Origin of the sequence: Paraburkholderia sp. UYCP14C (genome assembly GCF_004197395.1) — a bacterium.
Classification (GTDB): domain Bacteria; phylum Pseudomonadota; class Gammaproteobacteria; order Burkholderiales; family Burkholderiaceae; genus Paraburkholderia.
Window position 1 is genome coordinate 1 of record NZ_SELS01000005.1, and the last position, 56,921, is coordinate 56,921.

A 56,921-nucleotide genomic window follows, 5' to 3' on the forward strand; every position below is an offset into this window, starting at 1 on the left:
TCTTCAACATCAACTACTCCAGTTTGGATCACACGTTTTACCCCAACTCTGTGTCCAGAAAAACCGGAGCCGCCGCAGACTCGTCGATCGAGTTGAATGCGAGCGCTGTCACGGCGAGCACTCCCCCCATGGCACAAGCTGTCACCAGCATGAGGATCTGAAGTTTGCGTTTGATATTCATGTGAGCAGATACCTGTAAAAAAACCAATTCAAACCACGACGTAGCGTCGCTTGCCGCTATGCCGGAAACAACTCAAATTTGCTGGGGGAGCGATTCATCTCCATGAAAGCGAAATGGTGAAAACGGCAAAGCGCACGTAATAACTTTGCAATCAATGTCAAATCTCTGTTATCTCGATTGCCAGATGACTTTCGATTGCAATTCATGAGTAAAAGCAGAACTGTTGAAACGCGTAATGTTCGGACAATTTCTCGATCCCATTCGGCAATGAATGTTCCGATGTGATGCATGGTTTCTTCACTGTGGGGCACGACTCAACGGGACTCCAATCTTGGTTCGTACTTGCATGTGTTAACGACCAACATACGCAGTAGTTAAGTGATGGAATGTCCTGGAATTTATGTTTCCCGCTGAAGCAAGGGCGAATAATTGTGACATTTTGTCAAATCAACACAATGCTATAAAAAATCGTAAGTAGATGATTGAAGCTGTCGTGTCTTTTCGAAATGTCAATTCACCTTGTTACGTTTTGCTAATTAACCACCTGAAGAGATGAGCTGTTCAGCCGCGCAGTGTCTTCGGGGCTCAGCGGCCAGCTACAAAATGCGGCATGTCCAGCGAATTGCGTTGAGCACACCATCGTCACCGCTTGGACGAGCTTTCATCGAAGCCAGGACTTTCCCGAACCCGCGGCGCGGTGCCCCGCACCGCAACACGGCATCAAAGCCTTATCGCACAAGGCTCTCAGCCCACACGCGCCGCTCTGCCCGGCAATCTTCCCGTGTGCACATTTCCTTGACGAGCGGCTGCTCGCCTGCTGTAGTAAATCAAGCAAAATGATTTAGAAAATTCCCTTCGGACAACATCGCGCCGAAGCGTTGCTGCGAAACGCCGGGCCTACGGCTTCATATTCGCAATCCATCTGCAGTTCCAAACGTCGTTACCAATAACCGGAGGAGCGTCTCATGAATCTGAATCTGAATTCCCGCAGGCGTCCTGTCGCCAGGACCATCGTGTCGATGTGCGCCGCGGCGACTGCGCTGTGGTGCGCGAGCGCGAGTCAGGCCGCCGACCAGCCCGTCATCGGGCTGATCACGAAGACCGATACGAACCCGTTCTTCGTCAAGATGCGTCAGGGCGCGGACGCAGCCGCGTCGAAAGACGGCGCGAAACTGATCACCGCCGCCGGCAAGTTCGACGGCGACAACGCGAGTCAGGTCACCGCGATCGAAAACATGATGACGGCCGGCGCGAAAGCGATCCTGATCACGCCGAGCGATACCAAGGCGATCGTGCCCAGCATCAGGAAGGCGCGCGCGGCCGGCGTAATGGTCGTCGCGCTCGATACGCCGACCGATCCGCAGGACGCGACCGACGCCCTCTTCGCTACCGACAACTTCAAGGCCGGCGTGCTGATCGGCAAATACGCGAAGGCCGCGCTGAACGGCAAGCCCGCGAAGATCGCAACGCTCGATCTCGCGCCGGGCGTGTCGGTCGGCGTGCTGCGTCACAACGGCTTCCTCGAAGGCTTCGGCGTGAAGGAAGGCGATGCGTCGATCGTCTGCAGCCAGGACACGCGCGGCGATCAGGCGAAAGGCCAGACGGCGATGGAAAACTGCCTGCAGAAAGCACCCGATATCAACGTGGTCTACACGATCAACGAACCGGCCGCGGCCGGCGCATATCGCGCGCTGAAGTCGGCGGGCAAGGACAAGGGCGTGATGATCGTGTCGATCGACGGCGGCTGCGACGGCGTGCGCAACGTGAAGGCCGGCGCGATCGCGGCGACCTCGCAGCAGTATCCGCTGAAGATGGCTGCGCTCGGCGTCAGCGCCGGCGTCGACTACGCGAAGACCGGCAAGAAGGTGTCCGGCTATCAGGACACCGGCGTCACGCTGATCACCGACAAGCCGATGTCCGGCATCGACAGCAAGGATACGAAGTTCGGCCTCGATAACTGCTGGGGCAACAAGTAACGCACAGTGCAAAGCGGTCCGTCGCGCGTGGCGGCGGACCGCCATCCGATTCGTCGCGTGCCCTTCCCGTCACGCTCATGTATCGAGGACTGCCATCATGTCGACTCCTTCCGCGCCCGCCGGCCGCCCGCGCTCGTCTTTCACCGAGCACCTGCCATCGCTGTCCGAAATCGGTCCGCTGATCGCGCTGGTGCTGGCCTGCGCATTCTTCATCTCGCAGAGCAACCGCTTCCTGTCGTTCCAGAACCTGTCGCTGATCCTGCAGCAGACGATGGTCGTCGCGGTCATCGCGATCGGCCAGACCCTGATCGTGCTGACCGGTGGCATCGATCTGTCCTGCGGCATGGTGATGGCCTTCGGCTCGATCATCATGACCAAGTTCGCGGTCGTGCTCGGCGTGCCGCCGGTTCTCGCGATTCTGTGCGGCATCGGCGCGAGCACCCTGTTTGGCCTGTTGAACGGCCTGCTGATCACGCGCATCAAGCTGCCCGCCTTCATCGTCACGCTGGGTACGCTGAACATCGCGTTTGCGCTCACGCAGATCTACTCGAACGCAGAAAGCGTGTCGAACCTGCCCGACGCGATCATGTTCTTCGGCAACACGTTCCGGGTCGGACCGGCGGAAGTCACGTACGGCACCGTGCTGACGCTGCTGATGTATCTGGCCACGTGGTTCGTGCTGCGCGATACGGTGCCGGGGCGCCACCTGTACGCGCTCGGCAACAACGCCGAGGCCGCGCGGCTGATGGGCCTGTCGTCGCAAAAGATTCTGCTGATCGTCTACACGCTCGCCGGCGCGATCTACGGCATCGCCGCGCTGCTGTCGGTGTCGCGCACCGGCGTCGGCGATCCGCAGGCCGGGCAGACCGAGAACCTCGACAGCATCACCGCGGTCGTGCTCGGCGGCACGAGCCTGTTCGGCGGACGCGGCTCGATCGTCGGCACCTTGCTCGGCGCGTTGATCGTCGGCGTATTCCGCAACGGCCTGACGTTGATCGGTGTTTCTTCCGTGTACCAGGTCCTGATCACCGGCATGCTCGTGATTCTCGCGGTCGCCGCCGATAAACTCTCGCACCGCGGCCGTTGAGCCCACCCAGGAGCCCTGTCATGTCGACGTCGACTTCTACCCCTGCTTCCGCCGCGATGCCCGTCCTCCAGGCGAGCGGACTCGTCAAACGTTATGGCAATGTGACCGCGCTCGACGGTTGCGATTTCGAAGTGCTGCCCGGCGAGATCCTCGCGGTGATCGGCGACAACGGCGCGGGCAAATCGTCGCTGATCAAGGCGCTCTCCGGCGCCACGGTGCCCGACGAAGGCGAGATTCTGCTCGACGGCAAACCGGTCAAGTTCCGCAGTCCGCTCGATGCGCGCGCGCAAGGCATCGAAACCGTCTACCAGGAACTCGCCGTCGCGCCGGCGATGAGCATCGCCGAAAACCTGTTTCTCGCCCGCGAATTGCTGAAACCCGGCTGGCGCGGCTCGCTGTTCAAGATGATCGACAAGCGCCGCATGCTCGAGGAAGCGACCGCGGCCATGAAGGATCTGCAGATCGGCATCCGCTCGATGCGCCAGGCGGTCGAAACGTTGTCCGGCGGCCAGCGCCAGGGCGTCGCCGTTGCACGCAGCGCGGCGTTCGCGCGCCACGTCGTGATTCTTGACGAGCCCACCGCGGCGCTCGGCGTGAAGGAAGGCAACATGGTGCTCGAATTGATCCGGCGCGTGCGCGATCGCGGTCTGCCGGTGATTCTGATCAGCCACAACATGCCGCACGTGTTCGAGGTCGCGGACCGCATCCATATCCAGCGGCTCGGCCGGCGCGCGGCGCTCGTCAACACAAAAGACGTGCACATGTCGGAAGCGGTCGCTATCATGACCGGCGCCAAGGAAGCCGACGTGAAGGCGATTGCATGATGCGCCGCCGCTCAACCCGCTGAGCCACGAGGCCGATATACGACTATGGACACCTCTAGCACCAGCACGCGTTCGCACGTCAAACGCACGGTCGGTTCGAACCAGATCGGCGTGCGGCAATTCAACGAGCGCATCGTGCTGCAAACGATCCGCCTGCACGGACCACTGCCGAAAGCCGAGGTCGGCCGCCTCACGCGTCTTTCGATGCAGACGGTGTCGATGATCGTCGACCGGCTGATCGCCGACGGCCTGCTCGAAAAGCAGGCGCGCGTGCGCGGCAAGATCGGCCAGCCGTCGGTGCCGATCGCGTTGCGCGCGGACGGCGCGTACACGATCGGCGTGAAGGTCGGGCGCCGCAGTCTCGACGTGCTCGCGATGGACTTCGCCGGCCGGATCGTGTGCCGCGACGTGTTCGAGTATGCGTACCCCGACCCGCGCACGCTGTTCCCCGCGCTCGAAAGCAAACTCGCGCGCGTGAACCAGACGCTCGGCGCGAAGGCCGGCAAGGTGGTCGGCGTCGGCGTCGCGGCGCCGTTGTGGCTCGGCGGATGGCGCGACTTTCTCGGCGCGCCGCCCGACGCGCTCGACGCCTGGAACGACATCGATCTGCGCGCGCGCATCGCGACGATGACCGGTCTGCCCGTGGAGTTCGCGAAAGACACCACGGCCGCATGCGCGGCCGAGCTCGTGATGGGCCAGGGCCGCGGCATTCACAACTTTCTGTATCTGTTCGTCGGCACCTTCATCGGCGGGGGGCTGGTGATCGACGGACGTCTGCATGGCGGTCCGCACGACAACGCGGGCGCGGTCGGTTCGATCCCGCTGCGCGAGGGCAGCGCACGCAAACCCGCGCGGCAGTTGCTGCACGCGGCATCGGGCTTCGTACTCGAACAACTGCTCAGCGATGCGGGCGCGCCGGCGGCAGCCGCGCACGATCATCGCGCGATGTCGCCCGAGTTGTGGCGCCATACCGAGCAATGGCTCGACAGCGCGTGCCCGGCGATCGCCAACGCGCTCACCAATGCGGCCGCTTTGCTCGATCTCGAAGCCGTCGTGATCGACGGTGAATTCGACCGGTTATTGATCCGCGAGATCATTCGGCGCACCGAGCGCGTGCTCGATCGCTTCGAATGGGAAGGGATGGTGCGGCCGCAATTGCTGGAAGGCGCGATCGGCGCCGATGCCCGCGCGATGGGCGGTGCGATTCTGCCGCTATATGCGCATTTCGCACCGGTCCATGAACTGTTCCTGAAGCCGGCGGCGTCGGAGCCGGAGTATGACGAGCGGTGAGCGTCGTGTTAGTGGTGCTCCCGCCCTTCCCCGGAATCACGAAATAAATCGATTCACTTCACGGCGACGGCAACCTTCTTCGCCGTGGCGGTCGCTTCCGCCGGCGCCGCCGTCACGGTTTTCTGAACCGGCTTGTCGAGCAACGGTTGCAGCGCCGGTGCCATCGACTTCAGCAACTGCACCGCCAACGCACTCGTGAAATCGTAATGCGCGGCATACGGCTCATGCACCCACGCGGTCAGCGTGCCGTAGAAGCGGTCACCGAGCGCGAACACGAAGGTCGCGCTGCGATTCACCTTGCGTGACTCGATCAGACGCGCACCCTTCGCGTACACGTTCAGGCGTTGATCGCCGGTGCCGGTCTTGCCATAGACCTGCAGCGTTTCGCCGTTCGGGAACGTCATGCCTTGCGCGAGACGCCTCGCGGTACCGCCCGTCACGACGTCGCGCAACAGCATCCGCACCTCGCCCGCGATCTCCGGCGACACCTGCTGCTCCGGTGCGACCACCGCACGTTTGAAATGCGTTTCGTACGGCGTATCTTTCGCGAAGTCGATCTGCGTCAGCGTTTCGGTCGGCACCTTGTTGCCGTCGTTCGCGATCACGCCGATCAGTTGCGCGAGCGCCGCCGGACGATCGCCCGACGCGCCGATCGCAGCCGCATACGACGGCGTCAGCGTCGAGAACGGATAGCCGAGCGCCTGCCACGATTTGCCGATCGCGTCGTAGGCGCGCAGCTCGACCATGCGCTTGATGCGGTGATCCTGGGTCACGTGATAGCGCGTCTTGAAGAGCCACGAGTAAGTCGACAGACGCACGTCCTGGCTCGCGGCTTCTATCTGCGCGAGCGTCGCGTCGGGATGCGAGCGCAGGTAGTTCAGCGTCCACAGTTCGAGCGGATGCACGCTCGAGATATAGCCGCGGTCGTTCAGGTTGAAGCGGTTGATGCCGTACTTGTCGTAGAGCATCGCGAGGTCTTCGTCGTCGAGCATCGAAGCGGACGGCGTGTTCTTCAGCGCCGCGTACATCATCTTGTTGAACCACGCATTCGGTTGATCCGGCGCGACGCTGCGCAACGCGGTCGCCACTTTCGGCGGCGACTTGCGCACGCCGAGCAACAATAGCGTGATCTGCTGATCGGGCGTCTTGCCGTGGTACTTCGTGTAGAAACGCTTCATGTACACGCGGCTTTCCTGATCGGCGAAACGCGTCAGGTACATCTTGCGGGTCGCCGTATCGCCGAGCCATTCCGACGACGGCCCGGTCGTCTGCACCATTTCATAGTGCACGATATCGCGCATCAGCCGCACGAACACCAGGTTCACCGAATGCTGGAACGCGCGATGCACGGTCAGGATACGGCTGTTGTCGTCGGACTCGAAGTTCGTGAAGGTCTGCGCGCCGCCGCCGGTAAAGAAGGTTTCGCCCGGGCTCGCCGAGTATTTACGCTCGACGGCCGCGTCGAGCATCGGTTGCAGCGAATGGTCGCGCGTGTGCAGCAGATAGTCGATCGCCCAGTGCGTCAGCCGATCGTTCGGATCCGGCTTGATCGCCTTCAGCTCGGCGTCGCTCATCGATGCATAACGTGTGTGCAATTCGGTGACGATCTGCAGATACGTAATGACGGTGCGCAATTTCGCGGTGGAGCCGAGATTCAGGCGCGCGCCCGAATTGATGTCGAACGGCTGGTTCACGCTATCGGTCTGCACGCGCACGAGATTCGCGTCGCCGTGCCGCTCGTAAAGCGTGAAGCTGTAGGCGATATGCGACGGATCGTCGGAACCGCGCAGCATTTCGAAGCCGACCAGACCCGCGGCCTTCGCGCCGTCTTTCGTCGCGGCGGCGGCGAGACGCTCGGCCACGGCCTGCTGCACGTCGTTGTTCAGCGTGCCTGTCGCCTGCACGTCGAGGCGGTCCAGTTCGTAGAAGCTGCGCACGCCGAGCGCGGCGAGCAGATGCGAGCGCATCGACGTGACGGCCTTGCGCGACACGAACGAGCCGAGATCCGGGGTGCTGCGCGGCGCGCGATGCAGTTCGACGTGCGCCGCCAGCGCGGCGTCGCGCAACTGCGCGGTGATCACGCCGCCGCTCGCGAGCAGCCGCAGATAGCTGTCGGTCAGCCGTTCGAGCTCGGGATAGCCGCGCTGCAGGAAAAACGACGGTGCGCGCTGCGCGATCATCAGCGACAGCACTTCGCGAAACGCCAGGCCCTGGTCGGGCAGATTCGCATCGGTCGACGGCGCTTTCAGCAGGCGGTTGGTCTCGCGGAAATCGCGCCCGTACCAGGCGGCGAGACCGTCGCCGATACCGTTGATTTCGCCGACGCCAGGCTGCGCGGCAAGCGGCACCGAGTTCAGATAATGGACCACGATCTGTTCGCGCGCGGGCAGCGTTTGCGGCCCGTTCAGATACGCGCGCACCGACGCGGACGCGATTTGCCGCAGCTTTTCCGGCGGCGTCGCGGTGCGGCCGCCGGCCGAATGACGGAATTTCTCGATCTGCGTCGCGAGCGTGCTGCCGCCCGGCGTCTGCTGATGACGATTGAAAACGCGCGCGCCCTGGTCGACGAGCGCGCGGCTGAAGCGCCCCCAGTCGATCGCAGGATTGCGGTTCGGCTGATTCGGATCGAGCAGATAGCGGTCTTCGATGAACAGCAGCGAGTTCACGATGAGCGGCGGAATCGCGTCGAAGCCGTCGTACACGCGGCCCGGAAACTGGGCGCTGTATAGCGGCGTGCCGGTGCCGTCGAACAATTGCAGGCCCGCCGTGTCTTTTTCGTCGTAAGGCAGGAACAGGCCATCGTCCGCCAGCGACAGCATGCGTTCCGAATCGCGCGCCTGCGAGCTGATTTCGAAGCCATGTTGCAGCAGACGCTGCTGGATAGCAGGCAATAACGCATAGCCGAGGCGCGCGTCATACGGGCCCTTGTCGGCTTGCGGAAAGCGGATGGAAGGACTGGGGCCGTCGGCGACCGAATAACCGACGTCGCGGGTCAGCTCCGACAGATAGCGCGCCTGCAGCCGCGAGGTATCGATCTCGATCTGCACGAGCCGCGCAATCAGCGCCACCGCGAGCAGCACAAACGCGGCCAGCCCCCATTTGAGCCAACGCCAACTCCGTACCGGCACGGTGCTGGTCGCGCGAAGCGGAAACCGAAGCGGTGGCCGATTCATGGCTGCTCTCCCCCGAGCGATGGCCAGGGTGTGGAGCCTGGCTCAGTTCATCTAAATCAGTGTAGCTCGGAACGAGAAGCCGTCATCGGTCAGGATTGAACCGACAGTGTCGCGGCTACAACACCCACCGGCGCCGGATGACAAAACGCGAACTGGCGTGAGATATTGAACGTCTTTTCACACCAATATAAGACCGCCGCTTCGGGCGGTTTTGCCATTTCTGGCGGCCATTGCCGAGGTCCCGGCGTTTTTTTGCTGGCGTTTTTACCGGCAAGCGGACGATGGCTCGGCAACCCGTTCCGGTCACACCGAAGTTCGCGCTTTTGTGTGACCTTGTTGTGTCTGCCCTCGCAACAGCGCAATGAACCGCTCCGCCGGCGGCGACAGCACGCCGCCCTTGCGCGTGACGATGCCGAAAGTTTGCGATGGCGATTTGAGCCTGACCGGCACGACACGCAGCATCTTGTGCCGCACGAACGGCCCCGCGATCGCGCTCGGCAGCAGCGAAACGAGTTCGGCGCTGCTTTGCAGCAGTGCGACCGTCACGAAAGTGGAAGCCGTCGAAATCGGATTGTCGGGCATGTCGAGGCCGGCGAGATCCATCTCGCGTTCGAGCAGCGCATGCAGCGGCATGTGTGACGGATACATGACCCAGCGATGCCCGGCGAGATCGCGCAACGTCATCTCGCGGCGCGGCAACGGCGCATGCTGATAACCGACCACCACCGCCAACGGCTCGTCGCCCAGCGGACGATATTGATACTTCGACGGATCGGCCGCGACCGCCGCGCGGCCCACCACCAGATCGAGCCGGCCGTCGTCGAGCTGCGCGAGCATTCGCGCGCTGGTGTCCTCGACCACTTCGATCGACAGACCCGGTTGCGCCGCATGCAATTGATTCAGCGCGGGCACCACGCAGTCGGGAATCGCGCCCATGATCGCGCCGAGCGCGAGCCGACCGCCCCGCCCCGAACGTATTTCGGCGACGTCCTGGCAAAGCGCGGTCAGGTCCGACGTCACGACGCGCGCATAGCGGATTACGCAATGGCCGAGCTGATTCGGGATCATGCCGCTTTTCGAGCGCTCGAAAAGCGGCGCGTCGAGCATCGCTTCGAGCTCCTGCAGCGCCTTGCTCGCCGCCGACTGCGTCATCGACATCACGCCGGCCGCCTTGTGCAGCGATTTGTGATCGTCGAGCGCGATCAGCAGATGCAGCTGCTTCATGCGCAGCTTCGACAGCAGGACGTTGAGCGTGTCTTTCATCGGCGGGGTGAGTCGTAAAAGCGATCACGATATGGAAACAATTCAATATACCTGCGCGGCCTCGCGCCGTATAGTCGCCCAAGGAGACATTCATCGAGTTGCGCCGCCCGTTCGCGGGCCCACGCGCGATCCTTCCATCCCAGCACGGACCACATCACCATGAGCCAACCGTCAACTGCCACCGCCCTGCGCGGCGTCTTCCCCGTCGTGCCGACGATCTTCGACGACGCGGGCCGCCTCGACCTCGAAGGCCAGAAGCGCTGCCTCGATTTCATGATCGATGCCGGCTCGAACGGCCTGTGCATCCTCGCGAACTTCTCCGAGCAGTTCGCGCTGTCCGACGACGAGCGCAACACGCTGATGCATCTCGCACTCGAACACGTCGCGGGCCGCGTGCCGGTGATCGTCACGACCACGCACTTCAGTTCGTACCAGTGCGCGGAGCGCAGCCGCGCCGCGCAGGCGGCGGGCGCCGCGATGGTGATGGTGATGCCGCCGTATCACGGCGCGACGATCCGCATCGGCGAGCGCGGTATCCACGAGTTCTATCGTACGGTGTCCGATGCAATCCAGATTCCGATCATGATCCAGGATGCGCCGGTCAGCGGCACGCCGTTGTCCGCGCCGTTCCTCGCCCGCATGGCGCGCGAGATCGACAACGTGTCGTACTTCAAGATCGAAACGCCGCAGGCCGCGAACAAGCTGCGCGAGCTGATCGAACTGGGCGGCGACGCGATCGTCGGTCCATGGGACGGCGAGGAAGCGATCACGCTGATGGCCGATCTCGATGCGGGCGCGACCGGCTCGATGACGGGCGGCGGTTATGCCGACGGCATCCGCCTGATCGTCGACGCCTATGCGGCCGGCGATACCGAGGCCGCCGCCGCGCACTATCAGCAGTGGCTGCCGCTGATCAACTACGAGAATCGCCAGGGTGGCCTCGCCTCGTGCAAGGCGCTGATGAAGGAAGGCGGCGTGATCCGCTCGGACGCGGTGCGTCATCCGCTGCCGCAGATGCACCCGGCGACGCGCGAAGGGCTGTTGAAGATCGCGCGCCGGCTCGATCCGCTCGTGTTGCGCTGGGGTCGATAACACGATTGAAGCGCAGCGGGGCGCCCGCCGACGTGCGGGCTCATGCGGGCTGGACGGCGACACACGATTGCCGCTAACCTAGGGCATGTCCACAAGCTCGCGCCCCATGCAAAGTTTCTACGAAGCCACCGTCACCCGCTCCACCGCCTATACGCCGCTCAACGGCCGACGCAGCGCGCACGTCTGCATCATCGGCGGCGGACTCGCGGGACTCTCCACCGCGTTGGGACTCGCCGAGCGCGGCGTCGAAGACGTCGTCGTGCTCGAAGCGCAGCAGGTCGGCTTCGGTGCATCGGGACGCAACGGCGGCTTCGTGTTCGGCGGCTACAGCCTCGATTGCGCCGACCTGCTGAAGACGCTCGGCCCGACTCGCGCGCGCGAGCTCTATGCGCTGACCACCGACGCGGTCGAGCTGATGCGCAAGCGCATTGCGCGCCATCGGATCGATTGCGACGCGACCGATGCCGGCGTGATCCTCGCGAACTGGTTCGACGAACCCGCGCGCCTCGAAGCGCAACGGCGTCTGATGCGCGATTCGTTCGGCGTCGACTGGGAACCGATCGCTGCCGACGAACTCGCCGCGCAACTGAAAACGAGCCGCTATCATGGCGGCCTGTTCGAGCGCAACGCGTTCCATTTTCATCCGCTCAAGTACGTAGTCGGCGTCGCCGCGGCGGCCGCGCAGGCGGGCGCGACGATCCACGAGCGCTCGCCGGTCGTCAGCTTGCGGCGCGACGGTGCGGGCTTCGTCGTCGAGACGCCGCAGGGTGCGCTCGACGCGCGCCACGTCGTGATGGCGGGCGGCGGCTATGCGCGCAACGTGTACGCGCGCGTCGAGCGCGCGGTGCTGCCGATCGCCACCTACGTGATGGCGACCGAGCCGCTCGGCCACCGCTTGTCCGACGCGATCGCGACGCGTGCCGCGGTCTACGACACCCGTTTCGCGTTCGATTACTACCGGCCGCTGCCCGACACGCGCATTGTGTGGGGCGGCCGCATCTCGGTGCGCGACCGCGAGCCCGACGCGATTGCGCGTCTGTTGCGACAGGACCTGCTGAAGGTCTATCCGCAGTTGCGCGACGTGCGCGTCGAGCACGCCTGGGGCGGCCTGATGAGCTACGCGCGACACAAGATGCCGCAGATCGGCCGTAGCGCGGATGGCGTCTGGTACGCGGTCGGTTTCGGCGGACACGGCATGGCCCCGACCACGGTGTCGGGCGAACTGCTGGCCGCGGCCATCGCCGGGGAACGGCCAGTGCCCGACGCGTTCGCGAGCTTCGGCCTCACGCGCACGTACGGCGCGCTCGGTCTCGCGGCCGCGCAGCTCACGTACACCGCGATGCAAACGCGCGACGCACTCGCCGCGCGCCGCCGTCCCACGCGCCCGGTCGCGTAAGCACCACGCAAGCCCCTTCGAGATGCTTGCGTCGATGCCCGAGACCCGTGCCAGAGGCCCATTTCGCCATGCTAGAATGCGCCGTCACTGCCGCTCGAAACCACAATGAAAAAGGGAAGCAAGGCCGCCGAGCCTGATACCAACGGCATCGTGTCCGACACACCGCACGCCGATGCGCGACGTACCGAGGCTAAGCATGCGGACGCAAAACGTAGCGACGCCCGGCGCAGCAGCGCCCGACGTGCGGACGCTCCACGCAAATACGATCCGGAGCAGACGAAGCGCAACATCCTCGACGTCGCGACCCAGGAGTTCTCCGCGATGGGACTGACGGGCGCCCGCGTCGACGCGATCGCGGAACGCACGAACACCACCAAGCGCATGCTGTACTACTACTTCGGCAGCAAGGAAGGGTTGTACCAGGCGGTGCTGGAGAAGGTGTATGGAGACATTCGCGCGCTCGAACAGGATCTGCACATCAGCGAACTCGATCCGGTCGAGGGCATGCGCGCGCTGGTCGAATTCACGTTCGACTACCACGACCGCCAGCGCGACTTCGTGCGCCTCGTGACGATCGAAAACATTCACGGCGCCAAGTACGTCGAGCAGGTCAAGACGTTCAAAGGACGCAACGTCACCGTGATTCACACGATCGAGGATCTGCTCGCGCGCGGCATCGCGGCCGGCCAGTTCCGCAGTGACATCGATCCGATCGACCTGCATCTGATGATCAGCTCGCTGTGCTTTCATCGCGTGGGCAACCGGCATACGTTCGGCACGGCGTTTGGGCGCGATCCGTCGCATCCGCGGCTGCGCGCGCGGCATCGGGCGATGATCGTCGATGCGATCTTGCGGTTCGTGAAGAAGGACGATTGACGCCGGCGGCGCAACGACCGGCTGAAAAGGAAACGGGATGTGGCGAAAACCACATCCCGTTTTTTATCGCTTCGAAAAACGCAGCGCGTTCAGCGGCTTTACTGCCCCGGCAAACCGGTGACGGCAGTCGACGTGGCGGGCAACGTCGGCACGAGGTTCGCCCCCGCGGCATCCTTGATCGTGCTGTTGGTAAAGGTCCAGTTGCCCGCATTGGCGATCGAGCCGGCCCCCACCGAGGTGCCCGACGATTTGACGGCCGTGATGTTCACGTTGTTCAACGTGAAATTGGTAAACCGGCCCTTCTCCGCTTCACCCGCGATCGTATAGCCCGCCACGCCGAACACCGCGCTCTCGACGTGCTTCATCGTGATGTTCTCGAACTTGAAGTTGCGGAAGATCGGATAGCCGTCCGACGCGTTCGCGGGCATCACGAGAATCGACGGCCAGTACGGCGGTTCCACATACGTCGAGCCGAACGTGGCCGGCACAGTGCCGCCAGCCGGCCAGTTTTCGTTGCCTTGCATGAAGTAGTACGCGTCGTCGACGTTGATGTCGTGGATATAGACGTTTTCCATCGTGCCGCCGCGCGTCGGCGCGGATTTGAACACAAACACGCTGTAGACGGCCGGACCGCCCGTCTTGTAGCCGACGTTGCTGTTGATCTGCCCGGTCAGCGGCGAGACCTGGATGTTCGACACTTCGATGTTGTTCGCGCCGCCCGACGTTTCGCTGCCGATCGTAAACGCGGTCGCGCCGGCCCGCACCGTCGAGTTGCGGATCACGACGTTCGCCGTCGGCTTGTTCACGCGCAGCCCGTCGCCGTCGCGGCCCGACTTGATCACGAAGCCATCGTCGTTCGCGACAATGTCCGCGTTCTCGACCAGAATGTTCGTCGACGAGTCCATGTCGATGCCGTCGGTACTCGGCATGATGCCGGTCGTGGGCGTCGGGAAGTTGTAGACCTTGACGCCGTCGAGGTGCAACTGGTCCGAATAGCACAGGTGAATGGTCCAGAACGGCGAGTTCTGCACGGTCACGTCCTTGATCGTGACGTTCGTCGACTCGTACGTTTCGATGCCGCGCGGGCGCTGCTCGTCCCAGTTGAGCGCCCACGTGGCACCGAGCGTCGAATGGAACGACGTGCCCTCGGCGTAATAGTGCGACCACCACGCTTGCCCGTTGCCGTCGATCACGCCCTTGCCGGTGATCGTCACGTTGGCGGCGTTGCGCACGTTGATGATCGCCGATGCCCAGTTCATCTCGATGCCCTGCACGCGGGTCGGCACCTGCGGGTACAGCGAAAGACCATCGGGATAGAAACCGTTGGTCGCGCCGGACGCGATGGTGGTTTCGATATTCCACCAGGTCTGCGCCTGAATGGCCTTCAGCGTCACGCCTTCATCGATCTGCAAGGTCGTGTCCGACCCGACGAACAGCGCGCCGGTCATGAACATGCCTTGCGGAAATACGACCGTCCCCTTCGCGGCAGTCGCGGCGTTCAGTGCTTTCTGGATCGCGGCGGTGTCGTCCGTCGAGCCGTCGCCTTTGGCGCCGAAGTCGGCGACGTTGAACGTCGTGCTAACGGTCGGTGAAGAGGCCGGCGCCGCCGGGGTCGCCGTTGCGGGCGGGGCCGACGCGTCGGAATTACTGCTCGACATCCCACCACCACAGCCCGCCAGAGTCATGCATGCCACTGCAATCGCCAACAATCCTGTCCTCATGTCCCCTCCAATGGTTTGAACCTACGGCTCGAAATTTATGTTGTAGGCATTCTCTTCATTGATGTGATGTCATACAAGATGGTTTACCCTTGTCTGACAAAGCCATAACCATAAATGACGGATTCCGCCGTTTATTGCGCGAAATACGTCTCACATATTGAATGTTTATTAAATTACCCACATATTGAGCAATGTAATTTCTACGCAACTTTGGCCATACTTCCTCAGCAGGGCAAATGTAATAAGACATCGCATGACTACAAGCGCGATGATCTCGCCACGAAAAGCAAAAAATCCCCGGTTGCCGCCGCACTGCGACGACAACCGGGGATTCGAAGGGAACAGCGACCGTCAGATCAAACGAGACGGATAAGCGGAGGAAGACTTAATCCACCAGCACGATCCGCTTGATATCGCCGACGATGAAGATGTACGACAGCGCACCGATCAACGCGATGACACCGATAAACACCAGCGCGCCCACGAACGAACCGGTTGCGGCGACGATCAGGCCGACCACCAGCGGCGTCACGATACCTGCCAGATTCGCGGCGAAGTTGAAGATGCCGCCGGTCACACCGAGCAGGCCTTCGGGCGCGATATCCGACACCAGCGTCCAGCCGAGCGCGGCCATGCCCTGTGCGAAGAACGCCACCGACAGAATCGCGATCACGACGACGTTGCTCTCGACATAGTTCGCGAGAATGATCGTCGAGGCGAGCAGCAAACCCGCAATGATCGGCAGCTTGCGCGCGACGTTCGGCGATTTGCCGCGACGCAGCAGCCAGTCGGAGAACATGCCGCCGAACATCACGCCGATCGACGCCGCGATGAACGGCATGATCGCGAAGAAGCCGATCTTCAGCCACGCCATATGACGCTCGGTGGCGAGATACGTCGGGAACCACGTGAGGAAGAACACCAACGTCGAATTGCCCGCGAACTGGCCGAGGCAGATGCCGGTCAGTTGACGGTGCTTGAGCAGTCGGCCGATCGTGCGCCATTCGAAGCCGTTCTTCTTCGGCGCGGCTGCACCTGCCGCGTCTGCGACGTCCTTGTGGCGTTGCGTGAGACCGCCGCCCGCCTCGATATAGTCGAGCTCTTCCTGATTCGCCGACGGATGATCGCGCGGCTCGCGATACAGCAGCCACCACACCACGCCGAACGCGATACCGACACCGCCGACCACGAGGAACAGCGAGCGCCAGCCGAACGCGCCCATCAGCATGAACAGGAACGGGCTGAAAAACGCGAGGCCGATATATTCGCCGACCGTGTAGGTACCGGTCGCCATCGCGCGTTCGCTTTGCGGGAACCAGGTGGCGACCACGCGGCTATTGGTCGGGAAGCACGGCGCTTCCGAAACGCCGAGGCCCAGACGGAACGCGAACAGCCCGCCGATGCTGCCCACGAGCCCTTGCGCGAGCGTGCACAGCGACCAGAACGTCATCGACAGGAAGTACGTGAGCTTGCTGCCGAAGCGGTCGAGAAACAGGCCGCCCGGAATCTGCGCGGCCACGTAGCTCCACGAAAACACCGAGAACAGCAGGCCCATCAGCGCGGCGTTGATGCCGAGTTCCTTCGTCAACTGCGGCGCGGCGATGCCGAGCACCGTGCGGTCGAGATAGTTGATCATCGTGCCGACTGCGAGCAGTCCGAGGATCTTGTAACGGGCTTTGGAACGGCGCGCGGTGCTCGCCGTCTTGGTCTGCGCGGGCGAGCCCGCCGAACTGGATTGGAACGATTGCGTCATGCGTGCTTGTCTCCTCGATCAGCTTGGATGCCGGTCTTTACGCGGCCGGTTAGCGTTGCAACAGCGATTGAAAGTGGGTGTAGACGCGCTCGGCGTCCGGCTCGAGGCCCGTAAAAATGCGCATGGCATCGACCGCCTGGTAGACCGCCATGCCGCCGCCGCTGAGCGTGCGGCAGCCGAGCGCTTCGGCCGCCTGCAACAGCTCGGTGCGGATCGGGAAATAGACGATGTCGGCGACCCACAGATCGCGGTGCAGCAATTCGGCCGGCAGCGGCAGGCCCGGCAGTTTGGCCATGCCGGTCGGCGTCGCGTGAATCAGCCCTTGCGCGGCGGCCAGCGACTCGCCCAGCGAGGTGCCCGCAGTGACCTTGGCTTTAGGGAAACGCGCCTGCAATTCGTCGGCAAGCGACTGCGCGCGGGCGGCGTCGACGTCGAACAGCGTCAGCGACTGCGCGCCCATGTTCAGCGCCGCGTGCGCGACCGCCGCGCCCGCGCCGCCGGCGCCGAGCTGCACGACGCGTTCCAGCGACACGTCCGGCAGGCCACGCTGGAACGCGCGCGCGAAACCGGACCAGTCGGTGTTGTGACCGATACGCTTGCCGTCCTTGAGCAGCACGGTGTTGACCGCGCCGAGCGCGCGGGCGTCATCGGACAGTTCGTCGAGCAGCGGAATCACCGCCTGCTTGCACGGATACGTGATGTTCAGGCCGTTATAACCCATCCGTTCGGCCGCCGTCAGCAGCTCCGGCAGCGCAGCGATGTCGAGCTTCTGCGCATCGAGGTCGATGCGTCGATACACGTAATGCAGACCGAGCTTGCTGCCCTCTTCCTCGTGCATCGCGGGCGTCAGCGAACCACCGATGCCCGAGCCGATCAGACCGACCAGAAAGGAATTCGGAGTGGCCCGCAAGTTCGCCTGCGCATTGGCCAACGCGGCCATCTGCGCTTCGGTGCGGGGGTTTGCCTGAGTGTTCGCTTGAGTGTTCATTTTGCCGCCCTATTCTTAAGAATCGTCGCCATCCGTTCCAGCGCGAGCACATAGCCCTGCGTGCCGCAGCCGACGATGATCGCGTCGGCGACCGCCGACACGTACGAGTGATGCCGGAACGCTTCGCGTCGATGCACGTTCGAGATATGCACCTCGATGACGGGCTTCTCGATCGCGCTCAGCGCGTCGGCGATCGCGACCGACGTATGCGTGTACGCGGCCGGATTGATCACGATGCCGTCGACCTTGGTGCGCGCCGCGTGCAGCCAGTCGATCAGCTGATGCTCGGCGTTCGACTGGCAGAAGTCGATCGCGAGGCCGAGGCGCTCGCCCGCGTCGCGGCACAGCTTCGCGACGTCGTCGAGCGTTTCCGAGCCGTAGACGGCCGGCTCGCGCGTGCCGAGCAGATTGAGGTTCGGTCCATTCAGGACCAGTACGGAGGCAAAGCTCATGACAACGACTCCTGCAGAATAAGGCGCGACTCGAACCGCGGCACCCGCGGCGGTTCTTCGACGCATGGCGAAGTGTGCGCGCATTGGCCGTCGCCGTCATTCGGGGTTTCTACGAATTTGTACCATCTAGTTAGTTTGTATAGACTGTCGAAACTCCCGGCTAGTGTGGGGTATTCTGGTCTGCGTCTTGCTGCAGTGCGTAACGAACTAGTCCATTTTGCGCATTGCAGCAAGCCCGGCAGACCGCGTCCACAGGGCGCGCCGCAGCGGTTTGTCGGTTCATTTCCTCCGTCGTTTGTGCGTTTTTGCAGGAGTCGTTCATGCAACGTTCGATTGCCACCGTGTCGATTAGCGGCACCCTCACCGAGAAGTTGAGCGCGATCCGCGCGGCGGGCTTCGAAGGTGTCGAAATCTTCGAGAACGACCTGCTGTATTTCGACGGCTCGCCCGCCGACGTGCGCCGCATCGCCGACGACCTCGGCCTGAAGATCATGCTGTTCCAGCCGTTTCGCGATTTCGACGGCGTCAGTCCCGAGCGGCTCGAGCGCAATCTCGACCGCGCGAAGCGCAAGTTCGACGTAATGCACGAGCTCGGCACGGACCGCATCCTCGTATGCAGCAACGTATCGCCGGACACCATCTGCGACGACTCGCTGATGATCGACCAGCTCGGCGCGCTGGCCCGCGCGGCCGAAGCGGCCGGCGTGGTCGCCGGTTACGAGGCGCTCGCGTGGGGCAAGCACGTGAAGACCTACCGCCACGCGTGGAAGCTCGTCGACGCCGTCAACCATCCGAGCCTCGGGCTGGTGCTCGACAGCTTTCATACGCTGTCGCTGGACGACACGCCCGACGCGATCGCCGACATTCCCGGCGAGCGCATCGCGTTCGTGCAGATCGCGGACGCGCCGAAGCTCGCGATGGACGTGCTCGAATGGAGCCGCCACTACCGCTGCTTCCCCGGCCAGGGCGACTTTGATCTCGCGAACTTCACCGCGCAGGTCGTGAAGGCCGGCTACAAGGGCCCGCTGTCGCTGGAAATCTTCAACGACGGCTTTCGCGCCGCCCCCACCACGATCACGGCCGCGGACGGCCATCGCTCGCTGCTGTTCCTCGAAGAGCAGACCCGCGCGCTGCTCGAACAGCAACAGCAGCCGCAGAAGACGACGAGCGACCTGTACCGCTCGCCCGCGGTGCCCGCGCACGTCGGCTATCAGTTCCTCGAATTCGCAGTCGATCACTCCACGCGCACGCAACTCGTCGACTGGCTCGGCAAGCTGCGCTTTCGCCAGGCCGGCGAGCATCGCTCGAAGGACGTGACGCTGTATCAGCACGGCGCGGCATCGATCGTGCTCAATGCCGAGCCCGATTCGTTCGCGAACGCGTTTTTCCAGCAGCATGGTTTGTCGCTGTGCGCGTCGGCGTTTCGTGTCGACGACGCGAGCCAGGCGTTCGAGCGCGCGGCCGGCTTCGGCTACGCGCCGTTCTCCGGCCAGATCGGGCCCAACGAGCGCGTGCTGCCGGCCGTGCAGGCGCCGGACGGCAGCCTGAACTATTTCGTCGACGAAACGCCGGATCAGCCCACGCTGTTCGAGGCCGATTTCGTGCTCACCGACGTCAACGGGCCGACCGAGGTGGGACCGCTCGAGCGTATCGATCATGTATGCCTGTCGGTGCCGGCGAACGCGCTCGACACGTGGGTGCTGTTTCTGCGCACCGCGCTCGGCTTCCAGGCCGAGCCGGGGGTGCTAGTGCCCGATCCGTACGGCCTCGTGCGCAGCCGCGCGCTGCGCAGCCCCGACGGCTCGGTGCGGATCGCGCTGAATGCATCGGTGGATCGCCATACGGCGGTGGCCGAGGCGCTGCACACGTATCACGGCTCCGGCCTGAACCACGTCGCGTTCAGCACCGGCGACATCTTCAGCGCGATGCCCGAGTTCGTCGCCGACGGCGTGCCGATCCTGCGCATTCCGCGCAATTACTACGACGACCTCGCGGCCCGCTACGCGCTGTCCGACACGCTGCTGGAAGCGATGCGCGCAAACAATATCCTGTACGACCGCGACGAACGCGGCGGCGAGTTTTTCCACGCTTATACGGAGCAACTCGACCAGCGCTTCTTCCTCGAGATCGTCGAGCGGCGCGGCGGCTATGACGGCTACGGCGCAGCCAACGCGGCGGTGCGGCTCGCGGCGCAGGCGCAGCGGCGCAAGTAACGGGCTGGCACCGCAGGCACGACGGCGGCTTCGTCATTGGAAGCCGCCGCGTCGTTACGGATTTCGTCTCTTCAGGCACGCGAACTGCGTCCCCGCTCGGGGCAGGTTCGCCGTCTCGATATAATGGCGCCTGTTTTGCGGTCCAGCCCGCGCGACGCGTGGACCCGCAGCCGAATCGCCGAAATCAACGCCAGGAGAGATATGAAGAAGTTCGCTGCAGTCCTGTCCCTTTCGCTACTGCTCAGCGCTTGCGCGTATTTCCAGAAAGACCCGGATGCCGGCGAGCCCGTCACGGACACGACCACCCAGCGTTCCGTCGACGACGTGGTCGCCTGTCTCACGCAGATGGCCAATCATCACAATGCCGCGTTCAAGTCGACCGGGATCCCGCAAGGCCAGATGCTCGACTTCGGCGACTCGAACATCGTCAAGGTACGCAGCGACAACGGCGCGACGACTTACCGTTTCTATGCGGGCAAGCGTCATGTAAGCAACCTGTGGATCGAATCGGCAGGCAAAACCTGCGCGCCGTAAGGGGCTTGATGGCGCATCAAGGTGGAGTTCCGCGCACCGAAATCCGACCCGTTGCAATGTTCATGTCACGGTGTTACAGGACAATGGAGTCTTAAGAATCGTTTAAGACTTCGTCCGCAACATCCCCGGACATGTCAACGCACGAGGTGCGCCCCCCATGAATCAGCCCGAACCGAACACCACCGAAACACCGGCCAAGCGGCCTACTATCCTGCGCCGTCTGCTGAGCCATCACGAACTCGCGACGCTGCTGCTGTTGCTGCACGCGCCGATCGATGCATCCGCAAAACCTGAAATTCCGCAGCTTTACGAAGCGGGTCTCGTCGAGACCGTTTCGAACGATGCGGGCACCCCGCATATCCGCCTGACCTCCGAGGGCAATGCGGTGTTGCGGGGGCTTGGGGTGAAGTAACCCGCGATCATCGCAACCGGGTTCGAGGCCGCGACAACGAGCGACGTTGCCGCGGCCTTTCTCATTCCAGCCCCTCAAGGCCCCTCAGGCCTGCCATACCCCGTACCCCGCCTCGCGCAGCCCGATTGCCAGTTCCACTTCCATATCCTGCGCGCCGCGGTAAGGCATCGGATTGAACACTTCGTACAATTCGGGCATCAGACGCAAGCCGTAGTCGCGCACATAGCGATTGGCCTGAATGCCCGCCTTGTGCCGATCGAAGCGCAAGTCCGGGTCGAGCCCCGTCATGCCGACATATACGCACGGCTTGTCGAACCGGTAATCGGGATTTGCGCGACGAAAGCGCGCCTCGTTCCACACCTTGTCGTCGAGCGCGACGACGTACACGTAATAGTGATGCGCGCGACCCGCCATGACACCAGCGCTGCCGCTCAGTTGCGCAGCGTACCGTGCAGCAGCATCCGGTATTCGGTCGGCGTGACGCCGACGGTCGCCTTGAATTGCCGCGTGAACGCGCTGTGATCGGTGTAGCCGCAGCGCGCGGCGACGTCGGTGACCTTGTCGTGCGAAACCAGCAGCGCGGTGGCCGCGTCGAGTCGCGTTTTCAGCAGCACCTGGCGCGGCGTCAGATGGAACACCTTGTGAAAGTAGCGCTCCAGCTGCGCGACCGACATGTCCGCCATCGCCGCGAGCTGCTTCAGATTCAGCGGCTGCACGTAGTTTTCCTGGATCGACTGCACGACGGCGGCGAGCCGGCTGTAGGCCGGGTGGCTGCTTTCGTCGGCTTTCAGATCGCGGGAGATGCCGGCGAGGCCGACCACCTTGCCGGACGCATCGCGCAGCGGCTGTTTGCAGGTCAGACACCAGCCCGGCTGACGGCCCGGATACAGATGCAGTTCGAGCTGATCGAGCATCTGGTTGCCGACGCCGATGATCGCCTTGTCCTGCGCGGTGTAGATGCGCCCGAAGCGGCGCGGAAACACGTCTTCGGCGGTCTTGCCGAGCAGCGCAGCCTTTTCCTTGAAGCCGCAACGCGAAGCGAGCGTGCGGTTGACGAGCGCATAACGCGCGTCCGCGTCCTTCACGAAGAACACGACGTCCGGCATTGCATCGAATACCGGCTCGAGCAACCTGAAATGCGACAGCATGCCGGACAGCGTCGTATCGTCCGGTTCGAGCGGATGAGCCAGCGTATTCATCGTGCGGTTCCGTTGGTGCGTGCCTGGTTGAATGCGTTGGAATGCGTTCGTGGAGCGCCGCTCCGCTGCGGCCGGGCGGCCTGCTCGTGCGGTAGATTGCGGTCGATTATAGAGCGGCGCGACGCCCGCCAATATCTACCGAGGGTAAGCGCGAAGCCGTCATGGCGCCGCGGCGGAAGGTTCGGCGGCGCTCATCAGCGTGCCAATCTGCGCCGGGCTGAACGGCGGACGCGGCGCGGCAGCCGGCCAGCCAAAGTACAGGCTCGCGGCCGCGCCGCAGATGCGGCCCTGGCAAGCTCCCATGCCGCAGCGCGTCTGCAGCTTCGCGTCGCGCCAGTCGGCGCAGCGGCGCACTTCGCCGATGCTCACGTCCTCGCAACGGCACAACAGCGTCGCATCCGCGGGCGGCGTGCGGGCGGCTTCACCCAATGCAAACGACGCCGCGACGCGCGCGCCAAAGCGCCGCCAGCGCTCGCGTTGCGCGACTAGCGCCGGCAGCGCGGCGGATTGCGCAGCGCCCGCGCCGCTCGCCGCGAGACCAGCGATCTCGCCTTCCGCGCAAGCGAGCTCCGCGCCGCCGACACCCGTGCACTCGCCCGCCGCATAAACGCGTTCGAGCGAGGTGCGCTGCTCGTCGTCGACGACGATTTCGCCCGCCTCGTTGATCGCGCAGCCGAGCGCCTGCGCGAGCGTGACGTTCGGCAGCAGTCCGTAACCGCACGCGACGCGGTCGCAATCGAGCGTCACGTCGCGCTCGCCGCGTCGGATCGTCACCTGCTGCACGCGCTCGGCGCCGCGGGCTTCGCGCACGATGCTGCCGGTCCAGTAACGTAGTCCCGCGAAGCCGCGCGTGAGGCTGAACGCCTGACGCAGCTTCGCGGGCTCGCGCAGCAGCGACACGCCGAAACGCGCGAGCTCGGCCGCAGGTGCCTGCTCGACCACCGCGATCACGCGCGCGCCGGCGTCTCGCGCGGTAGCGAGAGCGGCCATCAGCAGCGGGCCGCTGCCGGCGATCACGATCCGTTCGTCGCGCACCGGCATGCCGCCTTTGATCAGCACCTGCAACGCGCCCGCGCCGGTCACGCCGGGCAAGGTCCAGCCGGCAAACGGCAGAAGACGCTCGCGCGCGCCGGTCGCAAGAATCAGCCTGTCGTAGGTGATCGACACGCCGCCGTATTCGGCGGATTCGAGCAGCAAGCCTTGCGCGCCGAGCGGCGCGATCACGCGTGTCGATGGCCAGTAGGTGAAGTTTTGCTGCGCCTGCAACGCCGCGAGCAATGCATGCAACGGCGCTTGTGGCGGATAGGCCGGCCCCTGGCGCCAGATCTGGCCGCCGGCGCGCGGATTGTCGTCGATCTGCACGACCCTCGCACCGGCCAGCGCCGCCGCGCGCGCGGCATTGAGCCCAGCCGGACCACCGCCGATCACCACGATGTCGAAGTGCCGCGTCATGCGTGTACCGTCCCGTTTCGCGTCTGCACGCGCTGGCCGTCGCTGCACAGCGTCTGGCACGCGAGCGCGTGCGCGCGGCCGTCGATCGTCACGCGGCACTCCTGGCACACGCCCATTCCGCACAACGCGTCGCGCGGCTCGCCGTTGACCGATAGCCGCGAGCCGCTCACACCGGCGATCGCGAGCGCCGCAGCCACGGTCGTGCCGGGTTTCACTTCGATGCTTCGGCCGTCGACCGTCAAACGGATGCGGGCCGCGTCAGTGTCGGTCATGGGTCACCTGTTCAGCAAAACGGACCGGCAGATAAGGTTCAAACGGAATCGGCGCGGCGCGGCCCGCGATCTGCGCCGCGAGCAGTTTCGCGGTCGCGAGCGAGGTCGTCACGCCAAGCCCTTCGTGACCGACCGCGAGCCACACGCGGGACGCGGAACCGGAGTCGACGTCGGGTGCCAGCTCGCCGGCCGGTCCGATCAGCGGCAGGCCGTCCGGCGACGCCGCGCGAAACCCCGTCCACGCGCGGATCCCGCTGAGCGTCGGCAGCGCGGGCAGATACTGCGCGGCGCGTTGCAGCATCTGCGCGAGCACCGGCATCTCGACGGCGGGATCGGTGGTGTCGAACTGGCGCGACGAGCCGATCAGCAGTTGCCCGGTCGGACGCGGCTGCGCGTTGAACGCGACCGACGTGCCGGTCGCGTGATGCGCGCTCTTGATATAGCCGAGTTCGAGCAGTTGATGTCGGATCAGCCCCGGGTAGCGGTCGGTGATCAGCAGGTGGCCTTTCTTCGGCTGCAACGGCAGCGACGGCAGCAATTGCGCCGCGCCGAGACCGTTCGCGACGATCACGTGCGCCGCGCGGATGGGCTCGCCGCTCGCCAGCGTCACGCCGTCCGGACCAATCGACGCGACCGTCGCACCGAGCCGCACGCTGATATTCGCCGCGCGCGGCGACTGCGTGAGCAGCCATTCGGCGGCGGTCGGCGCATACACGATGCTGTCGTGCTCGATGCGCAAACCGCCCGCCATCGATTCCGCCAGCGCCGGTTCGCAGGCGCGCAGTTCGGCCGCGTCGAGCAATTGCGCGGCGACGCCTTGCGCAGCAAACGCCGCATGCATGGCGCGCGCGGCCTGCCATTCTTCGTCGTCGGCTGCGACCCACAGCGTGCCGCAGCGTGCGAACGCATCGCGCGCGCGCAGCTGCGGCGCGAGTTCGAGCCATAGCTCGCGCGAATAGCGGCTCAGCGCGAATTCGGCGGGCGAGTCGTTCATCACGACGATATGACCCATGCCGGCCGCCGTCGCGCCGCCGCCGATGCGTTGCGCGTCGAGCACCTCGACGCGCATGCCGAGCGCGGCCAGTTCCGCCGCGCACGCGGCACCGACGATACCCGCTCCGATGATCAGCGCATCCGGGCTCATGCGGTCCGGATACCCCACGCGAACGGATCGCGCTCGTCGAAACACAGACGCCCTTCGGCCATGATGTGCGCGTGACCGGTGATGGTCGGAATCACGCGGACGCCGTCGCCCGCGGCGCGATAGCTCGCCTCGAACACGCTGCCGATGATGCTCTCCTGGCGCCACACCGCGCCTTCGGCGAGCTTGCCGTCGGCCGCGAGACACGCGACCTTCGCGCTGGTGCCGGTGCCGCACGGCGAGCGGTCGTATGCATTGCCGGGACAGAGCACGAAGCTGCGGCTGTCGAGGCCCTCGCGCGAGCCCGGTCCGAACAGTTCGATATGGTCGATCAGCGCGCCGTTCGCGCCCGTGATGTTCTGCGCGATCAGCGCGTCGCGAATCGCCGAGCTGAACGCTGTCAGGCTCGCGATGTTCGCGGCGTCGAGCTTGTGTCCGTGCTCGGCGACGAGGAAAAACCAGTTGCCGCCCCAGCCGATGTCGCCGGTCAGCACGCCATAGCCCGGCACGTCGACCTGCACGGCTTTGCGGTGGCGATACGCGGGCACGTTGCGCACCGCGACGCCGCCGTCTTCGTTCAGCGTCGCCTCGACCACGCCGACCGGCGTTTCGATGCGGTGACGTCCCGGCCCGATGCGCCCCATGTGCGCAAGCGACACGACGAGCCCGATCGTGCCGTGCCCGCACATGCCGAGATAGCCGACATTGTTGAAGAAGATCACGCCGGCCGCACAAGTCGGATCGTCGGGCTCGCAGAGCAGCGCGCCGACCACCACGTCCGAGCCGCGCGGTTCGGTGACGATACCGGCGCGCCAGTCGTCGAAGCGAGTGCGGAACACGTCGAGCCGTTGCGCGAGCGTGCCGCCGCCAAGCTCCGGGCCACCCGACACCACGAGGCGGGTGGGTTCACCGCCGGTGTGCGAGTCGATGATGTTGAGGGTTTTCATGTCGCCCATGGTAGGAATCGCGGGCCGGGGGGTCTTGGTGCGCGTGCGCGCGGATTGAGACGATTTCGGCATAGCGGTGCGGTGCATGATCCGCCGCGCTTGCGGCGCGCGAAGCGTCCCGCTATTCGGTACCGCCGTCGATATCCGTCACCGCCCGCACGGGAACCGTGGCTGACCGATACGGACACGTAAGCAGAATGATCACCGTTTGCCAGCGTGACGGGCCGCAACGCGGATTTCAGCACACACCAGGCCGCGTCGAGTTCATGCCGTGCGCGCCGACTCCAAACCTTCCTGATCGTCGAGTCGCAGCAGCCGGTAGCCGCTCCTGTATACCGGCTGCAACTTGAAACCATTATGCGGCTCGATTGCGAGCAGCAGACGCAGCCGTGACACGTGGCTGTCGATCCTGCGCGTTAATTCGCGCAGCTCGCGGCCCCATACCGCCGCGAAGATATGGTCGCGCGACATCACGCGATCGACGTTGGAAAAGAACAATGCAGCGATCCGATACTGCGTGGGCGACAGCGGCACCGGCTCGCCGCGCAGCGTGACCGCCCGGCGGACCGTGTCGAACCGATAGGGACCGATCTCGAAACAGCTCGCGGCGCTGAAGCGCTCCGGATACGCGCGCCGCAGCAGCGCCGTGACCCGCGCGCGAAATTCGGCGTCCCGCAGCGGCAACGCGAGGTAATCGTCGGCGCCGCAGGCGAGCGCGCGCACCATGCTTTCCTCCGACCCGTCGCTGGACACGAACATGATCGGCACGCGCTCGCCCGCCACCCGGCGCACCGCGCGCAACAGGTCGGCACCCTCAGGCCGCGTATCCTGCCAGTCGAGCACCAGCAGATCCATCGTGGAGCGCGCGAGCGACCTCGACATCGCGAAGCCGTCGTCGTAGCCCGCGCAAAAGTGGCCGGCTCGCACCAGAACGGATTCAATCGACTGACGCATGACCGGGTCACGCTGAAGAACTGCGACGCGCATGGGATGGACTCTCGACAAGGACGGGAGGTCATTCTCGGAGGCGCACCCCGGTCGCTCCCATCGGAGCACTCCGAATTTCTACCGCTTACCTCGTCCAACTGAGCGCTTCGGCGGGGTTCACGCTTTCATCCTGTAAAATCCGCGCCGGCCTCCGTCGTCAGCGCGCCCGCCCTATCCGGACGGCGCGCCCGTGTCCCGTGCTCTACCCAGCGCCTTCCACACTTCTCGCCCGACGACTGCCGTATGTCCGCGCGTCACTCGCGCGGCTCCCAATTCATCAAAAGACATGGCAATGCAAGCGACAAATCTGGGTGGAGCGCAGGCTGTCACCCCACGCCCGCTTGGGCACAGCGATTACAAGACACTCGGTCTCGCCGCGCTCGGCGGAGCGCTCGAGTTCTACGACTTCATCATCTTCGTTTTCTTCGCGCCGGCGATCGGCCAGCTGTTCTTCCCGGCGGCAATGCCGGACTGGCTGCGTCAGGTGCAGACCTTCGGCATTTTCGCCGCCGGCTATCTGGCGCGGCCGCTCGGCGGCATCATCATGGCGCACTTCGGCGACCTGTTCGGCCGCAAGCGCATGTTCACGCTGAGCGTGCTGCTGATGTCGGTGCCGACGCTGCTGATGGGCCTGATGCCCACCTACGCGAGCATCGGCGTGCTCGCGCCGGTGCTGCTGTTGCTGTTCCGCGTGATGCAGGGCGCGGCGGTCGGCGGCGAGGTGCCGGGCGCCTGGGTGTTCGTCTCCGAGCATGTGCCCGGGCGCCACGTCGGCTATGCGTGCGGCACGCTGACGGCCGGCCTCACGGCGGGCATTCTGCTCGGCTCGCTGATTGCGTCGGCGGTCAATCGCCATTTCACGCCGGCCGATATTTCCGCGTTTGCATGGCGTGTGCCGTTCCTCATCGGTGGCGTATTCGGCATGTTCTCGGTTTATCTGCGCCGCTGGCTGCACGAGACGCCGGTGTTCGCCGAGCTGAAGCAGCGCAAGGCGATCGCCGCGGAAGTGCCGCTAAAGGCCGTACTGCGCGATCACGGGCGCACGGTGATCGTGTCGATGCTGCTCACGTGGATGCTGTCGGCGGCGATCGTCGTCGTGATCCTGATGACGCCGACGCTGTTGCAAAAGCAGTTCCACATCGAGCCGGCCACCGCGCTGCTGGCGAACTGTGTCGCGACGCTGTGCCTGACGATCGGCTGCGTGATGGCCGGTTCGATTGCCGGACGGATTGGCGCGGGTCGCACGATTTTCGTCGGCGGCATTGCGCTCGCGATCACGTACTACGTGATGTTTCGCCAGTTGGCCGTCGATACGTCCATGCTCGTGCCGCTGTATGCACTGGCCGGGCTTTTCGTCGGCGTGATCGGCGCAATTCCGCTCGTGATGGTCCGCGGGTTCCCGCCGGTGGTGCGCTTCTCGGGCATCTCGTTCTCGTACAACGTCGCGTATGCGGTGTTCGGCGGTCTGACGCCGATCGCCGTGTCGCTGATGATGAAGTCGAACCCGCTGGCCGCGCCGCTGTATGTCGCGGCGATCTGCGTGCTGGGTGCGCTGACCACGCTGTTCATCAAGGATGCGCCGCGGGCGCGCTGATCTGCGGGTTGGCGGCGGCGCGACTGCTCTGGAATGACAGGCGCCGCCGCCAGGTGTCGCCTGGTGCGCTCAGGCATCTGAATTGCACAGTAGCGGAATGCTCGTTGCGTTCCGCGCTCGCCGCGTGTCGCGTCATCCATACTTCACGCCGCGCCGAAACATCGCGCGCCGTCTCGGGTTCACGATGTACCCATGAACTCAACCTCCCCCTCCTTTTCGCCCGCCCTCGGCCGCGTTCTCGCGACCGTCAGCGTCGGCTTCGTGGTCACACAGCTCGATGTAACCATCGTCAACATCGCGCTGCCACGAATCGGCGCGGATCTGCACGCGAACGTCGCGGGACTGCAATGGGTCGTCGATGCGTACACGCTCGCGTTCGCCGTGCTGATGCTCTCGGCCGGCGCGCTCGGCGACCGCTTCGGCGCGCGGCGCATGTATGCGTCCGGAATCGTGCTGTTCGCGCTCGCGTCGCTGGCCTGCGGGCTCGCGCTCGACGCCCCGATGCTGATCGCCGCGCGCGCGGTGCAAGGCATCGGCGCGGCCGCGATGCTGCCGAATTCGCTTGCGCTGCTCAATCAGTCATTCGGCCACGGACCGAAGCTGCGGGCCCGCGCGGTCGGCCTGTGGACCGCCTCGGGCGCGATTTCGATCGCGGCCGGGCCGGTGGCCGGCGGTCTGCTGATCGCCGCGTTCGGCTGGCGCAGCATCTTTCTCGTCAATCTGCCGATCTGCGCGGCCGGCCTGCTCGCGACGCTGCTGTGGATCCCGCGTCCGCAAACCGCTCAGCGCGGCGCGCCTGCCGCGGCTCACGGCAATACCGGCGCGCCGTCGCGCGGCATCGATCTAGGCGGCCAGTGTCTCGCGATCGTCGCGCTGACCGCGTTCGTCGCCGCGGTGATCGAATGGCGCCCGCTTGGGCTCGCGCATCCGCTGGTCGCCGGCGGCTTCGTGCTGGCGCTGCTGGCGGCGGCCGGGTTCGTGTTCGTCGAGGCGCGCGTCGCGCGCCCGATGCTGCCGCTGTCGCTGTTCGGCACGCGCACGTTCAGCGCGGCCGTATTGTTCGGTATCTGCGTGAATCTGACGTATTACGGCATGGTGTTCGTGCTGAGCCTCTACCTGCAGCGCGTGCGAGGCTACACGCCGTTGCAGGCCGGCCTCGCGTTCCTGCCGCTGACGGGCGGCTTTCTGATCTCGAACGTCGCGAGCGGCTGGGTCATTGGCCGCCTGGGGGTGCGCGTGCCGATGATCCTCGGCGCGCTCACGGCCGGTCTCGGCTACGGCCTGCTGCATCTCGTCGACGCAGACACGCCGCTGATCGGCCTGCTGCTGCCGTTTTTGCTGATTCCGTCGGGCATGGGCCTCGCGGTGCCGGCGATGACCACGGCGGTGCTCGCATCGACCGAAGCGCGGCGCGCGGGCACGGCGTCGGCGGTATTGAACACGGCGCGCCAGGCCGGCGGCGCGGTGGGCGTGGCGGCCTTCGGCGCACTCGCGGGCGGCGCGGCTGCGACGCAGATCGTGCCGGGGATGCAGGCGGCGACGGCTATTTCGGTGGGATTGCTGCTGCTGGGGCTCGTGCTCGCGTGTTTCGTGCATCCGGAGCCGCACGCGGCGGCACCGGATGCGCGCGGGGCGAGCGCCGCGAATAAGTAAACGGAGTATGAGCGGTGTACGAGCGGTGTACGAGCGGTGTATGTAACGGAGTCGCCTACAGCGACGCCTCCTGAATCGCGCCGGTATCGATTGCGCGCTCGATCAGGCCTTCGTTGCGCGCCTTGGCGATCGCATCGGCGACCAGCTTCTCCGGGTCCTCGATCTCTGCCTTCAGCGTGCCGATGAATCCGGACGCATCCAGAATCACCAGCGTCTTCGCCGAATCGGCGAGGCTGATGATCACGCGATGCGGCGTCGGCCCTTCACCGAGACTCGCGCACAGTTGCGTAACCTTGCCGCCGATCATTTGCTCGAAGCTCTGAATCATCATCTGCTCCCTTGGGTGCCGCGGATTGATCACCCTGCTGGGTAGCAGGATCCGGGCCGCGCCGACTGCGCGCGCTCGCGCCTCACAATCCGCCGAGACCACTGCGCGGCGCGCGCGCGTTGTCGATGCTCAGACGCCCCGCGCCCGTCACGAACAACAGCAGGAAACCGCCCGCGATCCCGATGTTTTTCCAGAAATGGATCACCATGTCGTGCTGCAAGGCAGGGTCGGTGATATTCCAGAAATCGTGGCCGAGCACCGCCGTCGCGACCGTATACACCGCCATGATCAGCGCGAGCGGCCGCACCTTGAAGCCGACCACGAGCAGCAGGCCGCCGAGCACCTCGACCGCGGTGGCGATCGGCGCGGCGATCTGCACGAACGGTACGCCCTTCGAATGCAGGTAGCCGACAAAGCCCGCATAGCCCAGCAGCTTCATCACCCCGCTCCACAGGAACAGCACGGAAAGCGCGAGTCGGGCGATGAAGATAATGCCGAAATCGACGGGGCGCGACATGGGGAACTCCTGTAATTGAATAAGCAGCAGACCCGATTGGGCGGGCTCAGTTCCCCGCCTCGCCCCTGAGCATATGTGCAATGGCGACGATTTCCAAGCCCGCTCAGGCTGGCGGATACGTGGCGACCTCGATCAGGTTGCCGTCCGGGTCGCGGCAATACACCGAGATCATCTTGCCGCGCGCGCCGTCGCGCTCCACCGGCCCCGCCTCGATCGCGACGCCTTGCGCGAGCCAGTGCGCCTTGACGTCGTCCGGGCTCGCGGTGGTCACGAAGCACAGGTCCGCCGTGCCAGGCAGCACTTCGCGCGACGTGAACCAGGCGACGGTATCGGCCGATGCGGGACGCAGATTGATCTTCTGATTGCCGTAGGTCATCGCCACGCGCGTGCCGGTGCGCGACGCGAATTCGGTGCGCCGCATGCCGAGCATTCGCGCGTACCACGCCGCGCTGACTTCGACGTCGGCGACGTTCAGGACGAGGTGATCGAGACTCTCCAGCTGGAAGCTCATGGTTTGTCGTGATGAATCGGAGAAGGTGGCAGCGACTATGCGCGTGGCGCGTCCGGCGCGAGCAATACGCCCTTCGTGAACACGAAGCAGCCGTAGCCGCGCTCCTCGCCGGTCGCGATCACGCAGTATGCCTGGCGCGCACGCTCGTAAAACGCGAATCGCTCGATCCCCACGAACGGCACTTCACGCCCCTCGCCCGCATTGACCTCGGCTTGTGCCTCGCGCTGCACCGCGGGAATCGTGTGCGGCTCGCCGACCACTTCCATACGCGACGCGGGATGCTCGATGAAGGTGTCGAGCGGCAGCACCGACAGCACCGCGCGGATCGCGCGCGGCGAACCGACGCCGTCCAGACGCAGCGGCCTGCCGAGCACGGTACCGCGCGCGACCGAGTCGGCCGGGAAGTTGGCGTCGCAGATCACGAGTTCGTCGCCGTGGCCCATCGAGCGCAGCGCGTGCAGGATATCGGCGTTCAGTAGCGGGTCCAGATTTTTCAGCACAGGGTCTCCTGGTCGTTCGGTTGGGAACATGGCGCGGGGTGAGGTCGTGTGCTTTGCGCAAGATGAGGCTTGTCACGCGTCAACCGCACGACGATCGATTGTAGCAAGCGCGTCGCGCGGCTTGCGGCGATGCGCTCGCACCGCACTGCCAGCGCAGCCAGCCGACCATCGCGAGCAGCACGAGGCCCGCGCCGCCTAGCACCGGCTCGCGCCAGCCTAGCAGTGCAATGAACATGAACGCCCGCGCGCCGCCGAGCAGCGCAAAACCCGCGATCGCGCTCGACAACGCATCGAGCGCAGCGGCGACGCGCACGACCGCGAGATGGACTTGTGCAGGCTTGGCAGCGGCGGGCCGTTGCATGATCGTCTCCGTGAAGAATGCGTCAGGCGGCGCCGGGGGCTTCGTCGAGAAAACCGGTGACCGCTTGCAGGCGTCCATGCGCGTCGACCACGCCGAAGTCCGAGCCCTTCACGATCGCCTCGCCCGCGGGCGTCGTCAGTGCCCACGAAAAGCGCAGTCGATTCGCGAAGCCGTCGACGTCGGTCGTACGACGAAACGTGTGATGCGGAAACCGCTGATGCACCGCGCGGATCATCGCGTCGATGCCATCGTGGCCCGCCCCCGCCAGCAGCGGGTCGCGGTAGTCCGCGTCGGCACTCCACGTCGCCGCGATCAACTCGCGACGACGCGCGCCATCGGTCTCGTTCCAGGTATCGAAATAACGGTCGATCAAATCGGTATGTGCATTCATCTCAAACTCCTCGATTGGCAGGACTGAGCACTTCGCTTGGCATACGCATCGCATGCGGCGGGCTCGGAATGAAGATTGACTGCTCGCGTGCATTGCGTCGATTACGTGGGAGGTAATCAAGCGGATGCAGCGTCGCCGTCACGCAGCGTTTTTTCGCTTTTTGCTTCGCCAGATAGGCCATTTGGCCGAGTCGTCAAAAAACCTTCGCACCGCTAACCTCATGTGACCGCCCGAAGCCTGACGGCGACATCGACCGGCGGGCAATGCAATGAACAGGAGGACGGCTTGGACCGCTTTATCGAGACACTATTGACGCTTGCAAGACCGTATCCTAAGGGATACACTAAGCCGCAGATCGAAACACCGCGCGTGTATACAATCAACTGCACCGAAGAGTTCGACCGTTGGCTTCACGGCCTCACCGACCTCAAGGCAAAGGCGCGAATTCTCGTGCGGATCCGGCGCGCGGAACGCGGACTTTTCGGCGACGTGAGGTTGCTGGAAAACGGCGTGTTCGAGATGCGCATCGATTGCGGCCCGGGTTACCGGCTCTACTACGCGCGCGAGGGACGCATGATGTACCTGCTGCTGTGCGGGGGCAACAAGTCCACGCAGCAGGCCGATATCAGGCATGCCGGAACAATGTGGACAACCATCAGAAAGGAACGGTCATGAGCAAGATCAAAACGGCGCGCTTCGATGCATCGAAGTACCTCGATAACGACGAAATGGTCGCGGCCTATCTGAACGCCGCGCTCGACGAAGGCGACTCCGATCTGCTGCTCGCCGCCATCGCTGATATCGCCAAGGCACGCGGCATCACGAAGATCGCCGCGGCAGCGGGCCTGGGCCGTGAAAGCCTCTACAAGACCCTCGCGCCCGGCTCCAAACCACGCATGGACACGGTCCTCAAACTGGCAAGTGCGATCGGCGTCAAATTCACCGCCGTGCCGCTGCGCCTCGCCACCGCCTGAGCCGGGCGCGGCGCCGGCCACGGCATCGTGCGAGTTCGCGCAAGGCGGCGCGATCGTTGGTGCGATTCGGCGGTATCGGCCGCGCGTCTCGTAGATTGAAATTGGCGGGGCATTACCTCTCAGGTAATCGATTGCTTGCACGCTTTGACTATGATCGGTGGCATGAACACACTCTCCCTTGCACAAACGGCTCCCTCATCCGCGCCGCCAGGTACCCGGGCGGTCGGCGATCTTCTGCGCGAATGGCGGCAGCGGCGACGCATGAGCCAGTTGCTGCTCGCCACCGAGGCCGACATTTCGACGCGCCATCTGAGCTTTGTCGAATCGGGACGCGCGCTGCCCAGCCGGGAAATGGTCATGCATCTCGCCGAGCGCCTCGAAGTGCCGTTGCGCGCGCGTAATGCCCTGCTCGTCGCGGCCGGTTACGCGCCGCTGTTTCGCGAACGTCCTCTGTCCGACCCGCAGCTCGCCGCCGCGCGTGATGCCGTCGAACTGGTGCTCAAGGGACACGAGCCCTACCCGGCCCTCGCGATCGACCGGCACTGGACCATCGTCGCATCCAACAATGCGATCGAGCCGTTGTTGAGCGGCGCGAGTCCCGAACTGCTGAAGCCGCCGGTCAACGCGCTGCGCCTGAGTCTGCATCCGCAAGGCATCGCGGCGTCGATCGTCAACTGGCATGCGTGGCGCGAGCATGTGCTGGCCCGGTTGCAACGGCAGATCGAAGTCAGCGGCGACGACACGCTGAGCGCACTGCGCGACGAGCTGGCCGCCTATCCCGCGCCGCCCGATGCCGACGCCACAGCGCCGGACGACGCAGTCATCAACCAGATCGCCGTGCCATTGCGGCTGCGCACGCCGCTTGGCGTGCTGTCGTTTTTCAGTACCACCACGGTGTTCGGCACGCCGGTGGACGTTACGCTGTCGGAGCTCGCTATCGAGGCGTTCTTTCCGGCGGATCAGCAAACCGCGGCGGCGCTGCGCGAATATGCCGGACACCAGCGCGGCTAGCCGCTCGCGCACCACGTCTGCCCAACTCTCCACGAATATGTGATATGTCCGTCAACGCCGCCCCTCCGCTCATCCGCCAACTCGGACCCGCCGACCGGGACGCCTTTTTCCAGTTTCGTCTGCGCGGGCTGAAAGCTCACCCCGCTGCATTCGGACAGAGCTACGACGAAGCGCTGGCAAAGGGCGCCGCGCAGCATGACGCGACGCTGCAAGGCTCCGAGGCGGAAGGCTCGTTCCTGCTTGGCGCGTACGCATCGGCGGATGCACCGCTGATCGGCGTCGTGGGTCTGCTGCGCAACAAAGCCCACAAGGAGCGGCACAAGGCGAACGTGATCGGCATGTATGTCGCGCAGGAAGCGGCTGGTCGTGGGGTCGGGCGTGCGCTGCTCAGCGAGTTGTTGACGCGCGCGGCGCGCGTCGACGGTTTGCGACAGGTGCAACTGACCGTGGGTAGCCGCAACGACGCGGCGCGCAAGCTGTATGAATCGCTCGGCTTTCGCAAATACGGGTGTGAAGTCGGCGCCTTGAACGTCGACGGCGAATTCCACGACGAGGATCTGATGGCGCGTTTCCTCGCATAGCGCCCCGGATTCATCGACTACGAAGGCTCCGCGGGCAATCCCGGCACCTCGCCCAAGGTTGTCATATCGGTGCCCATCGCGGCGACATCGTGTCAGGCAGCCTGCACGGTGCGGTTCCTCGTACCTTCGTCGGCAGCGAACTCGGTACGCGTCTGCGACCGCCACTCAGTATCGAGGCAAACCGCATCCGCCAGACCGGCTGCCGACCGTTACCAAGCCGTTACAAATCCGGCCCCAGTTTACCTGGTTTGTAACTGGGGCCTCATCCTGGCGTTACACCCTCCATCGGTCCCCCGCGCGCTGTTCCGGAGGAGAATTTATTACCGCCTATTGCGCCGCTTTCTATTTCCTTTCCAATGCAAAGCAAATTTACCGATGGCGGTGCAGCGCGGATGCGGAGCGCGGCTAATCGCACAGGATGCCCAACCAGCAAGGGTTTTCATGGATTAGAAGCGAGTGTCGAAAGGCCGAAAATCCACTTTGCATCATTCATTACAACGGCGTGAAAAACTTACCGAAATATGATGTAGTTTTTTGGGATATTTTTTTGAGAAGGGATTGATTTCTGGTTTTACCCTTCATACAATTCGTCCCAGCTGTTACGAAATGTAACGTCTTGTATCAAATGACTGTAGCAAGTAGCAACATGTAGCCGGAGGCCGCGTTTCCGGCGAGGCAGAAAAGACATAACGGCGCAAAGCCGACATAGAAATTCGGGGCTTCGGAAACAGAAAAAATGGACCGTAGCAGCGAGACGCTGGATTCAATCCGCGAAATTAATTTGTCTTACATCATGCTCGCGCAACGCATGTTGCGCGAGGACAAACCGGTCGGAATGTTCCGGCTGGGATTGTCGTCGGAACTGGCTGACTTGCTTGCCGGGCTGTCGCTCGCGCAGATCGTCAAGCTGGCCTCTTCCGACCAGCTTTTGTGCTTCTTCCGCTTCAACGACCACGCGATGCTGTCGGCGTTGACGCAAACGACCACGCACGCCGCAGTTGCCCCGACCCATACGGCGATCCTGCTTGCAGGCCAGCCCGCCGAGCAATTTGCCTGATCGAGGTGACTGCAATGCTCAAGCGAAGCCTGACCGAAGACGCACAGGAAGTATTCCGCGCGATCGCGCTGATCGAGCTCGGCGCCCGCATGCAGGTGCTCGAGAGCGAACTGACGCTGTCGCGCGACCGAATGATCCGCCTGTATCGCGAGGTCAAGGGCGTATCGCCGCCCAAGGGCATGCTGCCGTTCTCGGCGGACTGGTACATGACGTGGCTTGCGAACATTCACGCGTCGCTGTTCTACAACACGTACCTGTTCCTGAAGAACGAGGCGCGCTGCTCGCATCTCGATGCGCTGACCAAGGGATATCGGTTGTATCTCGAACATTGTCAGCACAGCGAAACCGAACCGGTGCTCGATCTGACGCGTGCCTGGACGCTCGTGCGCTTCTTCGACGCCGACATCCTGCAACTGACCAAATGCTGCCGCTGTACCGGCAAGTTCGTCGCGCACAAGCACGACCTGCAGCACAACGTCGTGTGCGGCGCATGCCAGCCGCCGTCGCGTGCCGGCAAGACGAAGAAGGCAGCCGCCGCGCGCCAGGAAGCGCTCGGTGCGGCGCAGGTCGCGCAGGCCGCCTGACCGGTCGATTCGCCCGTCGCAGCACGGGTTCAGCCCGATCCAATCCGAAGCTCAAATGATTCCGCGCAGTGTTTGAACTGCGCGGTTTTTTTTCGCCTTCAGCTCAACCAGCCAACCCCACCGTCTGCACGACGAGCCACAGATTCGCCACGCTGATCGCGACGAACAGCGTCCACGCGAGCACGCGCGTCGGCAGCGTGTTGGCGAATTCGCCCATCAGCGAGCGGTCGCCGGTCATGCGGATCAGCGGATAAAGCGCGAACGGCAATTGCAGGCTCAGCACGACCTGACTCGCGACGAGCAGTTGGCCAACCGCGCCATTGCAGAGCATCCGCACGCCGATCAGCGCCGGAATCAGCGCGAGCGCTCGCGTGATCAGGCGCCGCTGGTAGCACGGAATCTTCATCTTCAGGAAGCCTTCCATGATCACCTGCCCCGCCACCGTGCCGGTGAACGTCGAGCTTTGTCCCGACGCGAGCAGCGTGATCGCGAACAGGAACGCGGCGAAGCCGGTGCCGACGATCGGCGCGAGCAGCCGGTAGGCGTCCTCGATCTGCGTGACGTAGTTGTGGCCGGTCGCATGAAACGCGGCGGCCGCGAGAATCAGGATGGCCATGTTGATCAGCGCCGCGATCACGAGCGACGCGATCGTGTCGATCCGCGACAGGCCGATCGCCGAACGGATGCTGGCCGGATCGCGCTTCACCGCGCGAGTCTGCACGATCGACGAGTGCAGATACAGGTTATGCGGCATCACCGTCGCGCCGAGAATGCCGATCGCGAGATACATCGGCTCGCGCGAGCTCAACGCCTGCCACGACGGAATCAGCCCCTGCGCAACCGACGGCCAATGCGGCCTCACCAGCGCAAGCTCGATGATGTAGCCGATGCCGATCGTCGCGATCAGCCCGAGCATGATCGCTTCGAGATCGCGGAAGTTCTTGCCCTTGAGGCCGAGCACGATCAGCGTGTCGAATGCGGTCAGCAACACGCCGGTGGTCAGTGAACAGTTGAACAGCAGATGAAACGCGAGCGCCCCGCCGAGCACTTCGGCGAGATCGCAGGCGATGATCGACAGCTCCGCGAGCAGCCACTGCGCCCGCGCGACGCGCGGCGAATAGCGCGCGCTCGACAGTTGCGCGAGGTCGCGCCCGGTCGCGATGCCGAGGCGCATGCTCAGGCACTGCAGCGCCATCGCCGCGAGGCTCGACAGCAGCACGACGAACAGCAGACTGTAACCGAAGCGCGAACCGGCTTCGATCGCGGTGGCCCAGTTGCCCGGGTCCATATAGCCGATCGATACGAGCAGGCCGGGCCCCGCGAATTGCAGAATCTTCTTCCAGAACGGTGCGCCCGCGGAGACGGCGACCGAGCCTTGGACCTCTGAAGGGCAGAACGGCGCGGTCGCGGTGGTTGGTAGTTTGAACGGCAAGCCGGAGATCTCTCGAGGGGAATCGACGCGACGCCGCGCTGGCGCGCCGCAACCGGCCTCAAGTGTACAGAGAAACTTCCGGCAAAGTCCCGCTGAGCGCGTAGCGGCCGACGTCACGCACGCGGTAGTCGAGCGGATCGTGCAGCGTGTGCACACGCGCATTGCGCCAGAAGCGATCGAGCGCGAGCGGAGCGTGCGTCGCGCGGGCGCCGCACGCGTCGAAGAGCTTTTCGCCGATGTCGAGTGCCGCCCGATGCGCGACGATCTTCGCTTCCGAGGTTGCGAGCGCGACTCGCGCGCGGCCCTCGGCATCGAGCGATGCCCTCCGTTGCCACGCGTCGTCGAGCGCGTTGGCGGCGCGCGCGGCCAGCGCTTCCGCGCTGACCGTCTGGATATGCATTTCGCCGAAGCGCTGGATCAGATAGGGATCGTCGGTTGCTTTGGCGACGCCGGAGGCGATCCACGGCCGGCCATGTTCGTGCACGTACGCTCGCGCCGCTTCGAGCGCACCCTGCGCAAGCCCGACGAACAGATTGGTCAGCACCTGTTGCGAGATCAGCGTGCGCAGGCTCGCGTGCGGCGTGTCGGGTCGTTCGAGCAGTTCATCCGGCTCGACCCTGACGCGCTCGAACGACACGCTGCCGCTGTCGGTCTGCCGCTGGCCGATCGGGTCCCAGTCGTCGTGAACGGTGATGCCTTCGCGCGCGGTCGGCACCGCGGCGAACACGGGTTTGCCGGTCGACGGATCGTGCGCGGACACGGTCATCATCTGCGAGCCGCGCGTACCGGAACAGAAGCCTTTCTGGCCGTCGAGCAGGTAGCCGCCATCGTTCGTCGAGGTGGCGATGAGACGCGTGTCGAGCGGATTCACCGCATTGCCCCACCACCAGCGATGCTCGACGGTGCCGCGCAGATATTTGTCGCGTTGGCGGGGATTGCCCCATAGGTCGATGCTGACCACCTGCAAGCAGGTGAAGCCGAACAGATGCGCGAGCGCGCTATCGACGCGCGCGAGCTCACGCACCACGTCGTAAATCGCGGACCAGCGCGCGCCGGCGCCGCCGAATTCGCGCGGCACGGCGAGCGTCAGCAGACCCGCATCGGCGATCCATTGCTTCTGCTGCGCGGCGTGGCCGCCTTCGCGATCGCGTTGCGCGGCGCTCGCGCGCAACGCGGCTAGCAGTGTGGTGAGATCGCGTGCGCCATGCTGATGCCGCTGCTCGCGAATCTGCTCGATGCCGTCATGCACGAAAGTCACTGGCTTGCCCTGGGGTCGTCGTTGGCTGGATCGGACGATGATAGGGAGCCGCGCGCGCGTGGTCTACGAAGCGATTTGAACAAGGAAAGCGCGAAAAACGATTTGCAGGATCAGGGCTGGCGTTTCCCGCGACCACCAGCGGGTTTGCCAGCAGGCTTATGCGAACTCGCTGCTGGCTTGCTGGCGGGTTTGCCGCGTGGCTTTTGCACGCTGAATGGACTACCGCCCGACAGGCTTGTGCCTTTACTCCCGGCCGCAGCGTGCTGCGCCGCAGGCTTGCGTTTGGGTTCGCCACTTTGCGGGCGCGGTTTTCCGCTGGGGACCTGCCTGGCGCTCGGCGACGCTTGCGGCACTTTAGGCTTCTTGGGCTTTTTGGGTTTCTTGATGAGTTGTCCCGTCGCGCTAGTTTCCGGCACGCGGTGTTCGGCTTCAAAACCCGGCTCTTCTTTACGGGGCAGCGTTTGCCGGATCAGCGCTTCGATCGCGGCCAGTTGCGGCGCTTCATCGGCACACACGAGGGACACCGCCACGCCGCTGGCCCCCGCGCGGCCGGTACGGCCAATACGGTGCACGTAGTCTTGCGCGACGATCGGCAGATCGACGTTGATCACCAGCGGCAGGTCGTCGATATCCAGCCCGCGCGCAGCCACATCGGTGGCTACCAGCATTTGTACTTCGCCCGTCTTGAAGCGCTCCAGCGCACGCAGGCGCGCGGGTTGCGGTTTATCGCCGTGGATGGTGTCGACCGCATAGCCCGCTTCATCCAGCATGGCCGCCAGGTAATCCACGCCATTGCGGGTTTTGACGAACACCAGCGCGTGCTCCCAGTTGTTCTCAGCCACAAGGTGCATGAAGAGCTCAGGCTTGTTCCTTTTATCCACCGGCACCACCCACTGCTTGATCTTGCTGGCCGTGGCATTGGGCGGGCTGACGCTGATATTGACCGGACCGCGCAGGATGCCCGCCGCCATCGCGCGGATATCGTCGGTAAAAGTGGCGGAGAACAGCAGGGTCTGGCGCTGAGCGGGCAACGCAGCAAAGACGGCGTTGAGTTCACGCGCAAAGCCGAGATCCAGCATGCGGTCGGCTTCATCCAGCACCAGCGTTTGTACCTGATCGAACTGCACCGCGTTCTGGCGATTGAGGTCCAGCAAGCGGCCCGGCGTGGCAACGAGCACATCCACGCCTTTGCGCAACTTCATCATCTGCGGGTTGATACTCACACCGCCGTAGGCGGCCAGAAATCGTAAGTCGAGACCTTTGCCGTAAACGATAAAGCTTTGCAGCACCTGTTCGGCCAGTTCACGCGTGGGCACCAGCACCAGAACACGCGCGCGGTTGCTGGACACCGCCGGGCCGTGTTGCACCAGCCGCTGCAACAGCGGCAGCGCAAAGCCCGCCGTTTTGCCGGTGCCGGTCTGTGCCCCAGCCATGACGTCCTTGCCGCTGAGCACAGCAGGAATCGCCTTGACCTGCACCGGCGTGGGTGTCTGGTAATTGAGGTCCTGCACATTACGCAGCAAGGGTTCGATCAGGCCAAGCGAGGCAAAAGACATTGGCGTATTCCGGGCTAAAACCGCAATTCTAGCGGTTTGCCCCCTGATTGCGCCGCGCGGCCCTAAGATCGGCGAGCGACGGAAACATGTCCGGCCACGCACGCTTTACAAGCCCTGATTCGCGAGGACGAGTCTCAGACCGGATTCAACGCGGGTCGCCCATCCAGCACGGCGGCGACGTTATCGAGCGCCGTGAAACCCATCTGATCGCGAGTCTCGATCGTGGCGCTGGCCATATGGGGTGTCAGAAACACGTTATCGAGCGCCGCGAAACGCTTGTCGACGTTGGGCTCGTTCCGATATACGTCCAGACCCGCGCTGGACAGATGTCCCGAACTCAGCGCTTCATATAACGCATCTTCGTCCACCAGGCCGCCACGCGCTGCGTTGACGAACACCGCGCCCCGGGGCATCAGTCCAAACTCTTGTCGGGTCATGAGCGGGACGCCGCCGCCAGGCACGTGCAGCGTCAGCACCTGGCAGTGCGGCAGCATGTCGGCGAGACTGGCGTAGTACGTCGCGCCATTTTCCAACGGCTCAGCCGCACGGTTGATGTCCGTGTAGATCACGCGCATGCCGAATCCTTGTGCACGCTTCGCGACCGCTCGTCCGATACGCCCGAATCCGACGATACCGAGCGTCTTGCCGTTGACCCTCGTCCCCAGCATTTCGGTCATGCCGAACGATTTGCCCCAACCGTTACGCATGATTCGTTCGTACTCGGATGCGCGTCGGGAAGCCGCCAGCAGGAGCAGCAGGGAGAAATCGGCCGTGCATTCGGTCAGCGCATCGGGTGCGTTCGTGACGACGATTCCCCTTTCCCGGGCCGCAGATACATCCATGTGATCGAAGCCCGCGCTCGCGTTCGCAATGATCCTGACCGTCGAAGGTAGCGCGGCAATGTGCTCGGCCTGCAACCCGGACTTCTTGCCGATCAGTACAGCGGGCACGTCGTGCTGCTTGCAGAAGTCGACGACCGACCATGAGTCCATATCGGACTCGGTCACGAAGGCATGGAATTCGGCCTCGGCGCGTTTCGCTACGGCCGTGGGGACTTTTCGCGCGATCAACAGCCTGGTACGGTTATCTTTCGACATGGCTTTTCCTTGGTGGACAGACGTCGAGAGACTACGAAACCGCAAGTTGGGCCGTCAATGTTGATTGGATCAATCAACTCCTCGGGAAGGATGGATCCCTGAATCGTACCGCTGCACGCCGCACGCGGCGATCCCTTCCCTCTACACCCCTCGTCAGTCTCCCCGCCGCCCACGCGCGTATCAGGAAAACCCTGGTGCGATCCCCATCCGCAAGGCGCTCAGATGTTGATTCGATGAATCAAGATTGCTCGCCGCATGGCAAGAATGCAAACCTGCTTCCCATCTTCAATTGACTCGTCGAGAGGAAGTGAAATGTCTGCACCGAAGAAATTTGCGGCCGTTACCGGCGCCGGCTCCGGCATCGGCCGCGCTGCCGCCATCGCGCTCGCCAACGCCGGATTCGCCGTCGCGCTCATCGGGCGCAGAGCGGAACCGCTGCTGGAGACGAAAGAAGCAATCGGCAGCGCCGGCGGAGAAGCGCATGTGGTTCAGGCCGACGTCGCCGACGCAGCCTCGGTCGAGCACGCGTTTTCGCAGATCGCCGAGACGTTCGGCCGGCTCGACGTGCTGTTCAACAACGCGGGCCGTAACGCAGGGGCCGTGCCGCTGGAAGACTACGAGGTCGACTTCTGGAACGACGTCGTGGCCACCAATCTGACCGGCGTGTTCCTCTGCGCCCGCGCCGCTTATCGCTTGATGAAAGCGCAGTCCCCGCAAGGCGGACGAATCATCAACAACGGATCGATCTCGGCCCACTCGCCGCGGCCGCATACCATCGCCTATACGGCGACCAAACATGCGGTCACCGGTATCACCCGATCGATTGCGTTGGATGGACGTGCTTTCAACATCGCGTGCGGACAGATCGATATCGGCAACGCGGCAACATCGCTCACGGAACGCATGAACCGGGGCGTATTGCAAGCGGATGGACGCCTGGCACCCGAAGCAAGAATGGACGTGATGCATGTTGCGAATGCAGTCGTGCATATGGCCAGTCTTCCGCTCGAAGCCAACGTGCTCAACATGACCATCATGGCGAGCGCGATGCCGTTCGTCGGTCGCGGATAAATTGCCCTTTCGCCAATAGAAAAACAACAGGCCAATGTCAAGGAGACACCGATGAAAGTCGTAGAGGAACAAACCTTGCCGCCGCGAAACCCGGCCTACGCGGATACCGCGAAGCGCTCCAGGGTCCGGTATGTCGTGCTCTCGATGTTGCTCGTGGCCACCATCCTCAACTACGTGGACCGCTCGGCGCTAGGCATCGTCGCACCGGGTCTTTCGAAGGGGCTGGCGCTCGACAGGATGCAGATGGGTGAGCTGTTTGCCGCATTCGGCCTTGCCTATTCCATTGCTCTGTTGCCCGGCGGCGTGCTGACCGACGTTCTCGGCTCGCGCGTGGCGTATGCACTGTCTCTAGTCGGCTGGTCGTTCGCCACGCTGACGCAGGGTCTCGCGACCGGCTATCACATGCTGCTCGGATCGCGGCTCGCCATCGGCGCACTGGAGGCACCCGCGTTCCCTTCGAACGCGCGCGCCGTAACGTTGTGGTTTCCCGCCAGAGAGCGGGGCTTCGCAACCAGTGTCTACGTGATGGGGCAATACATCGGCACCCCCTTGTTTACCGGCCTGTTGTTGTGGATCTCCGCCGCGTACGGCTGGCGCACGGTGTTCTTCGTGACGGGCGGCTTCGGCATCCTGTTCAGTCTCCTCTGGTACCGGGTGTATCGCGACCCGCATCAGCACGCGGGCGTCAATGCCGCGGAGCTGCAGTACATCAATGACGGCGCTACGACGGCGCGCAAGCCTCGCGAGAAATTCGACTGGCGCATGGCGCTCAAGCTGCTCAGCTACCGGCAAATTCTTGCTATCTGTCTTGGCAAGTTCTGCAATAACACCTTGCTGGTCTTCTTCACCACCTGGTTCATGACTTATCTGATCGAAGCGCGTCACATGTCGATCATCAAGGTCGGGATCTTTCAGGCGCTGCCCTTTATCGGCGCGACGCTCGGGATTCTTCTCGCGGGCTCTCTGTCGGATTTTTTCATCCGGCGCGGGGTGTCGATTTCCACTGCGCGCAAGGCGCCGCTCATCATCGGCACGCTGCTCGGCGCATCGATCGTGCTCGTCAATTTCGTCGAGTCGAACGAGGCGGTGATCGCGATCCTGACTATCGCATTCTTCGCACAGGGCGTCGGCTCGATGTCGTGGGCCGCCGTCTCCGAAATCGCGCCTCGTCAGTACGTGGGACTGACGAGCAGCATCACCAGCCTCGCAGCCAATATCGCGGGAGTCACCACGCCGCTGATGATCGGCTACATCACCCACCATACCGGCCACTTCTATTGGGCGCTCAATATGATGGGCGCGATCTGCCTGCTCGGCGCGCTCTCCTACTCCGCGCTGCTGGGCAAACTCTCCCGCATCGAACTGTGACGCCTTCGCCTATCCGGAGAAAACGAATGGTTGAATTCAAGTGGGATCATCTGCAACTTTGCTCGGCGGATGCCGAAGCGACCGCTGCCTGGTTTGCGCGCTGCCTGAACGCCGAAATCGTGCGGCGGCCCGGGCGGGTGGATCTGCGCATCGGCAGCATCAATCTTTTCATCACGCCGCTGGCGAACGCGCAAACTGGCCGGCTACCGGATGGCGAGCGAAGGCAAGGCATCGATCATTTTGGCGTGGTCGTGGACGATCTCGACGCTGCGTTCGAGCATCTGTTGCGCTGCGACGCGGAGATCGTGGAGCCGATCAAGCAGGTACGCGCAGGGGTCAGAGCCTGCTTCGTGCGATCGCCGGGCGACATCCTCGTCGAGATCCTGGAGCGGCGGCCCGCAGAGATGACTTTTACGTGAAAAGACGTCACCATTGGCGCTAGCTCGGTCGCGCTTGCATGCCACGCGCGATCCGCACCGTCACTCCTCAGCTGCGGCGTTGCGCAGCATTACCTGCCTGCCATCCCATGCGAAACTGGATCACTCTGACCGAAGCGGCTCGACAACTCGGAGTGCAGGCGCAGACTGTCTATGCGTACGTAAGCCGGGGGACCATCGCGGTCATGACGGATCCGCGCGACCCGCGCAAGAGCCTCTATCGTGCGGAGGACGTCGCCAGTCTGTGTCGAAAGAAACAGGTGGGACGCAAGCGCGAGGCGCTCGCCGCCGGGATGATATTCGGCGCGGAGCCCTGCATTTACAGCGGCATCACCACGTTCTCGAAGGGCCGGCCGTATTACCGCGGACGGGACAGCATCCGGCTTTCGAACACGGCGACGCTTGAAGAGGTGGCTGCCATTCTGTGGAATGCGCGCGGGCCGGTTTCGTTCGATGCCGGTGATCTGCCGCTGCAGGGCGACGAGCGCGGCAGGCAATGCGCATTCACCTCGCTGGCGGCGCTCGCGGCCAACGGGCACTCGATCCTCGGGCGCACGGACAGCGCACTGCATGTCGAAGCTGGCCGGCTCGTCGCGCTGATCGCGCAAGCGTTTGGCGCGCAGTGTGACGCAAATGCCCCATGGACACATGAACGACTCGCGCTCGGTTGGGGCCAGGACCGCGATGCCGCCGAGCTCATCCGCCGTGCGATGGTCCTCGTGGCCGACCACGAGATAACGAGTTCGGCCTTCGCCGCCAGGATCACTGCCTCCACCGGTGCATCGCTGCCGGGATGCCTGCTCACGGGGCTCGCGACCTTATCGGGCCCGCTGCATGGCGATGCGTCCGGCCGCGTGCGGGCCGTGTTCGACGATGTCGGAAGACTCGGTGCGGAACACGTGGTTGCGCATCACCTGCAGTCGGCCATTCCCATCCCCGGGTTCGGACATCATCTCTATCCGGACGGCGATCCGCGCGCGGCCGCATTGCTCGAAGTGCTGAATCCACCTCGGGAGCTCGTCTCGTTCATCAACAGGGTGGTGGAGCTGACAGGGCTCCAGCCGAATATCGACGTTGCGCTTGCGGCCCTGTCGGCACAGCTGGCGTTACCACGCGATACGTCGTTCGCGTTGTTCGCCACGGCCAGAAGCGTGGGCCTGCTCGCGCATTGCATCGAGCAGCTCCGGGTGGGCAAAGTCATACGGCCACGCAGCCGCTATACCGGGCGCGCGCTGGAGGACGCCAACCCGCCGCTGCTCGCGCAAGGCGCGGAGAAGATGCCCGATCCGGTCACGCTCGACAAGAATCGTCTGTTCAAGGCGGTTGATCCCTGAGAAGGCGTACCGATCGATCTCCGCTGAAAGAAATTTTCGAGGCGAATCGGCTTTCGGGAAGCCGTTTATTTGTGTGGCCGAACGCAATCAGTTCTTCCTGATTGCCGCCGCGATATCCCGACTCACCAACCCCAGCGCGTGATCGTGGGCGGCGACAAGCGCGTCGTAAGCCTGCCCTTGTGCAGGCACGCGTGCGAGCGTGTGTCCGGCGATCGGAGTCGCCTTCCCTGGAGGCCAGATCGTCCACAGTGCGTCGATAGTCGCCGTGTCTCCCGGTACCGAATCGAATTGCATCACGTCAACGCGCACCCGCCACATTGGCAAGCTACCCGAGTCTGCCGCGTAGACGCTGACCTGTTCGGAGCCAAGCAGCACCGCCAGATTTCCGGCGATAGTCCGCTGGATATTGCCCTTGAGCGGCTCGGCCCAGCGCTCGAACACGTTAGGCCACACCTGATTGTCGGCAAGGCTTACGACGATTTGCTGTCGGTCAACCAGTTGTGGAATCGTGACCGGGTTCACCACGACATATAACGGCACCGAAGTTCCCATGGTGGTGAGCGTCGCGTCTGGCTTCAGCCGGTAGAAGCTAGACGCGGGTGAACTGCCGCAGCCGCCAAGCGACACTGTCAACAGCACCAGAACGAAGGGCACAAGGGCGCGCGTCACGGCTTGGTCTCCTTCTGCTTGCCGCGAATCAACGCTTCCGGATGTTGCTCCAGATAATCGGCAAGCGTTCGGAAAGCCGTAGCGGTGCGCGAAAGCTCCTGTACCGCGTCGTTCGCGTTCTGCTGCAGACCCGAGTCCGGCTGCAGCACATTGTTGGCCGAGTCAAGCGCCGCGTGGGCCGCGGCGAGTGTGCCGTGCGCTTGCGGAACAACCTCGGTGTCGAGCTGGTCGAGCAGCGTCTTCGCACTCACCAGCGTCTGCTGCGTATTCTTGCCAATCGCCGCAAAAGGGATCGTGTTCAGCTTCGCAAGGAGTTCCGTGACGTTGTCCTCCAGCCGCTGCAGGTTACCGGGTATGGTCGGCAGCTCTGGAGGTGATGACGCCCAGTTGACCGTGGCTTTTGGCGCGTTGGGAAAAAAGTCGGCGGTCAGGTACAGTTGCCCGGTCAGCAGATTGCCCGTTTTAAGCTGGAGACGCAGTCCCTTTTCGATGAGGCGATCCACGGTCGCGTGAGGATCGTTGCTCAGGTGGCCGCTGGCGCTAGTGCCCGTGTTGGTCCTATAGTGGGACGCGAAGAGTTGCGGATAAAGATTGATTTCCACTGGGATGGTGAACCTCTCCGTCTTGGGATCATAATTTGTATAGATCGCTGTCACTTCGCCGACCACAATGCCACGGAAGTCGACCGGCGCACCCACGGTCAATCCACGGACCGATTCGGCGAAGTTCGCGACGAACTTGTCGACGACCTGATAGTGCGCCTTCATCGCGTCAGCCCGATCTGGGAACAACGTAAAGGTTGACTCGCTCGCAGCGACGGTCTCGTCGACCGCGCCCGGCAGCGACTCGAATGCCACGCCGCCGATCATGATCGACACGAGCGACTGCGAGTTCACCTGAACGCCAGTCGCCCCGATTGTCACGTCGACACCGCTTGCGTGCCAGAAGCGGGTATCCGCAAGAACGAACCTGTCATACGGCGAGTTGATAAATACGCGCAGCGTTACGCCGTGTCCATCAGGATCGAGCTTGTAGCTGGATATCTGTCCGACCTGCAGCCGTCGGAAGAACACCGGCGTGCCGACATCGAGCGAGCCCATATTCGTGCTTTTCAGGACGAATTCGCGCCCCGGCACATCACTCGTGATCACCGGCGGGACTTCGAGACCGATGAAGTCGCGACGTCCGGTCTTCGATTTACCTACGTCCATTTCAACGTAGGAGCCGGACAGAAGCGTGGTGATACCGGACACTGTCCCGCCGGATATACGTGGGCGGACGACCCAGAATCGGGTGTCGTCGACGAGCAGTTTCGACGCATTTTTGTTGATGTCCGCGGACGCTGTGACTCGGGTGCTATCGGCGGTCAACGTTACGGTCTTGATGACCCCGATGTCGACGTTCTTGAGCTTGATTTTCGTCTTGCCCGCCTCAATACCGTCAGCGGTTGCGAAGCCGATCGTGATCGTTGGCCCCTTCTCGATCACCGCCTTGACAGCCAGCCACCCGCCGATCAGGACCGCGAAGATGGGTACGAGCCACACTACCTGGAGGCGCCAGCGCGATCGCGGCACAGGCTCCGCGTCGGGAATATCAGGCTGTTTCTCGAGTCCTGGCATGATCTTGCTCCACTTCGTCCCATATCAGGCGGGGATCGAACGCCATCGCCGCGAACATCGTCAGCACCACCACTGCGCCAAATGCGATTGCCGCATTACCGGCCTGGATCGTCGCCAGTGCCTGGAACTGCACGAGCGCGACGAGCATCGTGATCACGTAGATATCGAGCATCGACCAGCGCCCCACAAACTCGACCATCCGATAGATCCTTGTGCGCTCGACGGGGTGCCAGCGCGAGTGCATCTGCGTCGAGATCGTCAGGTATCCGAGCGCGAGGATCTTGAGCATCGGAACAGCGATGCTGGCGACGAACACGACGATCGCCAGCGGCCAGGACCCGGATGTCCAGAGGTAGACGACGCCAGAGAGGATCGTGTCGTTCTCCGTCCCGAAGAGCGAGTTCGTGTACATCACAGGCAACACGTTGGCTGGGATATACATCACCATCGCGGTAATCAGGAAAGCCCACGTGCGCGACAGGCTTGCAGGCTTGCGCAGGTGCATCGCTGCACCACAGCGCGGGCAATTGAATGCGTGAGCATGAGCATGAGCGTTAGCCTGCGCCCTGGCGAGCAGTCCACAATCGTGACACCGCGCGAGACCGCATCGTGCTGCGGTAAGCGCGCCCTGCAGCGATGCCTCGTCGAGGCTCGGCAACGCGCCGGCATGCTCAACGACAGCGACGCGCGACCACAGGTTGCGCGAATCGAAAGCTGCGCCCGCCGCCGCCAGTACGAACATCAGGGTTCCGAACGACCACAGCGCGGGGCCCACGACCACCCCTGCGATCGCGGATAACTTCACGAGCGCAACCAGCAAGCCCAGGATCAGCACTTCGGTCATTCCCCATGGCTGGCAGAGGTGACACAGCCGGAACATAAGCGGACCGCCCCAAGGCAGACGGTCAAACTTGAGTGGTATCAGTAGCCATAGCATGCTCGCGGTCTGCAAGATCGGCATCAGGACCGTGGTTGCAAACACCAGCCCCGCAATTGGCCACTTTCCGTCGGCATACAGCGCGCTAACGGCGCCCAGGAGCGTTGTCTCTACGACAGTTCCATTAACCGATAGTCCGACGATGGGGTACAGATTCGAAACTGCGAAGAGTACCGCTGCGGCGATAGAAAACGCGAGTGCGCGTTCGAGGCTGTTGGGGATCTCGCGACATAGCTGGGCCCGGCAGCGTCGGCATCGCAAACCGCCACCCTCCGGTACGGGCACCTCCCGCTGCAGGAGATCGCATTCGTGGCAGGCGATGAGCTTCCCGTGATTCATTGGGTCACCTGTGAAACAGGTTGCGAAACTGCGGCTTGCGGTTACGACTGTCCGCTCTCCCGAACCGGCCATCGGCCCGTTCTGCTCGAAGATGACCGCTTAAAGCTTCCTTAAGCTTCCAACTGTCTCTTGAACCAGTCGCACCCATACCCGTCACGACGACGGTCCACGCGGCTGTCCGCCTAAAGTTTGGCTAGCGGTCCGCTCTATCGCAATGAGACCTTGGTCTCATATCGATCTCGATGAGAAGCGCGTGGATGCCAGAAGCAAAAAATGGCCGCAGCGGTGGCTGCGGCCATTCGTAGACTGACTAAAAACAAAAGCGACGCAAGTCCTCGTCGGCACTCATTCACGCGCTAATGAATAGTGTCTGTTTGCCGCAAAGCTTGCGCGCGGCCCGGCGTCGTTGCTGAGGTCGATGAAACGCTAGCTAACAGATTCAAGGATTCAGCGCTTCGCCACCTGCTGCTGCGCTGAAACCGATGCAGCCTCAGCCGTGGTGCCGGATGCCGCAGCCAGCGAGGCCACCGTGCCTCCGGCAGCACCAGCCGGTGCCGGCGCCGCCCCCACCGCCGTATCCCCCGCCGCCACCTCGCCCCAACCGCCACCGAGCGCGCGAATCAGATTCACGGTCGAGACCGCCTGCGTGCCCGCCAGATGGCTCGCCTGCAATTGCGTCTGCAGCACCTGCCGCTCGCCATCGATCACGTCGAGATAGCTGACCGCGCCCTCCGTGTACTGCGTGCGCGACAGATGCGCGGCGCGCTGCGACGCATCGACCGCGTCGTTCTGCTCGCGCATCTGATCGTCGAGCAGGCGCAGATCGGCGAGATTGTCCTCGACCTCACGGAACGCGACGAGCACCTGCTGGCGATATTGCGCGACGTCCTCGTCGTACTTCGAACGGGCCTGCGCGAGATTGGCCTTGCGACGACCACCATCGAAGATCGGCACCGTCAGCGCGGTACCCGCCAGCGGACCGAGGATGAACGCGCGGCTCGACCACATGAACAGATCGCCGAGGGTCGCCGATTCAAAGCCGAACGCGCCGGTGATGTCGAGCTTCGGGAAGAACGCCGACTTCGCGAGCCCGACGCGTGCATTCGCTGCCTGCATCGCGCGTTCCGCTGCCGCGATGTCAGGCCTGCGTTCGAGCAGCGCCGACGGCAAACCGGGCGGCACGCGCACCGTCACGGGCGCGAGCGGCTCTTCCGCGAACGTGAAATCCGCGGGCGGCTTGCCGAGCAGAATCGCGAGACTATGCTCCGAGGCCGCCCGTTGCCGCGCGACGCCGACCGCATCGGCACGCGCGATGGCGAGCTCGTTACGCGCGCGCGACAGGTCCAGCTCGCTGATATCGCCTTCCTTGAAGCGCCGCTGGACGAGCTTCAGCGTGTCTTCGCGCAACGCGACGGTGCGGCGATACAGGTCCTGGTCGGTATCGAGTTCGCGCAACTGGAAGTAGTTTTGCGCGACGTCGGCCTGCAACGACAGCTGCACCGAACGGAACAGTGCTTCGCTCTGCTGCTCGTCCGAGCGCGACGCGTTCACGTTCGAGCTGACGCGCCCGAACAGATCCGCTTCATATGACGCGCCGACCTGCGCGCGCCAGATCGTGCCGGTCGTTCCACCCGCGCTGTCCGGCTGGAACTGCGACGCCGCCGACGCACGCTCGCGCGTCGGGCCGAAGCCCGCGTCGAACTTCGGGAACCAGTCGGACTGCGCCGCCTGCGTAACCGCGCGTGCCTGCTGCACGCGCGCGGCCGCGGCCTTCAGGTCCTGGTTCGCGGCGGCGGCCTGCTGTTCGAGCGCGTCGAGTTGCGAGTCGCCGAACACCTTCCACCATTCGCCGCGCAGCGCGTCGTCGGCGGGCTGGGCCGCTTTCCACGTGCCGTTGTTTTGTGCGGACGCGGCCGAACCTGCCGGCGCGCCCGACGCCGACGCAGCCGACGTCGCCACCGCGGGCGCTTCCTTGAACGCCGCCGGCGTATCGACATCGGGACGCTTGTACGTCGGCTCGACCGAGCAGGCGGCCAGCAGCGCAATTAGCAAACCGCTTGCGGCCGCGCGGCCCCAACCGCGCAAAGATGCAAAGCGAGATTCAAAGCGTTTCATTGTTGTTTTCTCCTCAGGCGTCCGTAACGGGCGCGCCATAGCGCGGCGCATCCTTCTGCGCGACGTGAATCGTCCCGCCCGCGAGCGAACGCAGCACCACATAGAACACCGGCGTCAGCATCAGGCCGAACAGCGTGACGCCGAGCATGCCGAAGAACACCGCGATGCCCATCGCGTGACGCATCTCCGAGCCCGCGCCGCTCGACAGCACCAGCGGCACCACGCCCATGATGAAGGCGATCGACGTCATCAGAATCGGCCGCAGACGCAAGCGGCTTGCTTCGATGGCCGCCTGCAGCGGACTGCGTCCGTCGTGTTCGAGCTCACGCGCAAACTCGACGATCAGGATCGCGTTCTTCGCCGACAAGCCCACCAGCACCATCAAACCGATCTGCGTGAAGATGTTGTTGTCGCCACCGGTGAGCCACACGCCGGTCAGCGCGGACAGCACGCTCATCGGCACGATCAGGATCACCGCGAGCGGCAGCGTCAGGCTTTCGTACAACGCCGCAAGCACGAGGAACACGAGCAGCACGCTGATCGGGAACACCCACATGCCTGCGTTGCCGGCGAGGATCTGCTGGTACGTGAGGTCGGTCCATTCGAGCTTCACGCCGCGCGGCAGCACTTCGGCAGCGACGCGTTCGGCCGCGGCCTGCGCCTGCCCCGACGAAAAACCGGGCGCCGGGCCGCCGTTGATGTCGGCCGCCGTGTAGCCGTTGTAGCGCACCACCATCTCCGGCCCGTAGGTCGGCGTCACCGTGACGAGCGACGACAACGGCACCATCTCACCCGCCGCATTGCGCGTCTTCAGTTGCAGGATGTCGTCGGCGCGTTGACGGAACGGCGCATCCGCCTGCACGCGCACCTGATACACCCGGCCGAAACGGTTGAAGTCGTTCACGTACAGCGAGCCCAGATAGATCTGCATCGTGTCGAACACGTCGGTGACCGGCACACCGAGCTGCTTCGCCTTCACCCGATCGAGATCGACGTTCAGTTGCGGCACGTTGATCTGATAGCTGGAGAAGGTCGGTCCGAGCTCGGGCGTTTGCGCCGCCCGCTTCACGAATGCTTCGGCAGCCTTGTTGAGTTCGGCATAACCGACCGCCCCGTGATCTTCGAGCTGCATCTTGAAGCCGCCGAGCGTGCCGAGCCCGAGCACCGGCGGCGGCGGGAACACCGCGACGAACGAGTCCTTGATCGAGCCGTACTGCTGGTTCAGCGCACCGGCAATCGCACCGGCCGACAGCGCCTTGCTGCCACGCTCCTTGAACGGTTTCAGCGTGACGAACACGATGCCCGCGCTCGAACTATTCGTGAAGCCATTCACCGACAGACCGGGGAACGCCACCGCGCTTTCGACGCCCGGCTGCTTCAGCGCGATCGCGCTCATATCGCGGATCACCTTCTCCGTGCGATCGAGCGACGCACCGTTCGGCAACTGCGCGAACGCGATCAGATACTCCTTGTCCTGCGCGGGCACGAAGCCGCCCGGCACGATCCGCGCCATCAATACGGTGGCACCGACGAGGATCGCGTACACCGCGAGCATCGCGCCCTTGCGGCGCAGCACGCCGGTCACACCGCGGCCGTAGGCTTCCGAACCGCGATGAAACACCTTGTTGAAGCGCTTGAAGAAGCCGCCGAGCACACGATTCATCACACGCGTGAGCCAGTCTTCCTTCTCGCCGTGGCTGCGCAGCAGGAGCGCAGACAACGCCGGCGATAGCGTCAGCGAATTGAACGCCGAGATCACCGTCGAAATCGCGATGGTCATCGCGAACTGCTTGTAGAACTGGCCCGTGAGACCCGTCATGAACGCGAGCGGCACGAACACGGCGACGAGCGTCAGCGCAATCGCGATGATCGGCCCACTCACTTCGCGCATCGCCTTGTAGGTCGCATCGCGCGCACTGAGCCCGCTTTCGATGTTGCGCTCGACGTTCTCCACCACGACGATCGCGTCGTCGACGACGATACCGATCGCGAGCACCATGCCGAACAGCGACAACGCATTAATCGAGAAACCGAACGCCAGCAGCAGCGAGAACGTACCGACGATCGACACCGGCACCGCGATCAACGGAATGATCGACGCGCGCCAGGTCTGCAGGAACACGATCACGACGATCACGACCAGCGCGATCGCTTCGAGCAGCGTATGAATCACCGCCTCGATGCTCGAACGCACGAACTGCGTCGGATCGTAGACGATCCGGTATTCGACGCCGGCCGGCATGTCTACGGCGAGTTCCCTCATCGCCGCGCGTACCTGCTCGGAAATCGCGAGCGAGTTCGCACCCGGCGCCTGGTTGATCGCGAGCGCAACCGCGGGCTTGTTGTCGAGCAGCGAACGCAGCCCGTATTCCGACGCCGCGAGTTCGATCCGGGCGATATCGCGCAGATAGGTCACGCCGCCGTCGGGCGCCGTCTTCACGATGATGTCGCCGAATTCGCTCTCGGTCCTCAACCGGCCGCGCGCATTCACCGACAACTGCAACTGCGTGCCCGGCACCGACGGCGACGCACCGATCACACCGGCCGCGACCTGGATATTCTGCTCGCGAATCGCGTTGACGACTTCAGTCGCGGTGAGGCCGCGTTGCGCGACTTTCTGCGGATCGAGCCAGATACGCATCGCGTAGTCGCCCGAGCCCCACAGCTGAACTTCGCCGACACCCTGAATCCGCGCGAGCCGATCCTTCACGTTGAGCAGCGCGTAATTGCGCAGATACGTCATGTCGTAGCGATCGTTCGGCGAGATCAGGTGCACGACCATCGTCAGCGTCGGCGAACTTTTGATCGTCGTCACGCCGAGCCGCTGCACGTCTTCCGGCAGACGCGGCAGCGCCTGATTGACGCGGTTCTGCACGAGCTGCGTCGCGAGGTCGGGATTGGTGCCGAGCTTGAACGTGACCGTCAGCGTCAGATTGCCGTCGCTATTCGCCTGCGACTGCATGTACAGCATGTTCTCGACGCCGTTGATCTGCTCTTCGAGCGGAGCTGCGACCGCCTCGGCGATCACCTTCGGATTCGCGCCCGGATACTGCGCGTGCACCACCACCGAAGGCGGCACGACCTCCGGATACTCGGAGATGGGCAGCTTGAACAGCGAGATGATGCCCCCGAGCAGGATCAATACCGATAGCACGCCTGCAAAAATGGGGCGATCGATGAAGAATTTGGATATGTTCATTGGAAGCTCTTAACTTTGGACCATGCGCGTTGAAGCATGCGCGTTGGAACATGCATGCGGCTCACGAATTGCCTTTCGCGCCGGCGTCCGCTTTGGCACGCGACTGCGCGACCGCTGCGCTGTTCGGATCGTCGTCGGTCGTCATCGGCACCATGTGCGCGCGCACCGCATCGCCGGGACGCACACGCTGAACGCCGTTGACGACGATGCGGTCGCCCGGCTTCAAGCCGTCCTTGACGACGCGCAGATTGCCTTGCATCGAACCCGTCGTGATCCCGCGATAGACGACGTGATTGCCCTGATCGACGACCAGCACGAACTTCTTGTCCTGGTCGGTGCCGACCGCGGCATCGTCGATCAACAGCGCCGGATGCGGCGCGCTGCCGCCCACCTTGACGCGCGCGTAGAGGCCCGGAATCAGCGCGCCGTCCGCGTTGTCGAACTTCGCGCGCACGCGGATCGTGCCCGACGACGTGTCGAGCCGGTTGTCGACCGATTCGATCGTGCCGCTGCGCGAGTAGCCGGATTCGTCGGCGAGACCGAGCTCGACCGGCACCTTGCTGCCGTCTTTCGCGCGGCTCAGGTATTGCAGGTAGGTCTGCTCGTCTGCATCGAACGACGCGTAGATCGGCGACACCGACACGAGCGTTGTCAGCGGCGCCGAGCTGGCGCCGGCCGACACCACGTTGCCGACCGTGATCTCCGCGCGCGACACGCGGCCGGCCACCGGCGCGACGATCTTCGTGTAGCCGAGGTTGATGCGCGCGGATTCGAGCGCGGCTTGCGCGGCCTTCAGGTTCGCACTCGCCTCGCGCGCGGCGTTCTGCTTCTCGTCGTAGTCGCGCTTGGCGATCGCGTTGTCGACGATCAGCCGTTGTGCGCGTTCCCAGTCGCTTTGCGTGTAACCCGTGCGCGCTTGCGCGGCCGCGAGCTGCGCTTCCGCGCGATCGACTTCGGCCGCATACGGACGCGGATCGATCACGAACAGCGTATCGCCCTGCTTCACGAGCGCGCCGTCCTTGAAGTTCACCGACACGATCGTGCCTGGCACCTGCGAACGCACGTCCACTTTCTGGACGGCTTCGAGACGGCCCGAATAGGACTGCCAGTCGGTGATCGTCTTCTGCACGACGGTCGCCACATCGACTTCCGGCACGATGGTCGGCGCGGCCGGCGATCGCGCATCCACACGGATCGCG

The 56,921-nt window shown here is 64.1% G+C and carries 52 protein-coding genes (1 of these 52 running past the window's edge); 22 read left to right on the forward strand and 30 right to left on the reverse strand.

The window, feature by feature from the left end; all coding sequences use genetic code 11:
- Nucleotides 1–1,152: 1,152 nt before the first annotated feature.
- From EVC45_RS05735 to EVC45_RS05750, 4 genes are all read left to right on the forward strand, one after another.
- Entirely contained in the window at nt 1,153–2,157 is a 1,005-nt protein-coding gene (locus EVC45_RS05735) for a sugar ABC transporter substrate-binding protein (protein WP_129957283.1), read from the forward strand.
- A 97-nt stretch (nt 2,158–2,254) separates the two neighbouring features.
- Entirely contained in the window at nt 2,255–3,244 is a 990-nt protein-coding gene (locus EVC45_RS05740; RefSeq protein ID WP_129957067.1) for an ABC transporter permease, read from the forward strand.
- A 20-nt stretch (nt 3,245–3,264) separates the two neighbouring features.
- Entirely contained in the window at nt 3,265–4,068 is an 804-nt protein-coding gene (locus tag EVC45_RS05745) for an ATP-binding cassette domain-containing protein (RefSeq protein WP_211193373.1), read from the forward strand.
- Between the two features lie 45 nt (nt 4,069–4,113).
- Complete coding sequence (locus EVC45_RS05750; protein WP_129957068.1) at nt 4,114–5,358, forward strand: ROK family transcriptional regulator; 1,245 nt, start codon at nt 4,114–4,116, stop codon at nt 5,356–5,358.
- A 53-nt stretch (nt 5,359–5,411) separates the two neighbouring features.
- Here the strand turns inward: EVC45_RS05750 and EVC45_RS05755 are convergent, their stop codons facing one another.
- Both EVC45_RS05755 and EVC45_RS05760 read right to left on the reverse strand, forming a co-directional pair.
- Nucleotides 5,412–8,531 (reverse strand): transglycosylase domain-containing protein, encoded by a 3,120-nt coding sequence (locus EVC45_RS05755; RefSeq protein WP_129957069.1) that lies wholly within the window; start codon nt 8,529–8,531, stop codon nt 5,412–5,414.
- 303 nt (nt 8,532–8,834) lie between these two features.
- Entirely contained in the window at nt 8,835–9,794 is a 960-nt protein-coding gene (locus EVC45_RS05760; RefSeq protein ID WP_129957070.1) for a LysR family transcriptional regulator, read from the reverse strand.
- A gap of 159 nt (nt 9,795–9,953) precedes the next feature.
- Here EVC45_RS05760 and EVC45_RS05765 point away from each other — a divergent pair, with 159 nt between their 5' ends.
- From EVC45_RS05765 to EVC45_RS05775, 3 genes are all read left to right on the forward strand, one after another.
- Nucleotides 9,954–10,886, forward strand: a complete 933-nt coding sequence (locus tag EVC45_RS05765) for a dihydrodipicolinate synthase family protein (RefSeq protein ID WP_129957071.1) — start codon at nt 9,954–9,956, stop codon at nt 10,884–10,886.
- Nucleotides 10,887–10,992: 106 nt separating this feature from the next.
- On the forward strand, nt 10,993–12,282 hold the full coding sequence (locus tag EVC45_RS05770) for an FAD-binding oxidoreductase (protein WP_129957072.1): 1,290 nt from the start codon (nt 10,993–10,995) through the stop codon (nt 12,280–12,282).
- Between the two features lie 105 nt (nt 12,283–12,387).
- Nucleotides 12,388–13,158 carry a TetR family transcriptional regulator gene (locus EVC45_RS05775; protein WP_129957073.1) on the forward strand — a complete coding sequence of 257 codons (771 nt, stop codon included), beginning with the start codon at nt 12,388–12,390 and terminating at the stop codon, nt 13,156–13,158.
- 98 nt (nt 13,159–13,256) lie between these two features.
- Here the strand turns inward: EVC45_RS05775 and EVC45_RS05780 are convergent, their stop codons facing one another.
- The 4 genes from EVC45_RS05780 to aroQ all read right to left on the reverse strand — a co-directional run bounded on the left by EVC45_RS05780 (nt 13,257) and on the right by aroQ (nt 18,072).
- Entirely contained in the window at nt 13,257–14,816 is a 1,560-nt protein-coding gene (locus EVC45_RS05780; RefSeq protein WP_168991416.1) for a glycoside hydrolase family 28 protein, read from the reverse strand.
- A gap of 448 nt (nt 14,817–15,264) precedes the next feature.
- Nucleotides 15,265–16,632 carry an MFS transporter gene (locus EVC45_RS05785; RefSeq protein ID WP_129957075.1) on the reverse strand — a complete coding sequence of 456 codons (1,368 nt, stop codon included), beginning with the start codon at nt 16,630–16,632 and terminating at the stop codon, nt 15,265–15,267.
- 49 nt (nt 16,633–16,681) lie between these two features.
- Nucleotides 16,682–17,620 (reverse strand): shikimate dehydrogenase, encoded by a 939-nt coding sequence (locus EVC45_RS05790; protein ID WP_129957076.1) that lies wholly within the window; start codon nt 17,618–17,620, stop codon nt 16,682–16,684.
- Complete coding sequence (gene aroQ, locus EVC45_RS05795; protein ID WP_129957077.1) at nt 17,617–18,072, reverse strand: type II 3-dehydroquinate dehydratase; 456 nt, start codon at nt 18,070–18,072, stop codon at nt 17,617–17,619. Before aroQ ends, EVC45_RS05790 begins: the two co-directional genes overlap by 4 nt.
- A 320-nt stretch (nt 18,073–18,392) precedes the next feature.
- Between aroQ and EVC45_RS05800 the strand changes: the two genes are divergently transcribed.
- The 3 genes from EVC45_RS05800 (at nt 18,393) to EVC45_RS05810 (ending at nt 21,231) form a co-directional block, all read left to right on the forward strand.
- Nucleotides 18,393–20,285 carry a bifunctional sugar phosphate isomerase/epimerase/4-hydroxyphenylpyruvate dioxygenase family protein gene (locus EVC45_RS05800; RefSeq protein WP_129957078.1) on the forward strand — a complete coding sequence of 631 codons (1,893 nt, stop codon included), beginning with the start codon at nt 18,393–18,395 and terminating at the stop codon, nt 20,283–20,285.
- A 201-nt stretch (nt 20,286–20,486) separates the two neighbouring features.
- Complete coding sequence (locus tag EVC45_RS05805) at nt 20,487–20,819, forward strand: hypothetical protein (RefSeq protein ID WP_129957079.1); 333 nt, start codon at nt 20,487–20,489, stop codon at nt 20,817–20,819.
- A gap of 157 nt (nt 20,820–20,976) precedes the next feature.
- Complete coding sequence (locus tag EVC45_RS05810) at nt 20,977–21,231, forward strand: hypothetical protein (protein ID WP_129957080.1); 255 nt, start codon at nt 20,977–20,979, stop codon at nt 21,229–21,231.
- Between the two features lie 84 nt (nt 21,232–21,315).
- Here EVC45_RS05810 and EVC45_RS05815 read toward each other — a convergent pair whose 3' ends face one another.
- The 7 genes from EVC45_RS05815 to EVC45_RS05845 all read right to left on the reverse strand — a co-directional run bounded on the left by EVC45_RS05815 (nt 21,316) and on the right by EVC45_RS05845 (nt 27,229).
- On the reverse strand, nt 21,316–21,645 hold the full coding sequence (locus EVC45_RS05815) for a hypothetical protein (RefSeq protein WP_008922170.1): 330 nt from the start codon (nt 21,643–21,645) through the stop codon (nt 21,316–21,318).
- Between the two features lie 17 nt (nt 21,646–21,662).
- Complete coding sequence (locus EVC45_RS05820; RefSeq protein ID WP_129957081.1) at nt 21,663–22,430, reverse strand: AraC family transcriptional regulator; 768 nt, start codon at nt 22,428–22,430, stop codon at nt 21,663–21,665.
- A 159-nt stretch (nt 22,431–22,589) separates the two neighbouring features.
- Nucleotides 22,590–23,882, reverse strand: a complete 1,293-nt coding sequence (locus EVC45_RS05825) for an FAD/NAD(P)-binding oxidoreductase (RefSeq protein ID WP_129957082.1) — start codon at nt 23,880–23,882, stop codon at nt 22,590–22,592.
- On the reverse strand, nt 23,879–24,154 hold the full coding sequence (locus EVC45_RS05830; RefSeq protein ID WP_129957083.1) for a (2Fe-2S)-binding protein: 276 nt from the start codon (nt 24,152–24,154) through the stop codon (nt 23,879–23,881). Before EVC45_RS05830 ends, EVC45_RS05825 begins: the two co-directional genes overlap by 4 nt.
- Nucleotides 24,141–25,298, reverse strand: coding sequence for an FAD-binding oxidoreductase (locus EVC45_RS05835; RefSeq protein WP_129957084.1), 1,158 nt, complete (start codon nt 25,296–25,298; stop codon nt 24,141–24,143). Before EVC45_RS05835 ends, EVC45_RS05830 begins: the two co-directional genes overlap by 14 nt.
- Nucleotides 25,295–26,251 carry a 4-hydroxyproline epimerase gene (locus EVC45_RS05840; protein ID WP_129957085.1) on the reverse strand — a complete coding sequence of 319 codons (957 nt, stop codon included), beginning with the start codon at nt 26,249–26,251 and terminating at the stop codon, nt 25,295–25,297. The genes EVC45_RS05835 and EVC45_RS05840 overlap by 4 nt, the downstream gene beginning before the upstream one ends.
- Nucleotides 26,252–26,506: 255 nt before the next feature.
- A complete protein-coding gene (locus EVC45_RS05845) occupies nt 26,507–27,229 on the reverse strand; it encodes a response regulator transcription factor (RefSeq protein WP_129957086.1) in 723 nt (240 codons plus the stop codon).
- A 292-nt stretch (nt 27,230–27,521) separates the two neighbouring features.
- On the opposite strand from EVC45_RS05845, the gene EVC45_RS05850 reads away from it, so the two are divergent.
- Both EVC45_RS05850 and EVC45_RS05855 read left to right on the forward strand, forming a co-directional pair.
- Complete coding sequence (locus EVC45_RS05850) at nt 27,522–28,823, forward strand: MFS transporter (RefSeq protein ID WP_211193374.1); 1,302 nt, start codon at nt 27,522–27,524, stop codon at nt 28,821–28,823.
- A 192-nt stretch (nt 28,824–29,015) separates the two neighbouring features.
- Complete coding sequence (locus EVC45_RS05855; RefSeq protein ID WP_129957088.1) at nt 29,016–30,476, forward strand: MFS transporter; 1,461 nt, start codon at nt 29,016–29,018, stop codon at nt 30,474–30,476.
- Nucleotides 30,477–30,531: 55 nt separating this feature from the next.
- Here the strand turns inward: EVC45_RS05855 and EVC45_RS05860 are convergent, their stop codons facing one another.
- The 7 genes from EVC45_RS05860 to EVC45_RS05890 form a co-directional block, all read right to left on the reverse strand.
- Nucleotides 30,532–30,804, reverse strand: coding sequence for a hypothetical protein (locus EVC45_RS05860; RefSeq protein WP_129957285.1), 273 nt, complete (start codon nt 30,802–30,804; stop codon nt 30,532–30,534).
- Between the two features lie 82 nt (nt 30,805–30,886).
- The gene (locus tag EVC45_RS05865; RefSeq protein WP_018434221.1) at nt 30,887–31,321 is read right to left on the reverse strand and encodes a DoxX family protein; all 435 of its coding nucleotides are present in this window, start codon (nt 31,319–31,321) and stop codon (nt 30,887–30,889) included.
- A gap of 103 nt (nt 31,322–31,424) precedes the next feature.
- The gene (locus EVC45_RS05870) at nt 31,425–31,832 is read right to left on the reverse strand and encodes a VOC family protein (RefSeq protein ID WP_129957089.1); all 408 of its coding nucleotides are present in this window, start codon (nt 31,830–31,832) and stop codon (nt 31,425–31,427) included.
- A 35-nt stretch (nt 31,833–31,867) separates the two neighbouring features.
- Nucleotides 31,868–32,332, reverse strand: a complete 465-nt coding sequence (locus tag EVC45_RS05875) for an RbsD/FucU family protein (RefSeq protein ID WP_129957090.1) — start codon at nt 32,330–32,332, stop codon at nt 31,868–31,870.
- Between the two features lie 79 nt (nt 32,333–32,411).
- Entirely contained in the window at nt 32,412–32,693 is a 282-nt protein-coding gene (locus tag EVC45_RS05880) for a hypothetical protein (RefSeq protein ID WP_129957091.1), read from the reverse strand.
- Nucleotides 32,694–32,715: 22 nt separating this feature from the next.
- Nucleotides 32,716–33,084: a nuclear transport factor 2 family protein gene (locus EVC45_RS05885; RefSeq protein WP_129957092.1), complete on the reverse strand. Its 369-nt coding sequence runs from the start codon at nt 33,082–33,084 to the stop codon at nt 32,716–32,718.
- 1 nt (nt 33,085) lies between these two features.
- A complete protein-coding gene (locus tag EVC45_RS05890) occupies nt 33,086–33,265 on the reverse strand; it encodes a hypothetical protein (RefSeq protein ID WP_129957093.1) in 180 nt (59 codons plus the stop codon).
- A 104-nt stretch (nt 33,266–33,369) separates the two neighbouring features.
- On the opposite strand from EVC45_RS05890, the gene EVC45_RS05895 reads away from it, so the two are divergent.
- The 6 genes from EVC45_RS05895 to flhC all read left to right on the forward strand — a co-directional run bounded on the left by EVC45_RS05895 (nt 33,370) and on the right by flhC (nt 37,291).
- Nucleotides 33,370–33,759 (forward strand): type II toxin-antitoxin system RelE/ParE family toxin, encoded by a 390-nt coding sequence (locus EVC45_RS05895; RefSeq protein ID WP_129957094.1) that lies wholly within the window; start codon nt 33,370–33,372, stop codon nt 33,757–33,759.
- Entirely contained in the window at nt 33,756–34,058 is a 303-nt protein-coding gene (locus EVC45_RS05900; protein ID WP_129957095.1) for an addiction module antidote protein, read from the forward strand. Before EVC45_RS05895 ends, EVC45_RS05900 begins: the two co-directional genes overlap by 4 nt.
- Before the next feature lie 162 nt (nt 34,059–34,220).
- Entirely contained in the window at nt 34,221–35,069 is an 849-nt protein-coding gene (locus tag EVC45_RS05905; protein ID WP_129957096.1) for a helix-turn-helix domain-containing protein, read from the forward strand.
- A 44-nt stretch (nt 35,070–35,113) separates the two neighbouring features.
- Entirely contained in the window at nt 35,114–35,650 is a 537-nt protein-coding gene (locus EVC45_RS05910) for a GNAT family N-acetyltransferase (protein ID WP_129957097.1), read from the forward strand.
- 736 nt (nt 35,651–36,386) lie between these two features.
- Nucleotides 36,387–36,707 (forward strand): flagellar transcriptional regulator FlhD, encoded by a 321-nt coding sequence (gene flhD / locus EVC45_RS05915; protein WP_129957098.1) that lies wholly within the window; start codon nt 36,387–36,389, stop codon nt 36,705–36,707.
- 14 nt (nt 36,708–36,721) lie between these two features.
- Nucleotides 36,722–37,291 carry a flagellar transcriptional regulator FlhC gene (gene flhC, locus EVC45_RS05920; RefSeq protein WP_129957099.1) on the forward strand — a complete coding sequence of 190 codons (570 nt, stop codon included), beginning with the start codon at nt 36,722–36,724 and terminating at the stop codon, nt 37,289–37,291.
- A gap of 103 nt (nt 37,292–37,394) precedes the next feature.
- Here flhC and EVC45_RS05925 read toward each other — a convergent pair whose 3' ends face one another.
- The 4 genes from EVC45_RS05925 to EVC45_RS05940 form a co-directional block, all read right to left on the reverse strand.
- The gene (locus EVC45_RS05925; protein WP_129957100.1) at nt 37,395–38,723 is read right to left on the reverse strand and encodes an Nramp family divalent metal transporter; all 1,329 of its coding nucleotides are present in this window, start codon (nt 38,721–38,723) and stop codon (nt 37,395–37,397) included.
- 58 nt (nt 38,724–38,781) lie between these two features.
- The gene (locus EVC45_RS05930) at nt 38,782–39,981 is read right to left on the reverse strand and encodes an acyl-CoA dehydrogenase family protein (RefSeq protein WP_129957101.1); all 1,200 of its coding nucleotides are present in this window, start codon (nt 39,979–39,981) and stop codon (nt 38,782–38,784) included.
- A 110-nt stretch (nt 39,982–40,091) separates the two neighbouring features.
- Nucleotides 40,092–41,537, reverse strand: coding sequence for a DEAD/DEAH box helicase (locus EVC45_RS05935; RefSeq protein WP_129957102.1), 1,446 nt, complete (start codon nt 41,535–41,537; stop codon nt 40,092–40,094).
- A 134-nt stretch (nt 41,538–41,671) separates the two neighbouring features.
- Nucleotides 41,672–42,634 carry a D-glycerate dehydrogenase gene (locus EVC45_RS05940; RefSeq protein ID WP_129957103.1) on the reverse strand — a complete coding sequence of 321 codons (963 nt, stop codon included), beginning with the start codon at nt 42,632–42,634 and terminating at the stop codon, nt 41,672–41,674.
- A gap of 312 nt (nt 42,635–42,946) precedes the next feature.
- Here EVC45_RS05940 and EVC45_RS05945 point away from each other — a divergent pair, with 312 nt between their 5' ends.
- From EVC45_RS05945 to EVC45_RS05960, 4 genes are all read left to right on the forward strand, one after another.
- Nucleotides 42,947–43,705, forward strand: a complete 759-nt coding sequence (locus tag EVC45_RS05945; protein WP_129957104.1) for an SDR family oxidoreductase — start codon at nt 42,947–42,949, stop codon at nt 43,703–43,705.
- 51 nt (nt 43,706–43,756) lie between these two features.
- A complete protein-coding gene (locus EVC45_RS05950) occupies nt 43,757–45,073 on the forward strand; it encodes an MFS transporter (RefSeq protein ID WP_129957105.1) in 1,317 nt (438 codons plus the stop codon).
- Between the two features lie 26 nt (nt 45,074–45,099).
- Nucleotides 45,100–45,492, forward strand: a complete 393-nt coding sequence (locus EVC45_RS05955) for a VOC family protein (protein ID WP_129957106.1) — start codon at nt 45,100–45,102, stop codon at nt 45,490–45,492.
- A gap of 107 nt (nt 45,493–45,599) precedes the next feature.
- Nucleotides 45,600–46,844, forward strand: coding sequence for a citrate/2-methylcitrate synthase (locus EVC45_RS05960; protein WP_129957107.1), 1,245 nt, complete (start codon nt 45,600–45,602; stop codon nt 46,842–46,844).
- A gap of 87 nt (nt 46,845–46,931) precedes the next feature.
- Here EVC45_RS05960 and EVC45_RS05965 read toward each other — a convergent pair whose 3' ends face one another.
- From EVC45_RS05965 to EVC45_RS05990, 6 genes are all read right to left on the reverse strand, one after another.
- Entirely contained in the window at nt 46,932–47,513 is a 582-nt protein-coding gene (locus tag EVC45_RS05965) for a membrane integrity-associated transporter subunit PqiC (protein ID WP_248295038.1), read from the reverse strand.
- Complete coding sequence (locus EVC45_RS05970; RefSeq protein WP_129957108.1) at nt 47,510–49,132, reverse strand: intermembrane transport protein PqiB; 1,623 nt, start codon at nt 49,130–49,132, stop codon at nt 47,510–47,512. The genes EVC45_RS05965 and EVC45_RS05970 overlap by 4 nt, the downstream gene beginning before the upstream one ends.
- On the reverse strand, nt 49,107–50,408 hold the full coding sequence (locus EVC45_RS05975) for a paraquat-inducible protein A (protein WP_129957109.1): 1,302 nt from the start codon (nt 50,406–50,408) through the stop codon (nt 49,107–49,109). The genes EVC45_RS05970 and EVC45_RS05975 overlap by 26 nt, the downstream gene beginning before the upstream one ends.
- Before the next feature lie 447 nt (nt 50,409–50,855).
- Nucleotides 50,856–52,523 (reverse strand): efflux transporter outer membrane subunit, encoded by a 1,668-nt coding sequence (locus EVC45_RS05980; protein ID WP_129957110.1) that lies wholly within the window; start codon nt 52,521–52,523, stop codon nt 50,856–50,858.
- A 13-nt stretch (nt 52,524–52,536) separates the two neighbouring features.
- Nucleotides 52,537–55,722, reverse strand: a complete 3,186-nt coding sequence (locus EVC45_RS05985) for an efflux RND transporter permease subunit (protein WP_129957111.1) — start codon at nt 55,720–55,722, stop codon at nt 52,537–52,539.
- Between the two features lie 61 nt (nt 55,723–55,783).
- A protein-coding gene (locus EVC45_RS05990; RefSeq protein ID WP_129957112.1) for an efflux RND transporter periplasmic adaptor subunit crosses the window boundary here: on the reverse strand, nt 55,784–56,921 show its 3' portion. It continues 83 nt past the right edge of the window; only the last 1,138 of its 1,221 coding nucleotides appear in the window; the start codon falls outside the window, past its right edge — the gene reads right to left on this strand; it ends in the stop codon at nt 55,784–55,786.

What these genes read in the sequence shown, in the direction of transcription:
- EVC45_RS05950 (WP_129957105.1), top strand. Translation starts at nt 43,757, where the DNA reads ATGAAAGTCGTAGAGGAACAAACCTTGCCGCCGCGAAACCCGGCCTAC.
- EVC45_RS05775 (WP_129957073.1), top strand. Translation starts at nt 12,388, where the DNA reads ATGAAAAAGGGAAGCAAGGCCGCCGAGCCTGATACCAACGGCATCGTG.
- EVC45_RS05800 (WP_129957078.1), top strand. Translation starts at nt 18,393, where the DNA reads ATGCAACGTTCGATTGCCACCGTGTCGATTAGCGGCACCCTCACCGAG.
- EVC45_RS05935 (WP_129957102.1), bottom strand. Translation starts at nt 41,537, where the DNA reads ATGTCTTTTGCCTCGCTTGGCCTGATCGAACCCTTGCTGCGTAATGTG.
- flhC (WP_129957099.1), top strand. Translation starts at nt 36,722, where the DNA reads ATGCTCAAGCGAAGCCTGACCGAAGACGCACAGGAAGTATTCCGCGCG.
- EVC45_RS05810 (WP_129957080.1), top strand. Translation starts at nt 20,977, where the DNA reads ATGAATCAGCCCGAACCGAACACCACCGAAACACCGGCCAAGCGGCCT.
- EVC45_RS05835 (WP_129957084.1), bottom strand. Translation starts at nt 25,298, where the DNA reads ATGAGCCCGGATGCGCTGATCATCGGAGCGGGTATCGTCGGTGCCGCG.
- EVC45_RS05850 (WP_211193374.1), top strand. Translation starts at nt 27,522, where the DNA reads ATGCAAGCGACAAATCTGGGTGGAGCGCAGGCTGTCACCCCACGCCCG.
- EVC45_RS05980 (WP_129957110.1), bottom strand. Translation starts at nt 52,523, where the DNA reads ATGAAACGCTTTGAATCTCGCTTTGCATCTTTGCGCGGTTGGGGCCGC.
- EVC45_RS05790 (WP_129957076.1), bottom strand. Translation starts at nt 17,620, where the DNA reads ATGAACACTCAAGCGAACACTCAGGCAAACCCCCGCACCGAAGCGCAG.
- EVC45_RS05840 (WP_129957085.1), bottom strand. Translation starts at nt 26,251, where the DNA reads ATGGGCGACATGAAAACCCTCAACATCATCGACTCGCACACCGGCGGT.
- EVC45_RS05910 (WP_129957097.1), top strand. Translation starts at nt 35,114, where the DNA reads ATGTCCGTCAACGCCGCCCCTCCGCTCATCCGCCAACTCGGACCCGCC.
- EVC45_RS05905 (WP_129957096.1), top strand. Translation starts at nt 34,221, where the DNA reads ATGAACACACTCTCCCTTGCACAAACGGCTCCCTCATCCGCGCCGCCA.
- EVC45_RS05955 (WP_129957106.1), top strand. Translation starts at nt 45,100, where the DNA reads ATGGTTGAATTCAAGTGGGATCATCTGCAACTTTGCTCGGCGGATGCC.
- EVC45_RS05960 (WP_129957107.1), top strand. Translation starts at nt 45,600, where the DNA reads ATGCGAAACTGGATCACTCTGACCGAAGCGGCTCGACAACTCGGAGTG.
- EVC45_RS05860 (WP_129957285.1), bottom strand. Translation starts at nt 30,804, where the DNA reads ATGATTCAGAGCTTCGAGCAAATGATCGGCGGCAAGGTTACGCAACTG.
- EVC45_RS05940 (WP_129957103.1), bottom strand. Translation starts at nt 42,634, where the DNA reads ATGTCGAAAGATAACCGTACCAGGCTGTTGATCGCGCGAAAAGTCCCC.
- EVC45_RS05970 (WP_129957108.1), bottom strand. Translation starts at nt 49,132, where the DNA reads ATGCCAGGACTCGAGAAACAGCCTGATATTCCCGACGCGGAGCCTGTG.
- EVC45_RS05825 (WP_129957082.1), bottom strand. Translation starts at nt 23,882, where the DNA reads ATGACGCGGCACTTCGACATCGTGGTGATCGGCGGTGGTCCGGCTGGG.
- EVC45_RS05760 (WP_129957070.1), bottom strand. Translation starts at nt 9,794, where the DNA reads ATGAAAGACACGCTCAACGTCCTGCTGTCGAAGCTGCGCATGAAGCAG.
- EVC45_RS05765 (WP_129957071.1), top strand. Translation starts at nt 9,954, where the DNA reads ATGAGCCAACCGTCAACTGCCACCGCCCTGCGCGGCGTCTTCCCCGTC.
- EVC45_RS05855 (WP_129957088.1), top strand. Translation starts at nt 29,016, where the DNA reads ATGAACTCAACCTCCCCCTCCTTTTCGCCCGCCCTCGGCCGCGTTCTC.
- EVC45_RS05890 (WP_129957093.1), bottom strand. Translation starts at nt 33,265, where the DNA reads ATGGCCTATCTGGCGAAGCAAAAAGCGAAAAAACGCTGCGTGACGGCG.
- EVC45_RS05845 (WP_129957086.1), bottom strand. Translation starts at nt 27,229, where the DNA reads ATGCGCGTCGCAGTTCTTCAGCGTGACCCGGTCATGCGTCAGTCGATT.
- flhD (WP_129957098.1), top strand. Translation starts at nt 36,387, where the DNA reads ATGGACCGTAGCAGCGAGACGCTGGATTCAATCCGCGAAATTAATTTG.
- EVC45_RS05745 (WP_211193373.1), top strand. Translation starts at nt 3,265, where the DNA reads ATGTCGACGTCGACTTCTACCCCTGCTTCCGCCGCGATGCCCGTCCTC.
- EVC45_RS05830 (WP_129957083.1), bottom strand. Translation starts at nt 24,154, where the DNA reads ATGACCGACACTGACGCGGCCCGCATCCGTTTGACGGTCGACGGCCGA.
- aroQ (WP_129957077.1), bottom strand. Translation starts at nt 18,072, where the DNA reads ATGAGCTTTGCCTCCGTACTGGTCCTGAATGGACCGAACCTCAATCTG.
- EVC45_RS05985 (WP_129957111.1), bottom strand. Translation starts at nt 55,722, where the DNA reads ATGAACATATCCAAATTCTTCATCGATCGCCCCATTTTTGCAGGCGTG.
- EVC45_RS05880 (WP_129957091.1), bottom strand. Translation starts at nt 32,693, where the DNA reads ATGCAACGGCCCGCCGCTGCCAAGCCTGCACAAGTCCATCTCGCGGTC.
- EVC45_RS05755 (WP_129957069.1), bottom strand. Translation starts at nt 8,531, where the DNA reads ATGAATCGGCCACCGCTTCGGTTTCCGCTTCGCGCGACCAGCACCGTG.
- EVC45_RS05740 (WP_129957067.1), top strand. Translation starts at nt 2,255, where the DNA reads ATGTCGACTCCTTCCGCGCCCGCCGGCCGCCCGCGCTCGTCTTTCACC.
- EVC45_RS05770 (WP_129957072.1), top strand. Translation starts at nt 10,993, where the DNA reads ATGCAAAGTTTCTACGAAGCCACCGTCACCCGCTCCACCGCCTATACG.
- EVC45_RS05805 (WP_129957079.1), top strand. Translation starts at nt 20,487, where the DNA reads ATGAAGAAGTTCGCTGCAGTCCTGTCCCTTTCGCTACTGCTCAGCGCT.
- EVC45_RS05750 (WP_129957068.1), top strand. Translation starts at nt 4,114, where the DNA reads ATGGACACCTCTAGCACCAGCACGCGTTCGCACGTCAAACGCACGGTC.
- EVC45_RS05780 (WP_168991416.1), bottom strand. Translation starts at nt 14,816, where the DNA reads ATGTCGAGCAGTAATTCCGACGCGTCGGCCCCGCCCGCAACGGCGACC.
- EVC45_RS05815 (WP_008922170.1), bottom strand. Translation starts at nt 21,645, where the DNA reads ATGGCGGGTCGCGCGCATCACTATTACGTGTACGTCGTCGCGCTCGAC.
- EVC45_RS05885 (WP_129957092.1), bottom strand. Translation starts at nt 33,084, where the DNA reads ATGAATGCACATACCGATTTGATCGACCGTTATTTCGATACCTGGAAC.
- EVC45_RS05975 (WP_129957109.1), bottom strand. Translation starts at nt 50,408, where the DNA reads ATGAATCACGGGAAGCTCATCGCCTGCCACGAATGCGATCTCCTGCAG.
- EVC45_RS05900 (WP_129957095.1), top strand. Translation starts at nt 33,756, where the DNA reads ATGAGCAAGATCAAAACGGCGCGCTTCGATGCATCGAAGTACCTCGAT.
- EVC45_RS05865 (WP_018434221.1), bottom strand. Translation starts at nt 31,321, where the DNA reads ATGTCGCGCCCCGTCGATTTCGGCATTATCTTCATCGCCCGACTCGCG.
- EVC45_RS05870 (WP_129957089.1), bottom strand. Translation starts at nt 31,832, where the DNA reads ATGAGCTTCCAGCTGGAGAGTCTCGATCACCTCGTCCTGAACGTCGCC.
- EVC45_RS05785 (WP_129957075.1), bottom strand. Translation starts at nt 16,632, where the DNA reads ATGACGCAATCGTTCCAATCCAGTTCGGCGGGCTCGCCCGCGCAGACC.
- EVC45_RS05945 (WP_129957104.1), top strand. Translation starts at nt 42,947, where the DNA reads ATGTCTGCACCGAAGAAATTTGCGGCCGTTACCGGCGCCGGCTCCGGC.
- EVC45_RS05820 (WP_129957081.1), bottom strand. Translation starts at nt 22,430, where the DNA reads ATGAATACGCTGGCTCATCCGCTCGAACCGGACGATACGACGCTGTCC.